Origin of the sequence: Roseovarius sp. 217 (assembly GCF_000152845.1) — a bacterium.
GTDB lineage: Bacteria > Pseudomonadota > Alphaproteobacteria > Rhodobacterales > Rhodobacteraceae > Roseovarius.
This window is the reverse complement of record NZ_CH902584.1, coordinates 168,364-224,692: the sequence shown is the minus strand read 5'-3', so window position 1 is coordinate 224,692 and position 56,329 is coordinate 168,364. Positions and strand designations below refer to the sequence as shown.

The 56,329-nt window shown below is 60.1% G+C and carries 53 protein-coding genes (2 of these 53 running past the window's edge); 21 read left to right on the top strand and 32 right to left on the bottom strand.

Translation table 11 applies throughout. The annotated features are described in order from the left end of the window. Positions 1 to 560 carry the 5' portion of a GcrA family cell cycle regulator gene (locus ROS217_RS01160; protein ID WP_009815803.1) on the bottom strand. The gene continues 43 nt to the left of window position 1, outside the view, so only the first 560 of its 603 coding nucleotides appear in the window; the start codon lies at positions 558 to 560; its stop codon lies beyond the left edge, outside the window. A 225-nt stretch (positions 561 to 785) separates the two neighbouring features. Between ROS217_RS01160 and ROS217_RS01155 the strand changes: the two genes are divergently transcribed. Further along, positions 786 to 1,571 carry an ABC transporter permease gene (locus tag ROS217_RS01155; protein ID WP_009815802.1) on the top strand — a complete coding sequence of 262 codons (786 nt, stop codon included), beginning with the start codon at positions 786 to 788 and terminating at the stop codon, positions 1,569 to 1,571. Between the two features lie 144 nt (positions 1,572 to 1,715). Here the strand turns inward: ROS217_RS01155 and ROS217_RS01150 are convergent, their stop codons facing one another. Next, positions 1,716 to 2,039 (bottom strand): hypothetical protein, encoded by a 324-nt coding sequence (locus ROS217_RS01150; protein WP_254656359.1) that lies wholly within the window; start codon positions 2,037 to 2,039, stop codon positions 1,716 to 1,718. 178 nt (positions 2,040 to 2,217) lie between these two features. Here ROS217_RS01150 and ROS217_RS01145 point away from each other — a divergent pair, with 178 nt between their 5' ends. Next, positions 2,218 to 3,042: an SDH family Clp fold serine proteinase gene (locus ROS217_RS01145; protein WP_009815800.1), complete on the top strand. Its 825-nt coding sequence runs from the start codon at positions 2,218 to 2,220 to the stop codon at positions 3,040 to 3,042. Positions 3,043 to 3,044: 2 nt separating this feature from the next. On the opposite strand, the gene ROS217_RS01140 is transcribed toward ROS217_RS01145, so the two are convergent. The 4 genes from ROS217_RS01140 to ROS217_RS01130 all read right to left on the bottom strand — a co-directional run bounded on the left by ROS217_RS01140 (position 3,045) and on the right by ROS217_RS01130 (position 7,945). Beyond that, complete coding sequence (locus ROS217_RS01140) at positions 3,045 to 3,455, bottom strand: helix-hairpin-helix domain-containing protein (protein WP_009815799.1); 411 nt, start codon at positions 3,453 to 3,455, stop codon at positions 3,045 to 3,047. Between the two features lie 89 nt (positions 3,456 to 3,544). Next, entirely contained in the window at positions 3,545 to 3,811 is a 267-nt protein-coding gene (locus ROS217_RS23310) for a hypothetical protein (protein WP_083781486.1), read from the bottom strand. Positions 3,812 to 3,955: 144 nt separating this feature from the next. Continuing rightward, complete coding sequence (gene carB / locus ROS217_RS01135; protein ID WP_040650279.1) at positions 3,956 to 7,255, bottom strand: carbamoyl-phosphate synthase large subunit; 3,300 nt, start codon at positions 7,253 to 7,255, stop codon at positions 3,956 to 3,958. 108 nt (positions 7,256 to 7,363) lie between these two features. Next, positions 7,364 to 7,945 (bottom strand): hypothetical protein, encoded by a 582-nt coding sequence (locus tag ROS217_RS01130; protein WP_040650278.1) that lies wholly within the window; start codon positions 7,943 to 7,945, stop codon positions 7,364 to 7,366. A gap of 100 nt (positions 7,946 to 8,045) precedes the next feature. On the opposite strand from ROS217_RS01130, the gene ROS217_RS01125 reads away from it, so the two are divergent. Next, positions 8,046 to 9,170: an aminodeoxychorismate synthase component I gene (locus ROS217_RS01125; protein WP_009815794.1), complete on the top strand. Its 1,125-nt coding sequence runs from the start codon at positions 8,046 to 8,048 to the stop codon at positions 9,168 to 9,170. 8 nt (positions 9,171 to 9,178) lie between these two features. On the opposite strand, the gene ROS217_RS01120 is transcribed toward ROS217_RS01125, so the two are convergent. Beyond that, positions 9,179 to 10,411, bottom strand: a complete 1,233-nt coding sequence (locus ROS217_RS01120; RefSeq protein ID WP_009815793.1) for an SAM-dependent methyltransferase — start codon at positions 10,409 to 10,411, stop codon at positions 9,179 to 9,181. Between the two features lie 238 nt (positions 10,412 to 10,649). On the opposite strand from ROS217_RS01120, the gene aspS reads away from it, so the two are divergent. Both aspS and ROS217_RS01110 read left to right on the top strand, forming a co-directional pair. Further along, entirely contained in the window at positions 10,650 to 12,425 is a 1,776-nt protein-coding gene (gene aspS / locus ROS217_RS01115) for an aspartate--tRNA ligase (protein ID WP_009815792.1), read from the top strand. 67 nt (positions 12,426 to 12,492) lie between these two features. Continuing rightward, complete coding sequence (locus ROS217_RS01110; RefSeq protein ID WP_009815791.1) at positions 12,493 to 13,209, top strand: GNAT family N-acetyltransferase; 717 nt, start codon at positions 12,493 to 12,495, stop codon at positions 13,207 to 13,209. Between the two features lie 12 nt (positions 13,210 to 13,221). Here the strand turns inward: ROS217_RS01110 and thrS are convergent, their stop codons facing one another. Further along, entirely contained in the window at positions 13,222 to 15,168 is a 1,947-nt protein-coding gene (gene thrS, locus ROS217_RS01105) for a threonine--tRNA ligase (RefSeq protein ID WP_009815790.1), read from the bottom strand. Between the two features lie 246 nt (positions 15,169 to 15,414). On the opposite strand from thrS, the gene ROS217_RS01100 reads away from it, so the two are divergent. The 4 genes from ROS217_RS01100 to ROS217_RS01085 all read left to right on the top strand — a co-directional run bounded on the left by ROS217_RS01100 (position 15,415) and on the right by ROS217_RS01085 (position 18,556). Next, positions 15,415 to 15,639, top strand: a complete 225-nt coding sequence (locus tag ROS217_RS01100; RefSeq protein WP_040650857.1) for a hypothetical protein — start codon at positions 15,415 to 15,417, stop codon at positions 15,637 to 15,639. 9 nt (positions 15,640 to 15,648) lie between these two features. Continuing rightward, positions 15,649 to 16,899, top strand: coding sequence for a hypothetical protein (locus ROS217_RS01095; RefSeq protein ID WP_009815788.1), 1,251 nt, complete (start codon positions 15,649 to 15,651; stop codon positions 16,897 to 16,899). A gap of 68 nt (positions 16,900 to 16,967) precedes the next feature. After that, complete coding sequence (locus tag ROS217_RS01090; RefSeq protein ID WP_040650852.1) at positions 16,968 to 17,735, top strand: alpha/beta fold hydrolase; 768 nt, start codon at positions 16,968 to 16,970, stop codon at positions 17,733 to 17,735. A 92-nt stretch (positions 17,736 to 17,827) separates the two neighbouring features. Next, positions 17,828 to 18,556, top strand: coding sequence for an alpha/beta fold hydrolase (locus tag ROS217_RS01085; protein WP_040650847.1), 729 nt, complete (start codon positions 17,828 to 17,830; stop codon positions 18,554 to 18,556). A gap of 41 nt (positions 18,557 to 18,597) precedes the next feature. On the opposite strand, the gene phaZ is transcribed toward ROS217_RS01085, so the two are convergent. Next, positions 18,598 to 19,872 carry a polyhydroxyalkanoate depolymerase gene (gene phaZ, locus ROS217_RS01080; protein ID WP_009815785.1) on the bottom strand — a complete coding sequence of 425 codons (1,275 nt, stop codon included), beginning with the start codon at positions 19,870 to 19,872 and terminating at the stop codon, positions 18,598 to 18,600. 108 nt (positions 19,873 to 19,980) lie between these two features. Here phaZ and ROS217_RS01075 point away from each other — a divergent pair, with 108 nt between their 5' ends. The 4 genes from ROS217_RS01075 (at position 19,981) to ROS217_RS01060 (ending at position 24,041) form a co-directional block, all read left to right on the top strand. After that, positions 19,981 to 21,783: a PHA/PHB synthase family protein gene (locus ROS217_RS01075; RefSeq protein ID WP_009815784.1), complete on the top strand. Its 1,803-nt coding sequence runs from the start codon at positions 19,981 to 19,983 to the stop codon at positions 21,781 to 21,783. A 140-nt stretch (positions 21,784 to 21,923) separates the two neighbouring features. Beyond that, positions 21,924 to 22,373, top strand: coding sequence for a hypothetical protein (locus tag ROS217_RS01070; RefSeq protein ID WP_009815783.1), 450 nt, complete (start codon positions 21,924 to 21,926; stop codon positions 22,371 to 22,373). Between the two features lie 138 nt (positions 22,374 to 22,511). Continuing rightward, on the top strand, positions 22,512 to 23,069 hold the full coding sequence (gene phaR / locus ROS217_RS01065) for a polyhydroxyalkanoate synthesis repressor PhaR (protein ID WP_009815782.1): 558 nt from the start codon (positions 22,512 to 22,514) through the stop codon (positions 23,067 to 23,069). A gap of 6 nt (positions 23,070 to 23,075) precedes the next feature. Then, the gene (locus ROS217_RS01060; RefSeq protein ID WP_009815781.1) at positions 23,076 to 24,041 is read left to right on the top strand and encodes a LysR family transcriptional regulator; all 966 of its coding nucleotides are present in this window, start codon (positions 23,076 to 23,078) and stop codon (positions 24,039 to 24,041) included. On the opposite strand, the gene ROS217_RS01055 is transcribed toward ROS217_RS01060, so the two are convergent. Then, positions 24,033 to 24,494 (bottom strand): nucleoside deaminase, encoded by a 462-nt coding sequence (locus ROS217_RS01055; RefSeq protein ID WP_040650277.1) that lies wholly within the window; start codon positions 24,492 to 24,494, stop codon positions 24,033 to 24,035. The two genes, ROS217_RS01060 and ROS217_RS01055, sit on opposite strands and share 9 nt — an antisense overlap. A gap of 62 nt (positions 24,495 to 24,556) precedes the next feature. Between ROS217_RS01055 and ROS217_RS01050 the strand changes: the two genes are divergently transcribed. Next, positions 24,557 to 25,348: a pseudouridine synthase gene (locus tag ROS217_RS01050; RefSeq protein ID WP_040650276.1), complete on the top strand. Its 792-nt coding sequence runs from the start codon at positions 24,557 to 24,559 to the stop codon at positions 25,346 to 25,348. Positions 25,349 to 25,458: 110 nt separating this feature from the next. Then, complete coding sequence (locus ROS217_RS01045) at positions 25,459 to 25,695, top strand: YdcH family protein (protein ID WP_009815778.1); 237 nt, start codon at positions 25,459 to 25,461, stop codon at positions 25,693 to 25,695. Between the two features lie 64 nt (positions 25,696 to 25,759). Here the strand turns inward: ROS217_RS01045 and metG are convergent, their stop codons facing one another. The 16 genes from metG to ROS217_RS00965 form a co-directional block, all read right to left on the bottom strand. Then, positions 25,760 to 27,472, bottom strand: a complete 1,713-nt coding sequence (gene metG / locus ROS217_RS01040) for a methionine--tRNA ligase (protein ID WP_009815777.1) — start codon at positions 27,470 to 27,472, stop codon at positions 25,760 to 25,762. Positions 27,473 to 27,527: 55 nt separating this feature from the next. Next, positions 27,528 to 28,763, bottom strand: a complete 1,236-nt coding sequence (locus tag ROS217_RS01035) for an MFS transporter (protein WP_009815776.1) — start codon at positions 28,761 to 28,763, stop codon at positions 27,528 to 27,530. Between the two features lie 169 nt (positions 28,764 to 28,932). Further along, positions 28,933 to 29,490 carry a YceI family protein gene (locus tag ROS217_RS01030; RefSeq protein ID WP_009815775.1) on the bottom strand — a complete coding sequence of 186 codons (558 nt, stop codon included), beginning with the start codon at positions 29,488 to 29,490 and terminating at the stop codon, positions 28,933 to 28,935. A 34-nt stretch (positions 29,491 to 29,524) separates the two neighbouring features. Then, the gene (locus ROS217_RS01025; protein ID WP_009815774.1) at positions 29,525 to 30,127 is read right to left on the bottom strand and encodes an ImuA family protein; all 603 of its coding nucleotides are present in this window, start codon (positions 30,125 to 30,127) and stop codon (positions 29,525 to 29,527) included. Positions 30,128 to 30,253: 126 nt separating this feature from the next. After that, positions 30,254 to 31,564, bottom strand: coding sequence for an ATPase (locus ROS217_RS01020; protein ID WP_009815773.1), 1,311 nt, complete (start codon positions 31,562 to 31,564; stop codon positions 30,254 to 30,256). Between the two features lie 93 nt (positions 31,565 to 31,657). After that, positions 31,658 to 32,158, bottom strand: a complete 501-nt coding sequence (locus tag ROS217_RS01015; protein ID WP_009815772.1) for a prepilin peptidase — start codon at positions 32,156 to 32,158, stop codon at positions 31,658 to 31,660. Between the two features lie 9 nt (positions 32,159 to 32,167). Next, the gene (locus ROS217_RS01010) at positions 32,168 to 33,025 is read right to left on the bottom strand and encodes a tetratricopeptide repeat protein (RefSeq protein ID WP_040650275.1); all 858 of its coding nucleotides are present in this window, start codon (positions 33,023 to 33,025) and stop codon (positions 32,168 to 32,170) included. A 30-nt stretch (positions 33,026 to 33,055) separates the two neighbouring features. Continuing rightward, entirely contained in the window at positions 33,056 to 33,607 is a 552-nt protein-coding gene (locus ROS217_RS01005; RefSeq protein WP_040650274.1) for a tetratricopeptide repeat protein, read from the bottom strand. Positions 33,608 to 33,617: 10 nt separating this feature from the next. Next, complete coding sequence (locus ROS217_RS01000) at positions 33,618 to 34,595, bottom strand: type II secretion system F family protein (RefSeq protein WP_009815769.1); 978 nt, start codon at positions 34,593 to 34,595, stop codon at positions 33,618 to 33,620. 10 nt (positions 34,596 to 34,605) lie between these two features. Further along, on the bottom strand, positions 34,606 to 35,574 hold the full coding sequence (locus ROS217_RS00995; RefSeq protein ID WP_009815768.1) for a type II secretion system F family protein: 969 nt from the start codon (positions 35,572 to 35,574) through the stop codon (positions 34,606 to 34,608). 5 nt (positions 35,575 to 35,579) lie between these two features. Further along, the gene (locus ROS217_RS00990; RefSeq protein ID WP_040650273.1) at positions 35,580 to 37,019 is read right to left on the bottom strand and encodes a CpaF family protein; all 1,440 of its coding nucleotides are present in this window, start codon (positions 37,017 to 37,019) and stop codon (positions 35,580 to 35,582) included. 17 nt (positions 37,020 to 37,036) lie between these two features. Next, the gene (locus tag ROS217_RS00985; protein WP_040650845.1) at positions 37,037 to 38,278 is read right to left on the bottom strand and encodes an AAA family ATPase; all 1,242 of its coding nucleotides are present in this window, start codon (positions 38,276 to 38,278) and stop codon (positions 37,037 to 37,039) included. A gap of 254 nt (positions 38,279 to 38,532) precedes the next feature. Continuing rightward, positions 38,533 to 39,192, bottom strand: a complete 660-nt coding sequence (locus tag ROS217_RS00980; protein ID WP_009815764.1) for an OmpA family protein — start codon at positions 39,190 to 39,192, stop codon at positions 38,533 to 38,535. Between the two features lie 14 nt (positions 39,193 to 39,206). Next, positions 39,207 to 40,625, bottom strand: coding sequence for a type II and III secretion system protein family protein (locus ROS217_RS00975; RefSeq protein WP_040650271.1), 1,419 nt, complete (start codon positions 40,623 to 40,625; stop codon positions 39,207 to 39,209). Positions 40,626 to 40,835: 210 nt separating this feature from the next. After that, a complete protein-coding gene (cpaB, locus tag ROS217_RS00970; RefSeq protein ID WP_009815761.1) occupies positions 40,836 to 41,705 on the bottom strand; it encodes a Flp pilus assembly protein CpaB in 870 nt (289 codons plus the stop codon). Between the two features lie 574 nt (positions 41,706 to 42,279). Continuing rightward, positions 42,280 to 42,489, bottom strand: a complete 210-nt coding sequence (locus ROS217_RS00965; protein ID WP_009815760.1) for a Flp family type IVb pilin — start codon at positions 42,487 to 42,489, stop codon at positions 42,280 to 42,282. Positions 42,490 to 42,844: 355 nt separating this feature from the next. Between ROS217_RS00965 and ROS217_RS00960 the strand changes: the two genes are divergently transcribed. After that, positions 42,845 to 43,663, top strand: a complete 819-nt coding sequence (locus ROS217_RS00960; protein WP_009815759.1) for a lytic transglycosylase domain-containing protein — start codon at positions 42,845 to 42,847, stop codon at positions 43,661 to 43,663. Between the two features lie 48 nt (positions 43,664 to 43,711). On the opposite strand, the gene ROS217_RS00955 is transcribed toward ROS217_RS00960, so the two are convergent. The 6 genes from ROS217_RS00955 to ROS217_RS00930 form a co-directional block, all read right to left on the bottom strand. After that, entirely contained in the window at positions 43,712 to 44,341 is a 630-nt protein-coding gene (locus ROS217_RS00955) for a 3-oxoacid CoA-transferase subunit B (RefSeq protein WP_009815758.1), read from the bottom strand. Beyond that, the gene (locus ROS217_RS00950) at positions 44,341 to 45,036 is read right to left on the bottom strand and encodes a CoA transferase subunit A (protein ID WP_009815757.1); all 696 of its coding nucleotides are present in this window, start codon (positions 45,034 to 45,036) and stop codon (positions 44,341 to 44,343) included. Before ROS217_RS00950 ends, ROS217_RS00955 begins: the two co-directional genes overlap by 1 nt. A gap of 127 nt (positions 45,037 to 45,163) precedes the next feature. After that, the gene (topA, locus tag ROS217_RS00945; protein WP_009815756.1) at positions 45,164 to 47,884 is read right to left on the bottom strand and encodes a type I DNA topoisomerase; all 2,721 of its coding nucleotides are present in this window, start codon (positions 47,882 to 47,884) and stop codon (positions 45,164 to 45,166) included. Between the two features lie 158 nt (positions 47,885 to 48,042). After that, a complete protein-coding gene (dprA, locus tag ROS217_RS00940; RefSeq protein ID WP_083781485.1) occupies positions 48,043 to 49,194 on the bottom strand; it encodes a DNA-processing protein DprA in 1,152 nt (383 codons plus the stop codon). A 325-nt stretch (positions 49,195 to 49,519) separates the two neighbouring features. Further along, positions 49,520 to 49,987 (bottom strand): SRPBCC family protein, encoded by a 468-nt coding sequence (locus ROS217_RS00935; RefSeq protein ID WP_009815754.1) that lies wholly within the window; start codon positions 49,985 to 49,987, stop codon positions 49,520 to 49,522. Next, positions 49,984 to 50,325 (bottom strand): ArsR/SmtB family transcription factor, encoded by a 342-nt coding sequence (locus ROS217_RS00930; protein ID WP_009815753.1) that lies wholly within the window; start codon positions 50,323 to 50,325, stop codon positions 49,984 to 49,986. Before ROS217_RS00930 ends, ROS217_RS00935 begins: the two co-directional genes overlap by 4 nt. A gap of 305 nt (positions 50,326 to 50,630) precedes the next feature. On the opposite strand from ROS217_RS00930, the gene kdpF reads away from it, so the two are divergent. The 5 genes from kdpF to ROS217_RS00905 form a co-directional block, all read left to right on the top strand. Further along, entirely contained in the window at positions 50,631 to 50,720 is a 90-nt protein-coding gene (gene kdpF / locus ROS217_RS23300; protein WP_009815751.1) for a K(+)-transporting ATPase subunit F, read from the top strand. 9 nt (positions 50,721 to 50,729) lie between these two features. Continuing rightward, entirely contained in the window at positions 50,730 to 52,742 is a 2,013-nt protein-coding gene (kdpB, locus tag ROS217_RS00925) for a potassium-transporting ATPase subunit KdpB (protein WP_009815750.1), read from the top strand. Positions 52,743 to 52,839: 97 nt separating this feature from the next. Further along, on the top strand, positions 52,840 to 54,501 hold the full coding sequence (kdpA, locus tag ROS217_RS00915; protein ID WP_009815748.1) for a potassium-transporting ATPase subunit KdpA: 1,662 nt from the start codon (positions 52,840 to 52,842) through the stop codon (positions 54,499 to 54,501). A gap of 23 nt (positions 54,502 to 54,524) precedes the next feature. Then, positions 54,525 to 55,097 carry a potassium-transporting ATPase subunit C gene (locus ROS217_RS00910; RefSeq protein WP_009815747.1) on the top strand — a complete coding sequence of 191 codons (573 nt, stop codon included), beginning with the start codon at positions 54,525 to 54,527 and terminating at the stop codon, positions 55,095 to 55,097. A 9-nt stretch (positions 55,098 to 55,106) separates the two neighbouring features. Continuing rightward, on the top strand, positions 55,107 to 56,329 hold the 5' end (the start) of the coding sequence (locus ROS217_RS00905; protein ID WP_009815746.1) for a sensor histidine kinase. Its footprint extends 1,432 nt past the window's final position; the window shows 1,223 of its 2,655 coding nt (coding positions 1–1,223); the start codon lies at positions 55,107 to 55,109; its stop codon lies beyond the right edge, outside the window.

Genomic DNA, 56,329 nt, shown 5'->3' with positions numbered 1-56,329 from the left:
ACACCAACATGTGCCTCACAATATGGTTTGCCGGATTGCACCGGAAGGCCACAAAACCAGAAATCAGGCGTTGCGGGATCGCCCACAGGCCATTTGCAGGTGCGTTCTGTCAGCTCCATCAGGGTCAGTTTCTTGGCTTTCTTCTCAATCGCGCTCACTTTTGCCAAGGCTTCTGGGTCGATCTCATTGGCCGAGGGTTGCGGCGGAAGGGGTTGGCCTGCGGGGATAATCGCTTTGACCCGGCTGATAGGTGCAACGGGGGCTGGATCGTTGACGGGCTCCTGTCTGGCATCCGCCTTGACTGAGGGTTTTGGCGTGGGCTTCGGTTGTGGTGCCTCGGCGGCTTTTGCTGCCGTGGGTTTGGTTTTTTGGTCCGGAGTACTGGGCGTCGCAGCCCCGGTTGAGCCTGTGCCATTGCGGTTTGACAGTCCAAGGCGATGCACCTTACCAATGACTGCGTTGCGGGTCACGCCGCCCAACTCCTTGGCGATTTGGCTTGCGGATTGACCCTCGCCCCACATCTTCTTCAGCAATTCAACGCGTTCGTCATTCCAGGACATCGGGGTTTCCTTCGGTCAAAAGGCGGACCGGGCCCCGGGCCCGCCGCCTTGTAAATCTGATCAAGGCTCTATTCTAGTCACTGGCGTGTGAGTTACAAGGCATCGAATCGCGGGCAGACGGCTGGATGCCGGAGAAACTTCCGAAAATCAGCGCGAAACGACGGACATAAGGAGCGGCACATGTCAGATCACGCAGAACGTGGCGGTATGACTTCACCTGCAACTATGGGAGCGCGGCGATTTGGCCGTGTCAACTGGCTGGGCTTGGCGACCCTTGCAGAGCGAGAAATGCGTCGTTTCATGGCAGTCTGGACCCAGACCATCATGGCCCCGCTGGTGACGGCCGGTTTATTTCTGTTGATTTTCAGCATTGCCATCGGACCTGCACGCGGTGATGTGATGGGCGTGCCGTTCACCACCTTCATTGCGCCGGGTATCCTTATGATGACGGTCATTCAGAACGCTTTCGCGAACACCTCTTCGTCAATTGTTATCTCCAAGGTTCAGGGCAATATTGTTGACACGCTCATGCCGCCCCTTTCGGCAGGAGAATTGGTGCTCGGCTATCTGGCGGGCGGGGTCGGTCGGGGCCTGCTTGTTGCAGTTGCAATCTGGCTTGGGCTATGGGTTTTTCTCGGGATCGGGTTAGCGCATCCGCTTTGGGCACTTTGGTTTGTCCTGCTTGGCGCTGCCTTTCTGAGCGGGATTGGTATTGTCGCTGGGATATTTGCCAACAAATTCGACCAGATGGCAGCAATAACCAATTTTATCGTGACGCCCTTGGCGTTTCTGTCGGGCACGTTTTACTCGGTCGAAGCGTTGCCATCGGTGCTCTATACGATCACCCATTTCAACCCGATTTTCTATCTGATCGACGGGGCTCGCTATGGTGTGATTGGCGTGTCGGACAGCGATCCTATTCTTGGGCTCGCCGTGGGCACCGGCGCTACTCTGGTGATTTGCCTGATTGCCTGGCGTATGTTGGCGACGGGATATCGGCTCAAGGCCTGACCAAAACAGATCGGGATGGGTTCGAAAGGTCAGCCGGCAAAATGGTTGACTGGCAGTATGCTAAGCAATGGCGCCATGACGCCTGATTGAGCACGTTTGTTCTTGATTCCCATTTGAGCTTAGACGTCTTGGCGATCTGCTATCTCAGCGACAGACCTGTTCAGCGCGCTGAGCATAGGAACTATAGGCCTCCCAAAACCGTTCGTCGCCAGATCGTTTGGATTGGCGAACATCCTGCGCCGCCTGAGGATCGCGGTAGAAACGGACAGCACGTCGTTGTTGTGACCCACTCAGTGTCTCATTCGCAACCGCCTGAATGCAGCCGCAGAGTGCAGGGGACCGTGCCTTGCGGTCGGATTGCATGCAGGCTGTATTGAGCGGGCCGGTCGCCATTGGCATGCGGCGCGTATCGCCGCGAAAGCCATCAGACCCCCCGCAGCCCGCCAGTGCCAGAAGTGCGCTTAACATCACCCATCGCATCATTGCTCGTGCCTCATGCTCTTTTTGCTCTGCCCTGTCTCGGGCCTTTGTCGTGCAGGGATATTTGCCCCATCGGCGCTGAATTTTCAATTCACAACATCGCCTCAGCCTGCAACAGTCGCCTCAGGTCACTTGTGCCACTTCTAAACTTCAGGAGCCACCGATTATGGAGATTTCCGTCTCCAATTTAATTCTTCTGGGATTTCTTGTCCTGATGTTGCAGCCTTTGTTGACAGGCCGAGTGTTTGCGTTTCGTCGGGAACAGGCAATTCGAATGATCGAGCGACGGCGCAAAAGCCGCGTGATCACGATGATACATCGGCAGGAACGGCGAAGCCTGTTTGGGTTCAACATGACAAACACGATTGGAATGGAGGATGCGCAATCCATCATTTCCGCGATCAAGGCGACGCCCCGTGACACACCGATTGATCTCGTTCTCCACACGCCTGGGGGGCTGGTCCTTGCCGCGATGCAGATTGCACGCGCGGTCGAGGCGCATCCCGCAAAGGTGACCATATTTGTGCCGATCTATGCAATGTCGGGCGGCACACTCATTGCACTTGCCGCCGATGAAATTGTGATGGGTGAGTTTTCAATGTTGGGGCCGATTGACCCGCAGATCATGGGGATCTCCGCCGCCTCGATTGTCGCCGCTCGAGATTCCAAACCGGTTGAACATGTCTCGGATATCGCTCTCGTTCTCGCGGATGTCAGCGACAAGGCCATTCGTCAGGTCAAGCGCGGTGCCGTCGAGCTGATGACTCCGCGCCTAGAGCAGGCCAAGGCCGAGCAATTGGCTGAGACGCTGGCGTCCGGGACGTGGACGCATGACTATGCTCTCACAGCCACCGAGGCAGGCGGGTTGGGGTTGCCAATTACCGTTGGTCTGCCACCCGAAATTCTAGAATTGATGAAACTTTACCCCGCGCCGGTCAAACAATCGGCGGTCGAATTCTTACCGTTTGATCCACCAGGCCGACGCGGCTGACGCTATTTTTTCTTCTTTGATTTTTTGGGTTTTTTCTCGGGGTCTGGTTTCTTCGCCTTCTTCACTTTGTCTTTTTTGGATTTTTGACCCTCAGCTGTCTTGGAGCTCTTCTTTTTCGCCTTGGAGGCTTTCTTCGACTTTGTCGTGTCCTTCGAGGGTTCGGATTTCTCGGCGGTGTTCAGCTTGGTTTTCTTTGAGGCTTTGGCGGGGCTCTCTTTGGTGCGTTCTGGTGAGGCTGAGAGTTTCTTGGCTACTGCAATGAACTCTGCTGCACGCGCTTCCGAGATGCCGCGCACTTGGGTCAGGGTTGGCACATCTGAGTCGCTCAACTGTTTGGTGGTGGCGATTCCGATTTTGGCGAGACCTGTCGCAATGGCGGGACCAATGCCAGGAATATCGTTCAAGTTTGACATGTTCTTTGTCCTATTTAGTGGAGGTTTTCTGTTGAGGAAGGTTTGAGGTGTGTTCGATTGTAATGGGCGCGCTTGGCCTGCACCGCCGGTCATTTCTGTCTTTTCAGGCGCTTGGATTTTTGTTTCTTTGGTGTCAGATCATGTATCTCTTCAGTGCTTCTGCTCAAAGTTTCAGCCGCAAAACTGATTTCTCCATGTGATCTCACAAAGTCCTTTATGAAAGCACGGATTTCCCGTGCAGCACTGGTGTCGAGCGTCTCGCAAAGACCGACAAAGTTATCACGATCACTCCCTTTGATCCGGATGATCAACTGACTGTCTTTGCGGTCTTTCTTGGCCCTTGATCCGTCTGCCATCCGAATGTCTCCCAATTCCTCAATTCCTACCAAAGAGCCTATACAATGTATATACACTATTGGGGTCGCCGCTACGCGACGAGATGAAATGAAAAACGGCCCACCACTGGTGAGCCGTTTCATCGGTCTCCCGAAACGAAGAGTTCAGGCTTTGCTGCCCTGCAACGGCAAAACCGTCAGTGCGCCCTCTTCTCTCGCCTTGATCGCCAGTGCAGCGGCGTTGGAGCCTGCCATGGTCGTGTAATAAGGTATCTTGTCATAGAGTGCGACCGAGCGGATTTCGCGACTGTCCTCAACCGCTTGGGTGCCTTCGGTGGTGTTCATGACCAGCGCGATTTGCCCGTCCTTAAGCATGTCAACGATATTGGGGCGGCCTTCATAGACCTTGTTCACCACCTCGCATGTGATGCCTGCCTCTGACAGGAACGATGCAGTGCCGCGCGTCGCGACGATATCGAACCCGAGATCGACCAAAACCTGCGCCGCTTCGATCATCTGCGGTTGTTTGTCCATATCCTTGATGGATATGAACACCCGCCCGGTATCGGGCAGGTCCACACCTGCGCCCATCTGCGCCTTGAGGAAGGCGCGCGGGAATGACACATCCCAGCCCATCACCTCGCCGGTCGAGCGCATTTCGGGCCCAAGGATGGTATCGACGCCGGGGAAGCGGGCAAAAGGTAGCACCGCTTCTTTGACCGAAAACCACGGCATGTTGGGATCAGCAAGGGTCATCTGATCGGCCATCGGCAGGGTGCCGGGCTTGGTATCCTTGGGGTAGGGGCCGCGGTACGGGAAGGCGTCCAGCGTTTCGCCCGCCATCAGGCGCGCGGCTATCGAAGCAATGGCGCTGTCTGTCGCTTTGGCCACGAATGGCACGGTGCGGCTGGCGCGGGGGTTCACCTCGATCAGGTAAATATCCTCGCCCTTGACCGCGAATTGCACATTCATCAGACCCACGACATTGAGCGCAAGTGCCAAGGCCTCGGTCTGTTTCTTGATCTCGGCGATTGTAACGTCGCTCAGCGAATAGGGCGGAAGCGAGCAAGCGGAGTCACCCGAGTGAACGCCGGCCTCCTCAATATGTTGCATAATGCCCGCCACATGCACGCGCTTGCCATCACAAAGCGCGTCCACGTCGCATTCAATCGCACCCGAGAGATAGCTGTCGAGCAAAACGGGGCTGTCTCCAGACACGACGACGGCTTCTGAGATGTAGCGCTCCAGATGGCCCATATCACGCACGATTTCCATAGCGCGACCGCCAAGGACGTAGGATGGTCGGATGACCAGCGGAAAGCCAATTTCCTCTGCAATCGCCAGCGCCTGTGCATCGGTGCTGGCGATGCCGTTGTGCGGCTGTTTCAGCCCCAGTTTGGTCACGAGCGCCTGAAACCGCTCGCGATCCTCGGCCAGATCAATTGCGTCGGGTGTTGTGCCAAGGATCGGAATCCCCTCGGCTTCGAGCGCGCGGGCGAGTTTGAGCGGCGTTTGCCCGCCGAACTGCACGATGACCCCGTGCAATGTGCCGTTCTCCTGCTCTTTGCTCAGGATCTCCATCACATGCTCAAAGGTTAGTGGCTCAAAATAGAGGCGGTCCGAGGTGTCGTAATCTGTCGACACAGTCTCGGGGTTGCAGTTGATCATGATCGTCTCATACCCGGCCTTGGACAGTGAGAAACAGGCATGGCAACAGCAGTAGTCGAATTCGATCCCCTGACCGATGCGGTTCGGACCGCCACCCAGAATGACGACTTTCTTGGCATTAGAGGGGCGTGCCTCGCATTCAACTTCGCCCATCATCGGTGCTTCGTAGGTAGAGTACATGTAGGGCGTTTGCGCTTCGAACTCTGCGGCGCAAGTGTCGATCCGCTTGAACACGGCCCGCACCCCCAGATTGACGCGCGCGCGCCGCACCTGACCTTCATCGCGTCCTGTCAGCTTGGCCAGGCGGGCATCGGTGAAACCCAGCATCTTGAGCCGCCGCAGAGCATTCTCCGTTATGGGCAGACCTTCGCGGCGAATGCCCTCTTCGGCATCTACGATCTCGCGTATACGCGCAATGAACCACGGATCGAATGCGGTGGCTGCGTTGATCTCGTTGTCGCTCAGACCGTGGCGCATGGCCTGCGCAATCGTGCGCATCCGGTCCGGCGTGGCCACGGACAAGGCACGGATCACAGCAGCTTTGTCCGGAGCACCTTCGATGATGACCTCGTCAAACCCTGTGAGGCCGGTCTCCATCGACGCCAATGCCTTTTGCAGACTCTCGTGGATGGTTCGGCCGATTGCCATTGCTTCGCCCACGGATTTCATCGCGGTCGTCAGGTGCGGTTTCGCACCCGGAAACTTCTCGAATGCAAAGCGTGGGATTTTGGTCACCACATAATCTATCGTCGGCTCAAAACTGGCGGGCGTCACCCTGGTGATGTCGTTGTCCAACTCATCGAGCGTGTAGCCCACCGCAAGCTTGGCCGCGATTTTGGCAATCGGGAATCCCGTAGCCTTGGAGGCCAACGCCGAAGAGCGCGATACGCGCGGGTTCATCTCAATCACCACCATACGCCCGTCCGCAGGATTGATGGCCCATTGTACGTTCGAGCCACCGGTCTCGACGCCGATCTCGCGCAGAACGGCAATCGAGCCATTGCGCATGATCTGATACTCTTTGTCGGTCAAGGTCAGCGCCGGGGCCACAGTGATCGAATCGCCAGTGTGAACCCCCATCGGATCGACGTTCTCGATTGCGCAGACGATGATCGCATTGTCCGCTTTGTCACGGACAACCTCCATCTCGAATTCCTTCCAGCCCAATAGGCTCTCGTCGATCAGGATCTGGCTTACGGGCGAGGCATCAAGGCCGGTTTTGCAGTAGTGGATGTAATCATCGCGATTATAGGCCACGCCTCCGCCGGTGCCGCCAAGTGTAAAGGCCGGGCGGATGATCGCGGGCAGGCCCACATAATCGATCGCCGCCATGCATTCATCCATGTTGTTGGCGATTGTAGCCTTGGGGTTCTCGATTCCCAAACGATCCATCGCCTCACGAAAGAGTTTGCGGTCTTCAGCCATTTCAATCGCTTGGCGATTGGCACCGATCAGTTCCACGCCGAATTTCTTGAGCACGCCCATGTCGTCGACCGCGAGGGCGGTATTTAGTCCGGTCTGACCACCCATCGTTGGCAAAAGGGCGTCCGGGCGTTCCTTTTCGATGATGCGGGCCACCACCTCAGGTGTGATCGGCTCGATATAGGTCGCGTCGGCGAGTTCCGGGTCGGTCATGATCGTGGCCGGGTTGGAATTGACCAGAATGACGCGGTATCCTTCTTCGCGCAGCGCCTTGCAGGCCTGAGCGCCAGAATAGTCGAATTCGCAGGCCTGTCCGATGATGATTGGCCCCGCTCCGATGATCATGATGGATGAAATATCGGTTCTTTTCGGCATATCGGTCCCCGGGCAGCTGGAAGGGCAGGCGGGGCTGGCCCACCTGCGCAAATTGGTGGGGTTATAGCCATCACAGGCTGGTGTGCAAGGGGCAAACCCGTGCCGGGTTCAAGAGGTTTCCGGCAACTCAGCCGCATCTTCCAGAACGACCCGGTCGAGCGCACCCATGCCACTGCCATCGCGCTGCGGATAGAGGATCAGGCGGTCGATCACTTGGCCTGTCAGCGCGTTTGCCATATGGGTTGTGAACACATCATGCGACCCGCGCGCGACAAACCGATCCCGCGCCACCAGCTGCTCGCCCAGATACCCCTCGACCACGACTTGTGGCGCGCCGGTTTCCGTCTGCCAATCCAGCGAGACAAAGGTAAAGGGGGCCACCCGCAGAATCGCAACCGCGCCGCGCGTGTTCATCGCGCTCTCGATCTCGTTGGGCCCATCGGTGCCGTTCCCGGACTTGGCAGGAGAGGAGATCATCATGTCGCGGGTAACAACGCGGTATCCGTCCTCGGGCATTTCAGTCGGGGCTTGCCCCTCGCCCGGCCCCTCGAACCCGATCGACACTTGCCCCGCCTGCGCCGGTGAGGCCATGAGCCAGAGAGTGAACAAGCCGCCAATCCACCGTTGCATGCCCGCCGCCCCCTCACGAATGCCGTGATCCAGCGTTTCCCGACCTTGGTGCGCTGTCAAGGGTGCATCCGACCGCAAAACTGGTCCAAACCGACGCATTTAAGAGTGTGCTTTATGGATGGCAGGCCTAAATACGGAACACTTGCCAAGAGGATGCGCTGTGCAGATTCGTTTCGATCATGGTCCTGATGAGGCGGCCAGCCTGTTCGCGCAGGCCGAGCGCCTGATCGTGGCCCATACGCCCGAAGAGGTGCCCGGCGCACTTGCGGCACTCGATGCGGCGCGGGCCGAGGGCTATTGGCTGGCTGGGTTTGCCAGTTATGAGCTGGGACACGCGCTCGAGCCACGGCTGGCGCCTTACATGCCCGCGCGTCGCCGCTTGCCTCTCTTGCAGTTCGGGACCTATGCCGCGCCCGGTCCCGCCGCGACGCTCCGGGCAGGTCCGGCTGCATTCGGTGATATGGTGCCGGACTGGGATCAGGCGCGCTATTCGCGGGCCTTTGAGGCTGTGCATAACTATATCTGCGCGGGCGATATCTATCAGGCCAATCTGACCTTTCCGCTGCGAATGACCGCCCAAGGCACGCCGCAGGCGCTCTATGCCGCACTCTGCGCCATCCAGCCAGTGCGCTATGGCGCGTTGATCGAGGCGGCGGGCCTGCCTGCGATCTTGTCCCGCTCGCCCGAGTTGTTCTTTCGTACCCATGCCGATGGGCGGATCGAAACCCGGCCGATGAAGGGCACACAACCCCGCAGCGCGGATGCGGCCGAGGATGCGCGGCGGCGCTTTTTCCTGCAATCCGATGCCAAGAACCGCGCCGAGAACCTGATGATCGTTGATCTTTTGCGCAATGACATCAGCCGCGTGAGCGTTCCAGGCTCTGTTCGCGTGCCCGAGCTTTTCTCGGTCGAGACCTATGAGACCCTGTACCAGATGACGTCGCTCATCACCGCAGATCTTATTCCCGGCACGGGCCTGTCGGATATCCTGCGCGCGCTCTTTCCCTGTGGGTCTATCACCGGCGCGCCGAAATTGCGGGCCATGCAGATATTGGCAGAGTTGGAGCAGCACGCCCGTGATATTTATTGCGGCTCTATCGGCTGGGCTGCCCCTGATGGGCGCGCCGAGTTCAATGTGGGCATTCGCACCCTGATGGTCGAAGACGAGCGCGCCACTTTGAATGTGGGCGGCGGTGTGGTCTATGACAGCACGGCAGCGGGCGAATACGAAGAAGCACTCTGGAAGGCACGATTTGCGCGGGCTCTGGCCAAGGTTCCGGCCTGACCGGCCGCCTATTCGGCGGCGTGGCGCAGGCGCGCGCTCTTGTCGCAATAAAGATAGTCCCGCGTGAGAGGCACCGCATCCTGTTTGGGCGTCAACTGAAACTGAAATACGACCTGATTGTTGAGGCGGAAAGTCAGTTCGCTGGCAACGAGATAATACCGCCACATTCTGCAAAACCGCTCATCATAGAGCGTGCGCACCCTGTCGATATTGGCCTCGAAACGGTCCCGCCAATGGCGTAACGTTTCGGCATAATGCAGACGCCAAACCTCTACGTCGGTCGTGACAAGATTGTGCCGCTCGACGGCAGCCACGGCCTCTGACATGGCCGGGCAATAGCCGCCCGGAAAGATGTATTTGGTGATCCACGGGCTCGTTGCCCCCGGCGGTCCCGCGCGCCCGATGGTATGGATAAGTGCGATCCCATCCGATGCCAACAAGCGCTCGACCGTCGCGAAATAGGCGTCGTAATGTGGCACGCCAACGTGCTCGAACATCCCGACCGATACGATGCGGTCAAACTGTCCTTTCACCTCGCGGTAGTCCGTCAGGTGAAACCGCACCCGGTCCGAAAGTCCCGCCTTTTCGGCTCTTTGATTGGCAATGCCATGTTGTTCTTTCGACAGGGTCACGCCCGTCACCTGTGCGCCGAAATCCCGCGCCAGCGTCAGGCCCATGCCGCCCCAGCCACAACCGATATCAAGCACGCGCATGCCGGGCTCGATCAAGAGTTTCGCCGCGATATGCGCTTTTTTGGCAGCCTGCGCCTCTTCCAGTGACATATCGGGATGGGCGAAATAGGCGCAGGAATATTGCCGGTCGGCGTCAAGAAAGAGATCATAAAGCTCGCCTGAAAGATCATAGTGATGCGCCACGTTGGCGCGGGACCGTCCCGCCGGGTTGAACTGATCCAGACGCCGCTTGAACCAGCGCAGAGCCTCTAGCGGGCGGCGAAACCATGGCTGTCCCTGTGACGTAATATTCGTCATAGCAAGGCTGAGAAAGCCGAAGAGATCATCACCCGCAATGGTCAGCGTGCCGTTCATGTAACCCTCGCCTGCGGCCATATCGGGCGACATAACAATACGCCGGGGCAGGGTTGGATCATGCAGCGTGACCGTCACTTCTTGGCCGCCCGCGCCAGAGCCGTACGGCCGCGTGATCCCATCGGGGTAAGTCACGTTCAGACGTCCCTGTTTGAAAAGATGGGTCAATAACCCGTCAAGAGCTTTGGTCCACATGTCACACCCCATTTCCTCGCGCCAACACTGGCGCATTTCAACGGCGTACCAAACCGGTCCTTTCGCCCCTGTTTCCTGGGCTTGCCTGCTCATGTGGCAGTTATTTTTACCTAAAATGCCTTGCCTGTAAACGGTTTTGCGACCGCAGCCCGCCCCACGCCCTTGACTTTGCCGCCCCGCCAAGGTGTATCGGCCCGAACCCAAGACAATATCCCAGACCCGGGACCGGAGAGCCAAAATGCACGCATATCGCAGCCATTCCTGCGCAGATCTGACAAAATCGGATGTTGGCGGAGACGTCCGTCTTGCCGGTTGGGTGCACCGCATCCGCGATCACGGAGGGGTTTTGTTTATCGACCTGCGCGATCACTATGGCGTGACACAATTGATCTGCGACCCGGACAGCCCTGCTTTCGCGCGGGTCGAGAAGTTGCGCAGCGAATTCTGCATCCGAATCGACGGGGTGGTAAAGGCGCGCGCCGAGGGATTGATCAACGCCAAGATTCCCACGGGTGAGATCGAGGTCTTTGTGCGCGAGCTCGAGGTGCTAGGCGCGTCAAACGAACTGCCGCTTCAGGTGTTCGGCGATCAGGAATACCCCGAGGAAACCCGCCTGCGTTTTCGCTATCTCGACCTGCGCCGCGAGGCGATGCAGCGCAATATGGTGCTGCGCTCGGATGTCGTGGCCGCGATGCGGCGGCGGATGTGGGATCGGGGATTCCGTGAATTTCAGACTCCGATCATCACGGCAAGCAGCCCTGAGGGCGCGCGCGACTTTCTGGTGCCTAGTCGCCTGCATCCGGGTAAGTTCTATGCTCTGCCGCAAGCGCCGCAGCAGTTCAAGCAGCTCATCATGGTGTCGGGTTTCGACAAGTATTTCCAGATCGCGCCCTGTTTCCGGGATGAAGACCCACGCGCCGACCGATCGCCAACAGATTTCTACCAGCTTGACCTCGAAATGAGCTTTGTCGAGCAGCAGGACGTGTTCGACACGATTCAGCCGGTCATTCAGGGCATCTTCGAAGAGTTTGGCGCCGGTGCTGTCGTTGATACCGACTGGCCGCAGATTTCCTATGCCGACTCTGCCCTCTGGTATGGCACCGACAAGCCCGACCTGCGCAACCCGATCAAGATGCAGGACGTGTCCGAGCATTTCCGGGGCAGCGGTTTTGCCATTTTCGCCAAGCTGCTGGAGCAGGATGGCACAGAAATCCGCGCCATTCCCGCGCCGAAGGGTGGCAGCCGCAAGTTCTGCGACCGCATGAACGCCTTTGCCCAGAAAGAGGGCCTGCCGGGGATGGGGTATATCTTCTGGCGCGAGACAGATGGGGTTATGGAGGCCGCAGGCCCGCTCGCCAAAAACATCGGCCCGGAGCGCACCGAGGCCATTCGCCAGCAGCTTGGCCTTGGCGTGGGCGATGCCGCCTTCTTTCTTGGGGGTAAGCCCCAAGCGTTCGAGCGGGTGGCGGGCAAGGCGCGCACAGTGATTGGTGACGAGTTGGGGCTGACCGATCAGAACCGCTTTGCTTTTGCCTGGATCGTCGATTTCCCGATGTACGAGGCGGATGAAAACACCGGCAAGGTCGATTTCTCGCACAATCCCTTCTCGATGCCGCAAGGTGGGATCGAGGCGCTGAATGGCGATCCACTCAAGGTTCTGGGCTATCAATATGACCTCGCCTGCAACGGCTATGAACTGGTGTCGGGCGCGATCCGTAATCACAAACTTGATATTATGATCAAGGCGTTCGAGCTGGCTGGTTATGGCGAAGACGAGGTTCGCAAGCGCTTTGGCGGCATGGTCAACGCCTTCCAATACGGCGCGCCGCCGCATGGGGGATGTGCTGCGGGGATCGACCGGATCGTGATGCTGCTGGCGGGCACGTCGAATATCCGTGAGGTCATCATGTTCCCGATGAACCAGCGGGCCGAGGATCTGATGATGAATGCGCCATCGGACCCGACGAGCGATCAGTTGATGGAGCTCGGCCTTCGGGTCATTCCGCAGGAGTAAGCATGGCTTTCCCTTGGCGCGATATTCATGCAATGTCGCGCCAAGGAAATATGCAGGGCCCGTAAAAATGACGCAAAATCGGCCAGTTGGGCCAAAGTTGGTGAATTGGACCCCGCCGCCCGCGCCGGATGGTGGGTCGCTGGTCGGGCGCTATGTTCGGCTCGATCGGCTGGATGCGGACCGACATGCAGCGGATTTGCACCGTGCGTTTTCGGTCGATGATGCGATTTGGGATTACCTGCCGTATGGGCCGTTCTCGTCTTCGGCGCAGTTGCATCGTTGGGCTCGAGATGTGGCGGCGGGGCGCGATCCACTGTTCTATGCCATTACCGACCTCGACACTGGGCAATTGGGTGGCGTGGCCAGCTATCTGCGGATCACGCCGCAAGCGGGGAGTATTGAAGCCGGGCACATCAATTTCGCCCCGAGTTTGCAGCGCACCCGCGCTGCAACAGAGGCGATTTTCCTTTTGATTCAATGGGCTTTTGAAGTGGGGTATCGCCGTTTCGAATGGAAATGCGACGCGCTCAACATGCCCTCACGACGGGCGGCGCAGCGGTTGGGGTTGAGTTACGAGGGGATTTTCCGGCAGGCGACGGTCGTCAAGGGGCGCAATCGCGACACCGCTTGGTTTGCCGCGATTGACGCCGAATGGCCCGCGCTGAAAGAGGCGTTCTCATTCTGGCTGGACCCTGCGAATTTTGACGATGAGGGCCGCCAACGCGAGAGCCTTGGCAGCCTCACGCGGTTGGTTCGGGTGGCCTCTGATCCAGCGCAGCGCTGATTTAGCGTTATATTACAATAGGTCCGGCGGTGTCGCCTCGCGCGCCAGTTCCGCCGCGACCTGATCCAGAGGCACGATGCGGCTGTCTTTTTCGCCCAAGCGGCGCAGCGACACGGTGCCGTCTTCGACCTCGCGCGGGCCACAGGCGAGGATCACCGGAACCTTGCCTACCGAATGCTCGCGGACCTTGTAATTGATCTTCTCGTTACGGGTATCGGCCTCGGCGCGGATGTTAAGGTCTGTAAGGTTTCGGGCGACTTTTGTAACGCAGTCATCCGCATCCGACACGATGGAGGCGACCACCACCTGACGCGGGGCGAGCCAGAACGGCAGACGCCCGGAGTGCTCTTCGATCAGGATGCCGATGAAGCGCTCAAAGCTGCCCAAGACGGCGCGGTGCAGCATCACGGGGCGGTGTTTGGCCCCATCGGTGCCGATGTAATTTGCATCCAAACGTTCAGGCAGAACGAAATCCACCTGATGCGTGCCGCATTGCCATTTGCGCCCGATGGCGTCGGTCAGGGTGAATTCCAGTTTCGGGCCGTAGAACGCGCCCTCGCCGGGGTTCACCTTGGGTTCGATGCCTGCGGCGCGGGTTGCGGACAGAAGGGCCGATTCGGCCTTGTCCCAGACCTCGTCGGACCCGGCGCGCACGTCGGGGCGGGTGGAGAAAAGGACTTCGAAATTGGGAAAGCCCAGATCGGCATAGATACCCGACAGAAAGGCGATGAACCGCGCTGTTTCCGACTCGATTTGATCCTCGGTGCAGAAGATATGGGCGTCGTCCTGGGTAAAGCCGCGCACCCGCATGATGCCGTGCAGCGCGCCCGAGGGTTCGTAGCGGTTGCACGATCCGAATTCGGCCATGCGCAGCGGCAGGTCGCGGTAGGATTTCAGACCCTGATTGAAAATCTGCACATGGCAGGGGCAGTTCATCGGCTTGAGCGCGTTCACCGCCTTTTCGCGGGCGTGCTCTTCGTCGACTTCGACGATGAACATGTTTTCCTGATATTTTTCCCAGTGGCCCGACGCCTCCCACAGCTTGCGGTCGACGACCTGCGGCGTGTTCACCTCGACATAGCCGCCGCGACGTTGCTGGCGGCGCATGTAATCCTGAAGCGTGGTGTAGACGGTCCAGCCGTTGGGATGCCAAAAGACCTGACCGGGAGCTTCTTCCTGCATGTGAAAGAGGTCCATCTCGCGGCCAAGTTTGCGGTGGTCGCGGCGCTCTGCTTCTTCGAGAAAGGTCAGATAATCCTTGAGCGCGTCGCGGTTCTGAAACGCTACGCCATAGATCCGTTGCAGCATTGGGCGTGTGCTGTCGCCACGCCAATAGGCCCCGGCCACGCTCATCAGTTTGAAGGCGTCGGCGGGCACCTGTCCGGTGTTTTGCAGATGCGGACCTCGGCAGAGATCCTGCCAATCGCCATGCCAGTACATGCGCAGCGGTTCATCACCGGGAATCGCCTCGATCAGCTCGATCTTGTAGGGCTCGCCGGTGTCGCGGTAATGTTGGATCGCGCGGTCGCGGTCCCAGATTTCTGTGCGCACGGGATCACGCAGATTTATGATATCCTTCATCTTTTTCTCGATGAGGCCAAGATCTTCGGGTGTGAAGGGGGCTGCGCGGTCGAAATCGTAATACCAGCCGTTCGAGATGACCGGGCCGATGGTGACCTTCACGTCGGGCCAGATTTCCTGAACCGCGCGGGCCATGATATGGGCCAGGTCATGCCGGATGAGTTCGAGCGCCGGGGCCTCGTCCTTCATCGTGTTGAGGGTGAGCGCCGCATCGCGGTCAATGGGCCATTGCAGATCCCAATGCGCGTCATCGACATAGGCCGAAATCGTGCGTTTGGCGAGCGATGGCGATATGCTGGCGGCGACTTCGGCGGGGGTGACGCCTTTGTCGTAGCTGCGCGTATTGCCGTCAGGAAAGGTCAGGGAAATCTGGGCCATCTGCTTGGCTCCTCGTCGGTTTGGCGCCCACGGAACGCCCGGTTGCGGGTATATCGCACCCCAAATGCCTCTTCGTGCGGACAAGGTCAAGGGTGCTGCGGTTGAGAGTGAATGCAGCATGCGAACGCATACGACGACATGTTGACCTCTCAACGATGAAAATTGGTGGACAGGTCGTATTTGAATCCCATAATGCCGCATATGGGGCGTGCGATATTCGTTCGTCAGAAAAAGCGAGGGCTGTACATGTCGAGCTATAATTCAAAATTTGAGTTGTCGGTCGAGGATATGGACCTGATTGAAACCGCCCTCCGTCAGACCAAGGCGGATTTGTCGGGACGATCATACGCGCTGGTTGACGGGTTTGAACATCCCGAGGAAGCGCTGCGCAAGGTTGATGAACTGCTCGGACGCCTGCACAATCAAAAGGTGTTTTATCGCCCGCGCCGCGGGGCGTATATTGGCGGTTGATCCGGCGGCTTGCCTACTTTTGTTAAATTCCTGATTGCAGAGGATCACTCTGGCGGCTGGTCCAAAGAGGACCAGAGAGCGGCGCGTTTGCATGTTGGAACGCTTAGTCTGAGCAAGCTGGCGGATGGGTTGCTTGACCCCAAGCTGGTGTTGAGTTGGCTCTTGGGCGCCTTGGGTGCGCCTGCGGCCTACGCGGGCATGTTGGTCCCGATCCGAGAGGCGGGCGCGCTTTTACCGCAGCTTTTGCTCGGGGGGTGGCTCGGTCGGATGCAGCACCGGCGCTGGATGTGGGTTGTGGGCAGTGCTGTACAGGGCGCGGCAGCGGCGTTGATTGCGATTGTGGCGTTGGTTCTAGAGGGCTGGCAGGCCGGGCTGGGGATCTGCGGGTTGTTGGCCGTGCTCGCAGTGGCGCGGGCGGCCTGCTCTGTCTCTTACAAGGATATTCTGGGCAAGACTGTCGCGCAGACGCGGCGCGGTGGGGTGACAGGCCTGGCAGGGTCGCTCTCGGCGGCGGGTGTGTTGGTCTTTGCGGTGCTGATGCTGACGGGGGTCTTGCGCAGTCAGGCGGCGGTGATCGGTGCCGTCGCGTTGGCGGGGCTGTGCTGGGGGCTGGCAGCACTGGTGCTTGCCGGGCTCTCTGAGGAGAGGAGCACACCGGAGACCGTCGAAGGGATTGGGCAGCGCTACCTCAAGATCTTGCGTGAGGATGCCAATCTGCGACGTTTTGTGCTGGTGCGCGGCCTATTGGTCAGCGCGGCGCTGGCCCCACCCTATATGGTGATGTTGACGGCGCAGGACGGTGGCGCGTTGGGGACGCTGGGTGCGCTTGTGCTGGCCTCGTCCGGGGCGTCGCTCTTGAGTTCCTATGTCTGGGGGCGAATGTCGGATCACAACAGTCCAAAGGTTCTTGCGCTGGCAGGCGCGCTCTCGGCGCTGGCTATGGTTGCGGCGATTGCGGCGGTGGGATTGGGCGTTGCACAGACACCGGGGGTGATGCCGACGATCCTGTTTGGCCTCATGCTCGCCTACCACGGTATCCGGCAGGCGCGGTCGGTCTATCTGGTGGATATCTCTGAGGAGGACCGCCGCGGGCCGAATGCGGCGCTGGCAAATACGGCGATCGGTGTCTTGCTGCTGGTGGCAGGGGGTGTTGGAGGGGCTTTGTCGATCGCCGGGCCAGTGCTGGCGTTGGCGGGATTTGCTGGCATGGCTGGGATGGGTGGGCTCTTGGCGCTCACGCTGCGAGAGGTTGCCGATTAGGTCAAAACCGATTTGCCGGGCCGCTCGGCGCGGTGCATGATCGCAACCTAGTATGGATGGAGAGCAGCATGGCCGATCCCGATTTTCTAACCACCGAGAGTGGCCGCCGGTTAGCCTATCATCAGAGCAGCGGGCAGGGCTCTGGCGTGGTGTTTCTAGGCGGGTTCAAGTCGGATATGGAGGGAACCAAGGCGCTCTGGCTTGAGGCGTGGGCGCGAGCGAGCGGCCGGGCGTTTTTGCGGTTTGACTACTCTGGGCATGGGCAATCCTCTGGCGCGTTCGAGGCGGGGGCGATTGGCGATTGGGTGGCGGATGCGCGGGCTGTCCTTGACGGGCTGACGCACGGGCCACAGATCCTTGTGGGGTCATCAATGGGCGGCTGGATATCTCTGTTGCTGGCGCGGGCGATGCCGGAGCGGGTCGCGGGATTGGTGACGATTGCCGCCGCGCCGGATTTTACCGAGGACGGAATGTGGGCGGAATTCGATGCCGCGCAGAGGCGGATGCTGCTGGAGGACGGTCAGGTGGCGCTGCCTTCGGAATATGGCGAGCCCTATGTTATCACCCGGCGACTGATTGAGGAGGGGCGCGACAATCTGGTTCTGCGCAGCCCACTGCATTTGCCCTTTCCTGTTCGATTTCTGCAAGGCACCTGCGACGCAGATGTGGATATCTCGGTGGCGTTGCGGCTTTTGGACCATGCCTCGGGGCCGGATATGCGGTTGACGCTGGTCAAAGGGGCGGATCACCGGTTCTCGGACCCTGATTGTCTGGCGCTGATCGGGGCCTCGGTCGAGGACGTCTTGGTGCGGTCCGCTTTGGCAAGCCTTGGTTGAACCGCGCGGCCCTTGCTGTGGGGGCGGATGTGGTGTCATGCTGCTGTAACTTGCGGTTTCATATGTGATCGGGTCAGAGGCAGGAGTGAATGATGAGCAGTGAACCGGTGGTGTTCTTGCCCGGGATGATGTGCGACGCGCGGCTTTTCGCGCCGCAATTGACCGCGTTGAGCCCCGATATGGCTGTGACCGTCGCTCCGATCACCGGTGGAGACCGGATAGAGGAGATCGCCTCGGACCTGCTCGATGTGCTGCCGCGACGCTTTGCCTTGGCGGGCCTGTCGTTGGGGGGGATTGTGGCGATGGAAATCCTGCGCCGCGCACCGGACAGGGTGACACGCCTGGCGCTCATGGATACCAATTCCCTCGCCGAGACGCCGCAATCGGCCACGGCCTATGAGCCGTTCATCATCAAGCTCAAAACCGGGGCAATCGCAGAGGCGGCACAGATGCTCTTGCGGTCCGAGTATCTTGCATCGGGGCCACGGCGCGCCGAAGTGATGGCTGAGGTCGTGCGCATGGCCGAGGCCCTGGGCCCGGAGATCATCATCCGGCAGACCCGTGCCCTGCAAAGGCGGCGCGATTATCAGGCGGTGCTCAGGCGCTGTCAGGTTCCGGTTCTGGTGCTCTGCGGGGCTGAGGACGGGTTGACCCCAGTTAAGCGGCACAGGTTCATGGCCGATCTTATCCCCTACGCCAATCTGGTTGTGGTCGAGGGGGCCGGGCATTTGCCGGTGCTGGAGCAGCCTGACACGACCACAGCGGCCTTGCGCGGCTGGTTGCGGCAACCTCTGGTTCTGCAACGGCGAGTGGATGCGTGATGGGGCGGCACGACGGTGGGGGTGTCCCGCCGCCGCTTTGATCAACCGATAGCGCGTGCGTTCTTGTTCGCCGGATTGGGCTCCTTGCGCGCGTTTGCGTCGATAAAGTCAAGCACCAGCGGGCGGATGTTGTTGCGCCAAGAGCGACCGGCGAAGATGCCGTAATGACCAGCTTCGGGCTCCAGATAGCTGGCCTTGAGGCTGTCGGGCAGGCCGGTGCAAAGATCGAGAGCCGCGACGCATTGGCCGGGGGCCGAGATGTCATCCTTGCCGCCTTCAACCGTCTTGACCGCAACGCGCGTAATCTTGCCGAGATCCACCTTGTGTCCGTTCACGACAAAGCGGTTCTGTGCAATTTCCAGACCCTTGAAGATGCGTTCCACGGTCGAGAGGTAGAATTCGGCGGTCATATCCATGACGGCCAGATATTCATCATAGAATCGGTTATGGGCGTCATTGTCGCTTGCCTCACCGCGTGAGACACGCAGGATCTGGTCGGAAAAGGCGGACGAATGACGCTCGCCGTTCATCGACATGAAGGACGCGAGTTGCAGAAGGCCGGGATAGACCTGACGGCCAACACCTTTGTATTTGAAGCCGACGCGTTGGATCATCGTCTCTTCAAGCTGGCCCATCGTGACGCGGCGGCCAAAGTCGGTCACGTCAGTTGGGGTTGCATCGGGGTTGATCGGTCCGCCGATGAGCGTCAGCGTGCGCGGCTGTGCATCGGGGTCAAGTTCGGCCAGATAAGCGGTCGCGGCCAATGTCAAAGGCGCAGGCTGACAGACGGCGATCACGTTGATATCCGGGCCGAGCGCCTTCATGAAATCGACAAGATAGAGGGTGTAATCCTCGATATCGAATTTGCCCTCTGACACTGGAATATCCCGCGCGTTATGCCAATCGGTGATATAAACCTCACAATTGACGAGCAGAGACTTGACGGTCGAGCGCAGCAGCGTCGCGTAATGTCCCGACATCGGGGCAACAAGAAGAACCTTGCGCTTCTGCTCTTCGCGGCCAGAGATGTTGAAGTGAATGAGATCACCAAAGGGGCGGGACACGATGGTCTCGATGTTCACGAGATGGTCGCGCCCGTCCTCATGTGTGAACGTGCGGATGCCCCAATCGGGCTTGGACACCATGCGCTTGAAGCTGCGTTCCGTCACTTCGCCCCAAGCGGCCATCCATTGCAAAGCAGGATTTGGCACCAAACTGAAAAGCGGATAGGATGCGAGGGAGAGGGCGGAGGCACCCAGCCATTGATTGGTATTTCGGAGGGATTCCATCAGGTCGTATGTGGCCATGTAGCGCATTTTCGTCTCCTGTTCGGGCGCAAGGCCCGGTTTATTCGTCGCTCGGTCCCCTCCGGTTCGCGCGACGCTATGCTGCGTAGCAGAAAATGTTAAGGGGAAATACTTAAAATGGCAACGCAAGACGATGTCGCAGGCGAAAACCTTGAAAAACTGAATGAGAACCTTGCCAAAGTCGAACATCTGTCGCAACGGCTGATCCAAGCACTTGCGGCGCGTAATCCTGCGAACCCGACTCTGAATGGACCCAATCAAGAGCTTTTTGCCAAGGCGGCGCAGTCCTATTGGGCCGAGGCGATTGAAAATCCCGGCAAGATCTATGAGCAGCAGTTGGAGTATTGGGGCAAGTCTGTGCGTCATTTCATGGAAGCACAGCAGGTCATGTTGCGCGGAGAGCCTGCGGCGGAAGAGGATGCGCCCGATCCGCTGGCGGGGGACAAGCGCTTTGCCAACCCTCTGTGGAACACCCATCCTTATTTCAAATATATCAAGCAGCAATACGCGCTGAACGCGCAGGCTATTGAGAATGCGGTGGGCGATGTCGAGGATTTGCCGCCCAAAGACAAGCGGCGTCTGGATTATTTCGCGCATCAGATCATCGACATGATGTCGCCCACGAATTTTCTGGGCACCAATCCTGATGCGCTCGAGCGGGCGGTGGCAACCGAGGGAGAGAGTCTCGTCAAAGGATTGGAGAACCTGATTGCCGATCTCGAGGCCAATCACGGCGAGTTGGTGGTGCGGCTGGCGGATGACAAGGCATTCGAACTGGGGGGCAATATCGCCACCACGCCGGGTGAGGTGGTGTACCGCAACCGGATGATGGAGCTCATTCAATACAGCCCCACAACCGAGCAGGTGCATGCGATCCCGCTCGTGATCTTTCCGCCGTGGATCAACAAATTCTACATTATGGATCTCAAGCCCGATAACAGCCTGATCAAATGGGTCGTGGATCAGGGCTATACGCTCTTTGTGGTCAGCTGGGTCAATGCCGATACCAGCCATGCCAATGTGGGCATGGAGGATTACATCGAAGAGGGTTTTCTGACCGCGATTCGCGAAGTCAAGGCGATCACCGGACAGGATCAGGTCAATACCGTTGGCTATTGTATCGCAGGCACGACGCTGCACATGACGCTGGCGCTGATGGCCAAGCGGGGAGACAAGTCGGTCAAATCCGCCACCTTCTTTACCGCGCTCACGGATTTCTCGGAGCAGGGGGAATTCACGCCGTTTCTTCAGGACGATTTCATCGACGGAATCGAAGAGGAGGTGACGCAGCAGGGGGTATTGCGGTCCTTTATCATGGGGCGCACCATGTCGTTCCTGCGCTCGCGCGATCTGATCTATCAACCTGCCGTGCGCAGCTACATGATGGGCGAAGCGCCGCCGGCGTTTGACCTGCTCTATTGGAACGGGGATGGCGCGAACCTGCCGGGGCGGATGACGGTGGAATATCTGCGCGGGCTTTGTCAGGGCAACAAGTTCGTGACCGATGGGTTTGATCTGTGTGGTGAGCGGCTGCATATCCGGGACGTCAAGATACCGCTGATGTCCGTGACCTGCGAGACTGACCATATCGCGGCTTGGAAAGACTGCTATCGCGGCTTTCAGCAGACGGGATCCAAGGATCGGACCTTTATCGTTTCGGAATCCGGGCATATCGCCGGGATCGTCAATCCTCCGACCAAGAAGAAGTATGGGCATTACACCAATGACGATCTGAGCGGTGATGCCGAGGCCTGGATGGCGGGCGCGCAGTATAGTCAGGGATCGTGGTGGCCGCGGTGGGAAACGTGGCTGGCCAAGCGATCCGGCAAGATGGTCGCGGCGCGGGAACCGGGCGATTCGGAGCATCCTGCACTGGCCCCGGCCCCTGGCACCTATGTGCGCAAGAAGGCAACCCTCTGATATTTAATGGCTTCTAGCCACGCCTGTCTAAAAAATGCTGCAGTGCAGAAAAAACTTGAAATGCTGCAGCGCAGCATGTATATGTTGTTGCAGTTGCAGAAACGGCGGAACACCCCGCCAAAGCTAAGAGGACCGAACCAATGGCAAAAGCACAAGATTTCACCGCGATGTTCAAAGACGTCATGGGCACCTTCCCCGTCGACACCAAAGCGATGGAAGATGCATTCAAGAACCAAGCAACCCTGAGCGAGAAGCTCTCGGGTGTGGCTCTGACCGCAGCTGAAAAATCGGCTGAGATCTCGAACAAATGGACCAAAGACACGCTCGCCAAGCTGAGCGAAATGTCCAAAGCCAAGGCCGAACCTGCTGACTATGCCAAAGCAATGACCGATTTCGCATCGGCCAATGCTGAAGTTGCCGCCGAGAACATGGCAGCCTTCGCCGAAGTGGCCAAGAAAGTTCAGATGGAAACCGTCGAACTGATGCTGGCTGCTGGCAAAACCATGCAGGAAGACGCCACCAAGGTTGTCAAGAAAGCCGCAGACGACGTGACCGCAGCGACCCAAAAGGCGACCGCAGCGGCCAAGTAAGGTTAGCAGACCCATACCCTGATCCCCTCCCTTGAGGGGTATGGACTGCGAAGGGCGAGCCATGCGGCTCGCCCTTTCTTTTTGCTGCACTTGCGTCTAAGCTCTGCTGCAGCGCTGCATTATCCGGGAGGATACCCCTTGGCCGACTCCAAAAAACCGCTGTTGATCAAACGCTATGCCAGCCGGCGGCTCTATAATACCGAGACATCCGATTACGTAACGCTCGAGGATATCGCCGAATTCATCCGCGACGGGCGTGAAGTCCAGATCATCGACCTGAAATCCGGGGATGACCTGACGCGGCAATATCTGCTCCAGATCGTTGCGGAGCATGAGAGCCGGGGCGAGAGCGTGCTGCCGATCAATGTGCTCAATGACTTGGTGCGCAGCTACACCACCCAGGCGACCAGCATTGTGCCAGAGTTTCTGGCAGCCAGTTTCGATATGTTGCGCGACGGGCAATCCAAGATGCTTGAAAACATGACCAAGGCCAATCCGCTGGCCGCGATGCCCGGCATGGAGGCAATGCGCGCTCAGCAGGAGGCCTTTATGAAGGCGATGACCGGAGGGCTGAAAGGGATGGGCAGCACAGGTCCTCAGGGTGGCAAGCCTTCGGAGGCGAGTGACGAGGGTCTCGAAGAAATCAAGAAACAACTGGCAGAATTGCAGGACAAGCTGTCCAAAATGGGTAAGTAAGTTGGCATGGTCGAGAGCCCGGGGCGGATAACCCTCTGGGGCATCGAAGTGTTCATTGCCGCTGCTGATGAACGCTCGATCTCGGCCGCAGCACGGCGACTGGGGGCGAGCCCGTCTGCGGTCAGTCAGCAATTGACCAATCTCGAAGGGGCGGTAGGGGCCACGCTGTTGCAGCGCAACGCGCGGCCCATCCGCCTGACCCCGGCCGGTGAGATCATGCATCGCCGCGCCTTGGCGATTCTGAATGAAGCGGCGCAGGCGCGCGCTGAATTGGCAATGTCACATCTCTCGACCCTGACGCGGTTTCGGCTGGGCATGATCGAGGATCTGGAGGCGGATGTGACGCCACAGCTCTTGACCCATATGGCGGGGGAATTGAAAGGCTGTCAGTTCCTGCTGGAAACCGGGGCAAGCCATCATTTGTATGACCAGTTGGACGCACGGGCGCTTGATGTGATCGTGGCGGCGGAACTGGGCGGCGAGGCGGATTGGGTCGAAGTGCATCCCGTGTTGCGCGAAGGCTTTGCCGTGGTGGCGCCGCGTGGCGTGATCCGGCCCGAGCGGGACGTCCTGCGGCAATTGAAGCGCCTGCCCCTGATCCAGTATACGCAGCGGCATTACATGGGGCGGCTTATCTCTTCGCATCTCGCGCGGCAGAACCTGAGCATTCCGCACCGATTTGAGTTGGACAGCTATCATTCCATCCTCGCCCTTGTGGGGCAGGGGGCGGGGTGGTCGATCCTGACGCCGCTGGCTTTGATGCGGGCGCGGCGCTTTGCGGATCAGATCGACGTGTTCGAATTGCCGATGGCGCCGCTCACGCGTACGATCAGCGTGACCGCCCGCAAGGGGATATTGCAGGACATGCCCGCGACGCTGGCGGAAAAGCTGAAGCCCATTCTGCGAGATACGATCGTGACGCCCATCGTCGCCCGGCACCCGTTTCTGGCCGAAGGTATATCCCTATTCTGAAGACGTGCGGCGGTCACGAAAGAAGGTCTTGAGCAGGGTCTCGGACTCGGTCGCGGCGATGCCGTCATAGATCTCTGGCACATGGTGGCATTGCGGATGGCTGAAAACCCGCGCGCCCATGGCCACACCGCCCGATTTTGGATCGGCGGCCCCGTAGTAGAGCCGGGCAATGCGCGCCGATGCGATGGCGCTGGCGCACATTGCGCAGGGCTCCAGCGTGACATAGAGATCATGGCCGGTGAGCCGTTCGGAGCCAAGCGCGGCGCAGGCGGCCCGGATTGCGAGGATTTCGGCATGGGCGGTGGGATCGCTGAGTTCGCGGGTCCGGTTGCCCGCGCGCGCCACAAGGACACCTGAGGGGGCGACGATGACCGCACCCACGGGCACCTCGCCGCGCAGTGCGGCCGCGCGGGCCTCGTCCAAGGCGGTCTCCATGTGGCTGCGAAATGTCATGACCTGCTTTTGCAGATCGCAAGACGCTTTCGCAAGCCCCGCAATTGCGCTATGCGCGGCGCATGAACACGAAAACTCCAGAGGGCGAGCGGATCGCCAAGGTCATTGCCCGCGCCGGTATTGCAAGCCGTCGTGAGGCTGAACGCCTGATCGAAGCGGGGCGCGTCACCGTCAACGGTCAAAAGGTGTTGCGCGCGGCACTCAATGTCACGCCTGCGGATAAGGTCGTGGTCGATGGTCGTGCCCTCGATGCGCCCGAACCTGCGCGCCTGTGGCTCTACCACAAACCTACCGGTCTTGTGACGACGACGCGCGATGAGCAGGGGCGCAGCACGATCTATGACGATCTGCCCGAGGATATGCCGCGGGTCATGAGTGTCGGACGGCTCGACCTCAATTCCGAAGGGCTGTTGTTGCTGACCAATGATGGTGAGTTGAAGCGCAAATTGGAACTGCCCTCGACCGGCTGGCTGCGCCGTTATCGAGTGCGAGTGAATGGGCGCCCTACGGACGGCACCTTTGAGCCGTTGCGCAAGGGATTGGTCGTGGATGGTGAGGCATTTCAGCCAATGATGGTCACGCTTGACCGCCAGCAAGGCGCAAATGCCTGGATCACGGTCTCTATTCGCGAGGGCAAGAACCGCGAAATCCGCCGCGCGATGGAGGCGGTGGGGCTGGTGGTAAACCGGCTCATCAGGCTGTCCTATGGGCCGTTCCAATTGGGCCAGTTGAAGCCCGGTGCCGTGGAAGAGATCCGTCCCCGCGTGTTGCGTGATCAGTTGGGCATGAAGGAAGAACCCGAGGCCGAACAGCCCAAGCCCGCTCGCCCCAAACCACAGCGACGTCGGCGGTGAGTATTTTTCCAAGGTGACTGCGAAAGTCGTGTTGGTTGATCCGGATCAAGGAGGCTGCGGCCCCCGCTCCTTAGGGTCGGGAGCGAGCAATCAAGAAGGAGAGATCTGCGATGTCCCATACCCCCCATGAACTGTCGGAAGAGTTCCCGCAACTGGCCGACAAGATCAGCGAACTGAAGCGGACTGATACGCATTTTGCCAAACTGGCCGATGAATATCACGCGCTGAACCGCGCGGTGCATCGGGCCGAAACGCTGGTCGAGCCGGTCGAGGAACTGACCGAGGTCGAGATGCGCAAGCAGCGCGCGACGCTGAAAGATGAGCTATATCGGCTGCTGACGGCCTAAGGCCAATTGCAGGGAAAGTGGCGCGCAAGACGGTTGGACCGTCCTGCGCGGTTTACTTTTTAGCTCAGCCCCGTATCCCCGAAAACCGCGTTTGCCAGTCTTCGCGGGCCTCGTCGGTGATCTTGGAAAAGAGCACCTCGGGGACACTGAATGCGTGGCCGGGCGCAAGGATTTCGAGCGCTGCGGACGCTTCATCTGGCCAGTTGTCATCGTTGGTTTGCATCGCTGCCAGCATCGCGGCGGCGGCGTCGGGGATGAAGGGGCTGCTCAGCACGGCATAAAGGCGGATGAGGTTGAGTGCGAGGCGCGTCTGCATGGCGGCGCGCTCGGGGTCTTGCTTGAAGGTGGACCAGGGCGCGACCTCTTGCAGGTATTCGTTGCCCTCGACCCAGATCGCGCGCAGGGCGGCCGCAGATTTGCGCACCTCCATCGCCTCCATATGGCCTTCATAGTCGCGGATGCGGCTTGTCAGGCGTGCGATCAGCGCCGTTTCCTGAGCGCCGTATGTGGCCCCCGACGGCACCGTTTCGCCGAATTTCGAGCGGCAGAATTTGGTCACGCGGGACACGAAATTGCCCAGAACGTCGGCCAGGTCCTTGTTCACCGAAGCCTGAAAATTTTCCCATGTGAACTCGCTGTCCGAGCTTTCGGGGGCGTGGCTCAGGAGCCACCAGCGCCAGTAATCGGCGGGCAGGATTTCAAGCGCCTGATCCATGAAGACGCCGCGCCCGCGCGAGGTGCTGAACTGACCGCCGTCGTAATTGAGGTAGTTGAAAGATTTGATGTAATCCACCAGCTTCCATGGCTCGCGCGAGCCCAAGATCGTAGCGGGAAAGCTGAGCGTGTGGAAGGGCACGTTGTCCTTGCCCATGAACTGGGTGTAGCGGACATCCTCTGCCCCCTTGTCGGTGCGCCACCAGCGTTCCCAATCCGTGCCCTTGCCCGCATCGACCCATTCCTGCGCGCAGGCGATGTATTCGATAGGGGCGTCGAACCAGACGTAGAACACCTTGCCCTCCATGCCCGGCCAATCCTCGTCGCCGCGCTTGACCGGGATGCCCCAGTCGAGATCGCGGGTGATCCCACGATCCTGCAAGCCGTCGCCGTCATTGAGCCATTTCTTGGCGATGGAGGTGGTCAGAACCGGCCAGCCGGTCTTGGAGTCGATCCATTTCTCAAGCTCATCCTTCATCTGCGACTGGCAGAGATAGAGATGCTTGGTCACGCGCATCTCGAGATCGGTCGCGCCGGAGATCACCGAGCGGGGGTTGATCAGATCGACCGGGTCAAGCTGCTTGGTGCAGTTGTCACATTGGTCGCCACGCGCCGAGTCGTAGCCGCAATTCGGGCAGGTGCCCTCGATATAGCGGTCGGGCAGGTAGCGTCCGTCGGTGGGGGAATACATTTGGGTTTCCGAGACTTCGCGGATCAGACCCTGATCGTGCAGGCGCTTGGCGAAATGCTGGGTCAGGCGGTGGTTCTGGGACGAGGAAGAGCGCCCGAAGTGATCAAAGCTGAGGCGAAAGCCGCGCGCGATTTCGGCCTGAACGGTGTGCATTTCGGCGCAATACTCGGCCACAGGCTGACCCGCCTTGGCGGCGGCCAGTTCGGCGGGGGTGCCATGCTCGTCCGTGGCGCAGAGGAAGAGCACCTCGTGGCCACGGGCGCGGCAGTAACGGGCAAAGAGATCGGCAGGAAGCTGCGAGCCCACGAGATTGCCGAGGTGCTTGATCCCGTTGATATAGGGGATCGCCGAAGTGATGAGATGCCGTGCCATATCGCGCCTGTTCCTTGACGGTTTGGCCTCGTTTAGCGTGGTTTTGCGGGCAGTTCTAGCGCTCGTTCTTGTCTTTGTCGCGACTGCGTCCGGTCAGGCGGCCAATCAGGAAGGAGGTGCGTGGCGACCAGACATAGGCGGTGCGACGTTCTGCAACCGGGCGCGCGCGCATGCGGTAAAGACCAAAAACGACGAGGAGGGCGTGGCCGGCGGCGATCATCACGAACATGGCGGGTGGGCCGTAAACTTCGATCAGGGTTGAGGCCATGAGCGGGGCGGCGATGGCGCCCACGGCGAAGAAGAACATGAGGGCGGCGGATAGCTCGACCCGTTCATGGGCCTCGGCGAAGTCATGGGCGTGGGCGGCGCTGACCGAGTAGATGGGAAAGGTGGTCATGCCAAAGAAGAAGGCGGTCATCAGGATGCCGAATGTGTCAAGATTTTCGGTCATGGCGGTTGCAACTGAGGAGAGGATGGCGGCGACCGAGAGTCCGATCAGAACCCAACGGCGGTCAAAGCGATCCGCGAGCCAGCCGACCGGGTATTGCGCCACGGCCCCCCCCAGAACGAAGACCGCCAGAAACCCGGCGATCTGATCCACGGCCAGGCCCACCTGTTGGCCGTAGAGTGGCCCGACCATGCGGAACGAGGCGCTGGAGAGGGCCGCGACCAGCACGCCCGCTGCCGCCAGAGGCGAGCAGGCGATGAGCAGCATGGGACGCAGGCGGGGGGCGTCGGGTGTTTCAGGCTCGCGCAGGCGCGACAGGGTAAGCGGTAGCAGAGCTGCGCAGCAAAGGAGCGCCAGCAGGTTGTAAGAGACGTAAGAGGCGGGTGCCAATACGGAAATCAGCAATTGCGCGGCCAAAGATGCGCCCATATCGACAACGCGGTAGATACCCATGGCGCGGCCGCGCGTCTCATTCGTGACCTTGGCCTGAAGCCACGCCTCGATCACCGTGTAGCAGCCCGCGACGCAAAGGCCAGAGGCCACGCGCATCAGCGCCCAAGCGTAGGGGTCGATCACCAGCATATGCGCCAAGAGGCCGATGGCGCCTGCGGCGGTAAAGGCCGCAAAGGCGCGGCTGTGCCCGATTGTGCCCATAAGGCGGGGGGCGAACCAGCAGCCAATGAAGAAGCCCACGAAATGCGCCGAGCCGAGGAGTCCGATCTGGGCCGTGGTGAAATCCAACGCCAGACCTGAGAGCGCATCAAGCGGGCCCACGCCGCCTGTCGAGAGTTGCAGGAGAACGACCGAGAGGAAGAGGGCGGCAAAGGAAATCATCAGGCGCATGGTGGGGCTACCATGGCAGGACGAGAGGAGGGGGACCAGATGTTTTCGACATCAAACGTCGGTTTCGGGCAAGGGTGTGCGATGCGGGGTTAAGGTGTGGGAAATATGGGATTTTTGGGGGCGGTGTTGGGTTAGTGTTCTGGTGGTGGGAAACGGGTGGATTTGCTCACTACCTCACCACCCTTGCCACGATCCTCAGCCCGATCTCTGGGCCGACGAGGTTGGCATAGCCGCTTGCGCCGAAGCTGTGACGGTTGAGGGTGCCGGTGAGGAGGATTGTGAGGTGAGAGAGGTCCTTGGGGTCGGTGCCGGGTTGGCGGTAGAGGCCGGCGGTGAGGGTGACGGGGTGTGTCACGCCGCGCACGGTCAGGAGACCGGTGATCCGGGCCTCTTGCAGCGTGCCGGTGATCGCGGTCGAACGGAAGGTGATGGTGGGATGGCGTGCGGCGTCGAGCAACTCGGACCCTTTCATCGCCTCTGTGGCGAAGACAAAGCCCGCGCGAGTGCCGGTGGCGTCGAGGGTGACGTCGACCCGGCTCGCGCCGAGATTGCCCAGATCAATCCGCATATCCGCCGATGTGATCGGCATTGTGCCAAGATTATTGCCGATGGCGGCATCATAGGTGAAGCCCACGGTGGAGCGGGCCGTGTCGAGGCGGTAGGCCTCTGGTGCGGCGGTGGCCTGCGTGGTCATCAGGCAGAGAGCGAGGGCGAGATGGCGGATCATAGGGTAGAATACGCGCGGCGCGGCCAAACGGATGTCACGTTTGCTTGAGCGCCCATGCGCCGGGCTGGCCGGTGAGGTGCCATGCGGCGGGGGGCGCTGTACGGGCGCGGCGGCGGGTGAGGTGCCAACAGCTGGCCTCGGGCGTATGGGCCGGGGCCATGTGCCAGCGGGTTTCCACGCCGGGTGCGCCGCCCTCGCCCGGCGTCAGAATCAGGCCCAGAGGGCGGTGAGGACCGCGCGCCGCCCCCTCTTCGGCGGCGAGATGCAGGCGGCGCACCGGGGTGAGGGCAGGTGGCTCTGGCAGGTCGGCGATGATGAGGGGGGCGGTGCCGCTGCGCAGCGCCTCTTCCATGCACCACAAGAGATCCTCGCGCCGGTCGGGGGTGACGAAGATCAGGGTTTCCGGGCCGTTTTCAGCCCCGGTAAGAGGGCAGATGCCGTCGGGGTTGAGGTGATCTGAGGCCCATTCCGGGGCGATCCAGAGCACGGGGCCGCGCAGGGCGCCGATGAGGAGCATCGCAAAGCTGTGGCGGGCGGGGCCGGCGCATTCATGCAGGCGGGCAAAGGGCAGGTCGAGCGCGCCCAGAAGGCGGAGGGCGGGGCGGTGCGAGCTGCGGGTGAGAAGTGGAATCGTCATGGGGGGAGTATAGCGTGTTCGCTAAATGTTCTCAATTGGGGGTGCGGATAGCTATGATATCGCCCAGCGTTTGTTTCCCGCGCGGTATTGTGCTTGGCGTCAACGTTGCTTGCAGGCAAAGCCGCCTCAGTGCAAAATCTCTTCCTCGCGCACGAACATATTGGCCCAGGCGCGTTCGATCAGTTCCGGGGTCATCTGGTAGGGGATGCTTTCGAAATTGCAGATCGAGATCATCTGGTCGATCAGGAAGACCGGCTGATAATTGGCGTAGACATTGTCGATCGTGGGGTATTTTTCCTTGATCAGATAGATCAGCGCAGCCTCATCCAGCGGCATGCCCTTTTTGCGGGCGACCATGGCGAAGATCTTGAGGAAGTCGGATTGGCAGGGGCCGTCGATCTTGATCTTGTAAAAGATCCGGCGCAGCGCGGCCTTGTCGAAGATCGAGTTCGGGTGAAAGTTGGTCGAGAAAATCACCAGCGTGTCGAACGGCACCTCGAATTTCTCGCCTGATTGCAGGGCGAGAATGTCTTTGGCCTCTTCGAGCGGAACGATCCAACGGTTGACGAGGGACTGCGGCGATTCCGCCTGACGGCCAAGGTCGTCGACGATAAAGATGCCGCCGGTGGATTTGAGTTGCAGCGGCGCCTGATAGGTGCGGGCGGTCGGGTTATAGACGAGATCGAGCATCGACAGGCTGAGTTCGCCGCCGGTGATCACGGTCGGGCGCTCGCAGCGGACATAGCGCGTGTCAAAGGTGCGTTTGCGGCGCAGGCTGCCGGGATCGTCCACTTCGACCTCGGCGGATGAATGCACGATGGGGTCATAGACGGTGATGACCTGCCCCGCATATTCGATGGCGCGGGGCACGTAGATCTTGTCGCCCATGGCGTCGCGGATACCGTTCGAGATCGAGGATTTGCCGTTGCCGGGCGGGCCATACATGAGGATCGAGCGACCGGCGCTGACCGCAGGGCCGAGGTGATCCAGCAGGGCGTTGGGCAGGACCAGATGCCCCATTGCATTGGTCAACTGTTCGCGGGTGATCTGGATGTTGCGGATCGACTGACGCTTGACCTGTTCGCGGTAGACGGCAAGCGGCACTGGCATCGCGCCGAAATACTCCGACTGGCTGAGCGCATCGAGGGCGCGTGATTTGCCCGCGTCCGTGAGCTGATAGCCCATCTCGCCGCCCGAATTGGCGTTGAGCGTGCCGGTGGCCTCGATCAGCCTTTGCCCGCGGGCCATGTCGATCAGTTCCTGTGTCACCGCGCGTGGCAGGCAGATCGCCTCGGCGATATCGGTGGCAAGATCGAGGTTCTTGCGGAACATGGTTTTGAGCAGGACGTCGCGCATCATCACGACGGGCAATCGCATCTCTTCCAGCCGGGACGGGGGCGGGGGCGGCTGGACGCCGGTGCTGGCTTGCATGTTCATGAGGTCTGCCTGTGCTGGGTCGGACTGCTATTACGCAACCGTGACATGCAAAGGTGTAGAAATTAAGGAAAGGGTCGGGCAGCTCTGAGGCGGTCAACTGCCGAAGGCTGCGCCAAGGCCCAGATAGATCGCGAGCGTCCCGCCCAAGGCAAAGCCCATCGGGAATTTCTTGCCGGTGTTCCAACTCTGCCAATCGGGCGCCAGACGGCGCAAGGGGCTGTATTTTATGACACGGTGCGTGACAAAGGCCCCGAGCAGCGTTGCTGCAAAGATCAGGCAGAGCGTGGCCGCATCGCCAAGCGCCACAAAGGGCGCGGCGGCGGCGATGAACTTGGCGTCCCCAGCACCCATCAGCCCGGCCGCATTCATCGCAATGCCCGCCACGAGCATGACCGCCAGATGCGCAAGCCGCCACGGATAGTCCGAAATGGGCAAGGCAATCAGGCCGACGACGAGAAAGATGCCCACCAGTGTTAGCACGGCGGTGTTGGGGATTTTCATCCGGCTCAGATCGCTCCACGCCACCCAGACGCACACCGGCAGCACGAAGGGCAGGAACCAAAGCGCAGCCTGCGCGGTAATCTCGAGCGTCATCGAGCAGCCTTAGCTTGCCACATTCGTTTCAAGGGCGCGTAGGGAGCGCACGGCATCCTCGAAATGCTGCGGGTGGGTTTCGATGGCATCGCGCAGGAGACCTTCGCCAATCGCGGTATCCCCCTGTTTGATCGCCGACAGGCCAAGGGTATAGAGAAGCTGCGCGCGCTCTGACTGGCTAACCGGCAGGACCGGCAGGGAATAGTTGCGCTGCGCACCGCGTGCGAGAACAAGGTTGTTCTTGGCGGTGAAGAGGGCCGGGTCCTGACGCACCGCATCGGTAAAGAGACGCTCTGCCCCGGCAAAGTCGCCACGGGTCAGTTTTGAATAGCCCCAGTTGTTCATCACGCTGGCGGGTTGCGTTGTCAGACCGACGGCGGTCTCGTAAAAGCTGTCGGATTTTTTCCAATCCTGATTGCTGTCAGCGATCATCGCCTCAAGCCGATAGCGTTTGAAGGTCTCGTGGGTTGGGGGGATCGCGTCCAGCATGGTGTCTGCGCGTTCCCACTCGTTATTGCGGATCAGGGCATCGGCAAGATCGACACGGTCTTCATCGGTGGCTTCTTTGTGGTCGCTGACCTTGGTCCAGGTGGCCACCGCCTCGGTGTTGCGTTTGGCACGCACGAGCGACTTTCCCAAACCTCTGAGAAGGTCGATGCGGTCCGGTTTCTCTCCGACGGCGCGTTGGAAATAGGCCACCGCCTCGTTTGGGTCGCTGGCGGTCAGCATCACATCGTTGAGATTGGTTTCGTCCACGACGTTGATGTCCTGAAACGCGCGGTCCACGTCATTGCCAGTGGATTTATCGCAGGCGGACAGGGCAAACGCGCCTGCCACGCACAGGGAAACAAGAATAGGGTGGCGCATTTTTTGCGTCCTTTTACTGCCTCAGCCTCGTCACGGTATCTTGCGGATCAGATAGTCGCCACTGCCCCGCCGTACCAATTTATAATCTTGCTCTTGCTCCACACCATAATCAGAATTTTCTGTTTTTGCGAGTGCTAAGCGCAAATTGTCGCGGATTGCGTCACTTTCGCCATTGTCGAGCGCATAGGCACGACGCAGGATCTGTTCTGCTTCAGGGTATTGCCCTTGTTCGACCAGCACGACGCCCAGATTGTTCCAGGTTTCCGGGGTGGCATCGGGCATTTCTATGGCCTCGCGCAACAGGCGTTCGGCAGTGCCAAGGCGACCGAGTGCAAGATTGGCGCTGCCCAGACCGGCCAGCACATCCGCTGTCATGCCATCTGAGACCGCGGCGCGGGTATAGGCCTTGTGGGCCAGTTCGTATTCGCCTGCATCCATCAGGCGATGACCGACGAGAAGGCCGTCAACGGCTTCACCGCCGGGGGCCACTCCGGGGGCGTATGGCCCCTCGGGGGCTGCCGGTGTCACGCACCCTGCCAGAGCGAGTGTGCCCGCCAAAAGTATCGCCGCTCGCCCTACCATCTCGCCCCATTTAATTAGCGGCCATGGCGAACAGTTTCATGATGCCCAGAACCGACGGCCCGACCAGAATGATCAGCAATGGCGGCACTGTAAGCATCATTGTAGCCAATGTCATCTTGGTCGGCAGCTTGTTGGCCTTTTCCTCGGCGCGCATGACGCGTTTGTCACGCATCTCGGCGGCATAGACGCGCAGCGCCTCGCCAATCGAGGTTCCGAAGGTCTGCGATTGGACCATGACGGTCACAAAGCTGGTGATATCCTGCACACCGCAGCGCTCGGCCATTTCGTTGAGAACCGACGGTTTGTCCCGCCCCGCCTTGATCTGAAGGGAAACGATCTCGAATTCCTCTGCCAACGCCGGGTAAGACGCGCGCATTTCACTGGCGACACGAATGATGGACTGATCCATGGATTGACCGGCCTCGATGCAGACGAGCATCATGTCGAGACTGTCGGGGAAACCATCCTGGATCTCTTCCTGCCGCTTCTGCTGGCGTTTGGTGATCCAATATTTGGGCATCATATAGCCGATACCGGCCGGCCCGAGGATGTACATCAGCGTTTCTTGTGTGCTGGTTTCGGTGCCCGATTTGAACAGGACGTAATAGATCACGCCCAGAATCAGCAAGCCGATGCCGAGTGCGAATTGCGCAAAGTGAAAGTATCGCACTGCGTCGCGATGCCGATACCCAGCCTGCATCAGCTTGAGGCGCATCTCACTCAGTTGCTTTTCGTTCTGCGGCTCTAGAAAGGTGGCGTAGCGGTCAAGTTTCTTGTTCTGCTTGCCGGCCCGCAAATTGGTTTTAACCCCGAGCGCCTCTTGAGTTCTCGCTTGTTTGAGCTTGTCCAGCGGGTCTTGTTTCTGCCGGAGCATCATCGGAATGGTGACGAGCACAAGCATCACCCCCAGCCCGCCGACCGCGATCAGAGGCCCGAACGGCCCGAGGGCGCCCGTGAGAATGTCATTGAGGGTTGCGAGAAATTCCATGATGTGTTCCTCAGACCTTGATGTTCACGAGGGCGCGCATGACGATCAGGTTCATCACCAGAAAGACACCGACGACCAGCACGGCGGGAATGAAGAAAGCATGTTCCATAGCCTCGTTGTAATAGTCGGGCTTGATCACTTGGATGCCGATGAGGGCCATGATGGGAAAGCCGGAGAGAAACTTGCCGGACCATTTCGCCTCGGCTGTGATGGCCTTGACCCGGCGGAACAGACGAAAGCGGGCGCGGATCACCTTGGCCAGACCGGCAAGGATTTCAGCCAGATTGCCGCCTGATTGCTGCTGAATAGTGACCGCCACGGCAAGAAAGCGCAGATCCTGCATATCGAGCCGTTCGGCCATTTCCTTGAGCGCCTCGCCCATGTCACGGCCATAGGCTGCCTCATCCGCGATGATGCCGAATTCGGTGGCAAGCGGATCGCCGACTTCGGTTGCGACAATGCCGATGGCGGATGAGAACGGATGCCCGACCCGCAGGGATCGCACCATGAGTTCGATGGCATCGGGCAGTTGTTCTTCGAGCAGCGCCATACGCTTGCTGGCCTTCATGCTGATCCAGGTAAAGATACCGCCCACGCCAATGCCGACGGACGCGATGGCGCGCACCGGGGCGGCGGTTTCGGTCCCGACCGATAGGCCGATAAAGGCCAGAACGCTGAGGGCAACCATCAACAGGATCAATTGCTTGGGCGTAAAGGCAATCGCCGCCTTTTGCGCCTTGTCCGACAGGATCGCATAGAGCGGCAGTCTGCGCGCCTTGAGATGCTGCTGCATCTCCTTGCGCAGTTTTTCCATCACCTCTTCGCGATTGCCCGATTTGTCGAGCATCTCGAGCCGTCGATTGACCCGGTTGTTGAGGCTGATCGAGCGGCCGAAGACTGTAAGGTAGATGCCTTCGACAAGGACGAGGACGCCCACGAAGATCAACGCATAGATGATCGGTTCGGCACTAATGGACATCTGCGTTACTCCGCTGCGATGGGTTCGTAGATATGTGTGGGCAGGTCATAGCCCCAAAGTCGAAAGCGCTCGGAGAAATGCGAGCGGACGCCGGTTGCAGTGAAATGGCCGATGATTTTGTTCTCGGGGCTGAGGCCCACCCGCTGAAAGCGGAAGATTTCCTGCATCGAGATCACGTCGCCCTCCATCCCGGTAATTTCGGTGATCGAGGTCATCCGGCGTGAGCCATCCTGAAGGCGGCTGGCCTGCACGATGAGGTTGACGGCGCTTGCGATCTGGCTGCGCACCGCCTTGAGCGGCATTTCGATGCCCGCCATGGCGACCATGTTTTCCATTCGGCTGATGCCGTCGCGCGGGTTGTTCGCGTGGATCGTGGTCATGGACCCGTCATGGCCTGTGTTCATGGCCTGCAACATGTCGATCACCTCTTCGCCGCGCGTTTCCCCGACGATGATACGGTCGGGGCGCATGCGGAGCGCGTTCTTGAGGCAGTCACGGGGGGAAACCTCGCCCTTGCCTTCGATGTTGGGCGGGCGGCTTTCCATCCGGCCCACATGGACCTGTTGCAGCTGCAATTCTGCGGTGTCCTCGATCGTGAGAATCCGCTCGGCGTTGTCGATAAAGGATGAGAGCGCGTTGAGCGTGGTCGTCTTACCGGAGCCTGTTCCCCCGGAAACGATCACGTTGAGGCGCGTGGCGACGGCGGCCTGAAGATAGGCGGCCATTTCCTCGGAAAAGGCGCCAAAGCGCACCAGATCGTCGATCCCGAGCTTGTCTTTCTTGAATTTACGGATTGATACGAGGCTGCCATCCACCGCGACCGGGGGCACCATCGCGTTGAAACGCGATCCGTCGGCCAGACGGGCGTCAACATAGGGGTTGGATTCGTCCACGCGGCGTCCCACCGCCGACACGATCTTGTCGATGATGCGCAGGAGATGCTTTTCATCTTTGAAGGTGACGTCGCTGAGTTCCAGTTTGCCCGCGCGTTCAATAAAGATCTGGTGTGGGCCATTGACGAGAATATCGTTGACCGTGTCATCCTTGAGAAGGGTTTCGAGCGGTCCGAGGCCCTTGACCTCGTCATAAAGCTCTTGCGTGAGCTGCGTGCGGTCTTCGCGGTTGAGAACGATGCCCTTTTCCTCAAGGATTTCGCCCGCAATCGAGCTGATTTCAGCGCGCAGATCGGATTCCGTCGCTGTATCGAGCGCCGCGAGGTTGAGGTGATCGAGCATCGCGCGGTGCAGTTCGATCTTGATTTCGCTGATCCGCTCTTTGCGCTTGCGCTCCTTGTCCATGCCGACAGGCTTTGCGGCCGCGACTTGGGTGGGTCTGCGAAAAGACTGTAGCGGGACCGCTTCGATTGATGCGGTTTTTGGGGCGGATGTGGGCACCGCAGCAGAGGGCGCCCGGCCGGGATCGGATTTCTTGTAACGGGAAAACATCTGTTTCTACCCTTGTTTTAGGCCGCTTCGGCGTCGCTCTTGCCAAGAGCATGCAAGGAGCTGGCCAGCTTGGCGATTTCGCGGCGCAATGGATTCTTGGCGGTACTCGAGGCCAGTGGCAAACCATGATCCGAGCTTTGACAAACGGCGCGCCCGCCGTCCGGCAACAAGATCTCGATCCGTATTTCGAGACTTTCGGCCATGCGTTTCACCCGGCTCTTGCCGTTCAGATCGGTGAATTTTGGAGAGCGGTTCAAACAATAACGCAGCTTGTCGACCGGCAGGTCTTCGGATTGCAGGGCCCGCTTGATCCGCAGGGCATTTTGTGCCGAGCGCATATCCAACTCAAGCGTCGTAAAGTAAACTTGCGCGGAATGCAGGACCGCTTCGGTCCACTGGACCAAAGACCCCGGCATATCAATGACGACATAGTCGAAATGCTTGCGGGCGAGGGCCAGCACCTTGTTCACATCCTCGGAGGAGATCATGTCGAGCGGCAGGACATCCGACGGGGCGGTCAAGACCCAGAGCTTTTCCTCGAAGGCGACCAACGCCTGCCGGAATATGTCGTCGTCCAGCGCCTCGGTATCTGACCACATTTCAAACACCACGTCGCGGCGCGGCAGATCGAGATAGGTCGAGACAGAGCCGAATTGCAGGCTGAAATCCAACAGGCAAACGCGGGGGGGATTGGCTTTCTCGATATTGGCCAGTTCCCATGCGAGGTTGACAGCCAGCGTGGTGGCGCCCGTGCCCCCTGCAAGACCCTGAACCGCAAAGATCACGCCGTCGCCGGCTGTCGGTGTGGCAAGCGCCGCATGTGTGAGCGCCGGGGCTAGGTGAACCGGCGCAGGGGCCGTCTGCAGCCGTTCGATAGCTGCCTGAAGTTCGCCTTCGGGAAGGGGGTAGGGGACAAATTCATCGGCACCCTGGCGCAGCAGTTGATGCAGCGCCGCAGGGGTCACGTCCTCGGCAATGAGAATGACTTTGACGCCCTTCTTGTTGGCAAGCCCGATGATTTCACCCAGCATGACCAGATCATCCTCGTCCGCCTCGTCAATCGCGACGGCGACGAATTCCAACGATTCCGCTTCTGGCTGGTTGAAAAAGGCCAAGGCCTCGGCAAACCCGAGATCGCCCCAGGCCTCGCCCATGGCGGCCTCCATATCCTCGATCAGCAGATCAAAATTCTGGACATCGCGGCTGATGGTGCAGGCGATGATCGGGCTTGGGTCTGATTGTTTTATAACACTACTCATCATTCGGTCCTGTTTTTGCCGTCGCTGTGCGAACGTTGCCGGACCCCTGTTGAACAAGGAAACGATGGCAATCTCACGGAGCGCTGTATGCGACGGAAACTTTTGGCTCTTGGGGAACATGCTCGGAAATATTGGCGACATTTGGGCCAAAAGATCGTAATTGTGCGATGTTCAGAGACAAAAAACCCGCCCAATTGGGGCGGGTTTGAGGTGGTTCGGGCTAAGCCGAACAGGGAGAAATCAAAATCCGCGAGCTATTCTTCGGATTGGGTCGAGCCGGACGTCTCGATCATCAGAAGTTCCGATCTCGGCACGGCGCTGTTGATGTATTCGCGGTACACAACTTGGGCGTATTTGCCATCCATGACAATCGGATGGGATTGGACAAAGCCCGACACCTCGGTGACCGTGCGCCGATTGCGGCGTTCGCGACCATCGGTCACGATCAAGGGCTGCGTTTCTCCAAACGACGCGACCGCCTCGAGCCGGGCACGGCTTATGCCCTGACTTGAGAGAAAGGCGACAACGGCCTGGGCGCGCCGCATGCCGAGGGTCTTGTTGTAGCTGTCCGACCCGACGGCATCGGTATGACCATAAACGCGAAACCGCACTTCGGGGAATTGACGAATCCATCTGGCCTGTTCACGCAGCGTGTCGCGCGCGCCTGTGTCCAGTTCGGCCGAGTTGAAGGCGAAGTTGACGGTGCTCAATACCTCGCTGGCAAAGCGGTTCGCCAAATCGTAGGTATAGCTGCGCTCCCCCGTCATCACGAGGTGGTTGTTCATCACCGCCTCTCCGAAATGGCCGCTATCCACATGTGCGCCCGCTTCGTTGAAATACGAGCGATAAACCTCGTCTTGTGGGGCACAGGCCGAAGCGGCGATCAGGCCGGCAAGTGCGAGAACATGTTTCATAGCCAGTCCCCTGCTCAATCCATCACATAGCCGTAGGATCCGGTGAAATCCTGCTTGGCCACCTCACCCACTGCGCCCCGGTCACTGACGCCATTGGCAACGCGACCATTCAGGAACAAATCTTTCTCCGACGGAAGTTTCACGCGATCTGTCGGCAAGGCAAGCGCCTCACCACGGGAGGGTGACACCAAATGCGCCGAGACGATGATCACGAGCTCGGTCTGCGAGCGCTGATAATCGGCACTTCGGAAGAGTGCGCCCAAGACCGGCACATCGCCCAGCCACGGAACCTGACCAGCATTGTCGCGGAAATCATCCTGCAAGAGACCGGCAATCGCAAAGCTCTCGCCGTCGCGCAGGGCCACAGTCGTGGACGTGTCGCGGCGGCGGAAGGCAGGGATCGAAAAACCGTCTGAAACCAAAGAATTGCTCGTATCAATCGAGGATACCGCTGCCGCCATCTCGAGGTTGATAATGCCGTCGTCCACGACGCGCGGCACGAAGTTCAGCTCGACACCGAAGGGTTTGAATTCGACGGTGGTGGTGTCGTTATCCTGAGCCACGGGCACCGGAAATTCGCCACCTGCAAGAAATTTGGCCTCTTGGCCCGATAGGGCGGTCAGGTTCGGCTCTGCCAAGGTGCGCACAACGCCCTTGGTTTCCAGCGCCTCAAGCAGAATGCCAACCTCGACCGAGCCCACGTCAAAGCCGAAGTTAAAGACGCCGTTGTTGTCATTCGCACCAGGAATTGTCCCCGCCGTCGACCCCAGCACGCCACCTAGCGTGTTCGTGGTGTTGGTGCCGCCGAAGACGCCGACCTGATTGGCCCCACGCGCGTCGATAGAGAGCGAGGTCGAGAGGGCCTTGGACACGCTGCGTTGCATTTCGGCAAAGCGAACCTTGAGCATCACCTGTTGTTTGCCGGAGACCGACATCAGGTTTGACACACGTTCGGGTGCATAGCGCTCGGCGAGGTCCAGAGCGCGTTGCATGCGGGATGAGCTGGAGACTGTACCAGAAATCACGATACCGTCATTGGCGCTGCGCACCTCAATCGGTTCGCCCGGTAGAATTTGTTTCAGGCGTTCCTTGAACTCTTCTATATCCGTGCTGACATGCACGTCGATATTGGTGATGAGTTGTCCTGCGCCATCAAACAGGCTGAGAGTGGTGCGCCCCGGAGTCTTGCCCAAGACATAGATCGTCCGGTCTGACAGCGTTGAAAAATCAGCGATGGCAGGGTTTGCAATGCTCAATTCCGCGAAGGGTGAATCGCTCTCGACAACCACGGCCCTGTTCATCGCCACGCTGAGAACGCTGGACGTGCCGTTGCGAACGACCCGGATCGTCTCTGCCTGTGCAGGCTGTGGTACGTGGCCAGCAACACACGCCAGCCCAAAGAGAGCCGCGCATAAATATCTACGCAATTTCATGTGACCTGCCTTTCCGATCACGCCTCATTTTGTCGGGTCTTGTCGCCCGGATTTGTGCCACATTGCGGCAGTTCCGATTTTTTTTCAAGAATCAATGCAGTTTTGTGCATTTTTCTTATTTGTGTGACCAAATCCTACATGTACGAAAAAAAGGCACCCGCGAGCGGGTGCCAATGCCGAACGTCCCTGACCGGGTCAGTTCGTGCAGGGTCAGTTCGTGCAGGGAATGGGTGTCTCGATCACCTCTGCTCCACGCCGCGTGCGGATGGTGCAGGTTTCCGGGATCGCCTCCTGCTTGACGACCGCCTGTGCAGTGAGTCCGAGGAGCCGACGTTGGTCTACCTCGATGGACTGGGCCACCGTATCGTCCGACGCGCCGACCAGCGACAGCGACAGCCGCCCGGTGGATTGAGCTTGCGCCAATGCGGCAACTTGGTTGGGCGTGACCGCAACGGCCACTGTGCGGGCAACCACTGCCTCGGTCATATCCATGTCGGCGACCTGATCAACTGCGATCAGTTTCACGCCTGTGTCGATCAGCTTGGTGACTTCGCCCGTGGAATCTTCCTCAGTGCGCAGATTGCCCGCTCCGATGCTACCCGTCCAATAGATATCGACCGTGTCACCGGGGCGCAGGAAACCTGAAACGCCGCTGGTCACATCCACCTTGATGGCAAACGCCCGCATGCCGCGCTCCAATTGCGACGTTATACCGGCTTCTTCGCCGGGTTTTGTAACCTTGACCGCAAGGATGGGTTCGTTTTTCTCCATGCGACGCAGCGCTTTGCGCACGACGCTTGCCCCGCTGGGAAACAGCTCTTCCGTGGAGCTGAAGGCTCCTTCGGGTAGAGAGTCTTTGGGAAAGGCGATCAATCGCACGGCTTCTGTGGTGAGGGGCTCGCCGTATTTTATCAATTGGTTGGCCACATAGATGTCGACCGTTTCGATATTGGGCGCGCGTTGTTGACGCTCCAAGGCCAACTGCTGCTGATAGCCGTCGATGTAGGTCTTGGCCATATAGACCGCAAAACCCGCAAGCCCTAATCCCAGCATTAGCACCAATCCGAAGACAATTCGCATGGCTATTCCTCTCCAGGTTATCTTTTAGGAGAAACCGCTATGCGATCTCCTATCTCGCACCATGCAATCACATACAAATGCGGCGGAAGTTTGGATGTATCGAGAACGTTTCGCGGCGCTCGGCGTTGGTGGAGTGTCTTTTGAAAGAGCAGAACGAAAGAACTCCAGAAGGATTAACCTTCCGGAGTTCTTCTCGACAGTCGAAGATTGACTAGTTGCCAGTTCCGACAGTCACGTTGGAAACGGCAGTTGAAACGTCGCCGCCAAGGGATGTTGTCGCGTTTTGGATCGTTAAAATCGCGCCTACAGCCAGACCTACGACGGCTGCGGTGAGCACCACCCAATCGACAGTCACCGCCCCATCCTGGTCGAACGCAAATCGTCTTGCTATGTGTCGCATTCCAAAATTCGCCTTTCGGTACGGAAATTCCTGAACTTCGGCGTTTGGATGTTCTGAGTGTCTATACGCTTTAACCAAGGTTCTGAATTTCGCGCATGAGCGCTATGCGTGTTTAGGGCGTAATGGCCGCAAATCGTGGATTTGCGGCCATGACCCTAACACGTTCGGGTCGTATTACGGTGTGGTTGTGGGAGCAGCTGCACCCGTCCCGACCGTCTGACCGGAGACTCCAGTTTCGATTGCGGTGGCCAGCGAGGTGATGCCGCTGTTGACCGATGCCACACCAGCGATACCCAGGCCAACGACGGCTGCGGTCAGAACGACCCAGTCAACCGTTACGGCGCCGTCTTCGTCTTTCGAGAAGTTTTTGAAAAATTTGATCATTGTTGGTCCCTCCAAAGGATCAGTTGCTTGTGTTGTTACAGCCGCTTCAGTTTAGGACCCGATTTTTTTAATGGCCCGCTGCCGTCGTGGTGTGAAGCCATATAGCGGGTCAAATCAGGCGGGAATTTGGCGGCAATGGACCAATTTTTGAGTGACCTGAAGAAACTCCATGAAAAATCTTAAGATATTGAAAAACAACAGAAGAAAATCTGAAAAACCGTTTTTCTTCAGGTTTGAAGGGGGGATTGTGGCGCAATTGTGCGGTGCTCGCACCCTCAATCACGACAATACTGGCGTCGGAGGCGTATTTTTGCAATACTTGACACAATCAATCAGAGGCAGAGCAGCGCCCGCTATGAAAATTTTAAGTCTTTTGGTGTTTGCTGCGATTCTTGCAGGAACCGGCCCTGTTGTGGCGCAGGAGCCGCAGCCCTTCGCTGACTTCACCTTCAAGCGGGAAAAGGCACCTGCGCCGGGGACACGACGCGGACCGCTCGTGCAGGTTACGCCTCAGGCCCCCGCGCCGCGTGTCAAAAAGACGGAGACACCTGCGCCTGTCACCCCTGACGTGCCGCGTATTGCGGCCTATGGGTGGTTCTGGGAACTTGTCCCTGCCGATCAGGAAACCGATCCTAACCTACGCCTGCGAACGGCGATGGACCATCTGAGCAGGCCGCCCGCTGGCAAATACGTCAGCGCGCCTCGGCTACAATCGGTGCAAGACATCGCCCGTTCGGAAGGTCGTCATATCCTCAGCGAGACCATCGGCACGCAAATCTCTCCTGCGTTGGTTCTGGCGGTGATCGCTGTCGAATCCTCTGGGCGGCCTGCAGCACTCAGCGGGGCAGGGGCGCAGGGGTTGATGCAGCTCATGCCGGATACGGCCCGTCGCTTTGGTGTGACCGACAGCCTGTCACCGGCCCAGAATATCCGGGGCGGGGTGGCCTATCTGGACTGGCTGATGACGGAGTTCAAAGGCGATGTGGTGCTGGCGCTTGCGGGGTATAATGCCGGCGAGAACGCCGTCAAACAGCACGGTGGCGTGCCGCCCTATACAGAGACCCGCGACTATATCCCCAAGGTGCTGGCCGCCTATGAGGTGGCGCGCGGGCTGTGCAAGACGCAGCCGGAATTGATCACGGACGCCTGCGCGCTCAATCTGGCGATGAAGTAAGGGCCGAACGACGCAAGCGCTCGGCCCTTGGATTCCAGTTGACGACGATCAGTTGACGATGGTCGCCTCGGTCGCGGCGCGCAATTCGTCTTCGGTGACGCCTTCGGCCAACTCAACAATCTTGAGACCGCCGTCGACCACGTCCAGAACGCCCAGGTTCGAGATGATCCGATTGACCACGCCCGTGCCGGTGAGCGGCAGGGTGCAGGATTTGAGCACTTTCGACTCGCCATGCTTGTTGGTGTGGTCCATGACCACGACCACTCGGCCCACGCCCGCCACGAGATCCATGGCACCGCCCATGCCCTTGACCAGCTTGCCTGGGATCATCCAGTTTGCGAGATCGCCATTCTCGGCCACTTCCATGGCTCCGAGGATCGCCATGGCGATCTTGCCCCCGCGGATCATGCCGAAACTCAGCGCGCTGTCGAAATAGCTGGTCTGCGGTACTTCGGTGATGGTCTGCTTGCCAGCGTTGATCAGGTCCGGGTCTTCGGTGCCTGCGACTGGAAACGGACCCATGCCCAGCATGCCGTTTTCCGATTGCAGGGTAACGGTCACGCCTTCGGGGATGAAATTGGGCACCAGTGTCGGAATGCCGATCCCGAGGTTCACATAGGTGCCATCCTCAAGCTCTCGCGCCGCGCGTGCGGCCATCTGATTGCGATCCCAAGCCATTATGCTGCCCTCACGGTACGTTGTTCGATGCGTTTCTCATGTGTGCCTTGTACGAGGCGATGCACATAGATGCCCGGCAGGTGGATGGTGTCGGGGTCCAATTCGCCGGGTTGGACGATTTCCTCGACCTCCATGATGCAGATCTTGCCGCACATCGCGGCCGGCGGGTTGAAGTTGCGGGCGGTCTTGCGAAAGATCGCGTTGCCGGTGGTGTCGGCCTTCCACGCCTTGACGATCGAGAGGTCGGCAAAGATGCCCCGTTCGAGAATATAAGTCTCGCCGTTGAAGTCCTTGTGTTCCTTGCCCTCGGCCACCTGAGTGCCGACGCCGGTCTTGGTGTAAAAACCGGGGATGCCGCAGCCGCCAGCGCGCATACGCTCGGCCAAGGTGCCCTGCGGGTTGAATTCAAGTTCCAGCTCGCCCGAGAGATACTGGCGCATGAATTCGGCATTCTCGCCCACATAGGAGGACATCATTTTGCGCACTTGCCGGGTCTGCAGCAGGATGCCGATGCCAAAATCATCGACGCCTGCATTGTTGCTGGCAAAGGTCAGATCCTTGACGCCAGAGTCGCGGATGGCTGCCAAGAGCAATTCGGGAATGCCACAGAGCCCAAAGCCGCCCGCCGCGATCAGCATGCCATCCCGCAAGATCCCGTCAAGCGCCTCGGCGGCAGAGCCGTAAACCTTTTTCATTTGAAACTCCTCCAGACAGTTGTCGGCCCCGGTATGGGGCGCATTGTGGGCACGAGTCAACGCACCCCTCTCTGCAACTACGCGGATTAAGGATTACTACGTAGACCCAGCTCTGTGTGGCGTGGGACTATTCGCCTGCGGCGGCCCGTTTGGCCGGGGCCTTTGCGCTGCTGGTTTTTTTCGCAGGAGCCTTTTTTGCCGGTGCCTTTTTCGTGGCCGGTTTCTTGGCGGCTGCGGTTTTGGCGGCAGGTTTCTTGGCGGCGGTCTTGCGCCCCTTACCGGGTTTGGAGGCCTTGGCGGCAATGGCCTCGACGGCCATCTCCATCGTCACATCCTCCGGCTCGGTGCCTTTGGGCAGGGTCGCGTTGACCTTGTCCCATTTGATATAGGGACCATAGCGCCCCTCAAGGATCTGGATCGGGCCGCCATGTTCGGGGTGGTCGCCCATTTCGCGCAGCGCCTTGGCCGCAGCACGTCCGCGCCCACCGGGATTGGCGCGTTTGGCGGCCAAGAGTTCAACGGCGCGGTTCATGCCGATTTCGAACACATCATTCGGGTCTTTGAGATTGGCGTAGACCGGTTTGGCCTCTTCCGGCGATTGATGCATGAGATAGGGGCCAAAGCGCCCGAAATTGGCGGAAATCATGCCGCCTTCGGGGTGTTGGCCCACCTCGCGCGGCAGGCTGAGCAGGGTGAGCGCCTTTTCCAGCGTCATCGCCTCGGCGCTCCAGCCTTTGGGCAGGCTGGCGCGGTCGGGTTTCTTGTTCTCTTCCGTCGCCTCGCCACGCTGCACATAGGGGCCAAAGCGGCCCGAGCGCAGCGAAATCTCAATGCCGTTCTCATCTTCGCCCAGAATCCGGTCGCCTTTTTCCCCGGCATCCCCGCCGATGGGACGGGTGTAACGGCATTCAGGGTAATTGCCACAGCCGACAAAGCCGCCCGAGCGCGAGGTTTTGAGATGCAACTGACCGGTGCCGCAGAGCGGGCACTGACGCGGGTCGCTGCCATCCTCGCGCGGGGGATAGAGTGTGGGGGCAAGGGCCGCGTCGAGCACAGTGAGCACTTCGGTGATGCGCAGCTCTGACGTTTCGGCAATCGCGGCGGAGAAATCGCGCCAGAACCGCGCCAGAATTTCCTTGTAATCCGCCTCGCCCGCGCTGACGCGGTCGAGATCCTCTTCGAGATTGGCGGTGAATTCGTAGCCCACGTATTTGCGGAAGAAATTGATCAGAAAGACCGTGACAATGCGGCCCTTATCCTCGGGGAAGAGGCGGTTCTGTTCCTTGCGCACATATTCGCGGTCCTGAATCGTGGTCAGAACGCTGGCATAGGTCGAGGGGCGGCCGATGCCCAATTCTTCCATCTTCTTGACCAGCGTCGCCTCGGTGTAGCGGGGTGGCGGTTGGGTGAAATGCTGAAGGCCAAGGATGGCTTCGTTGGGAGAGAGCACCGCGGCGGTCGACTCGGCCCCGTCGCTTGCCTTGGCAAACTCAGCCCGGAGCGAGGATTTGGCAAAGGCTGCGGGTTCGCCCTGCATGATCTGCGGCAGGCGGCGATCATCCTCGTCGCCGCTGACATCATCGCGGCCTTCTTCGTAGACCTTGAGAAAGCCCTCAAAGAGCATCACCTGACCGGTGGCACGCAGTCCGACCTGTCCATCGTTGCTGCCGATCTCGACAGTGGTGCGCTCCATCCGTGCCGCCTCCATCTGACAGGCGAGGGTGCGCTTCCAGATGAGATCGTAGAGTTTGCGCTGATCCGCGTCAGAGGTTTTGATATGACCTGCGTCGCGGGTCATCTCTGTGGGGCGGATACATTCATGCGCCTCTTGGGCGTTCTTGGCCTTGTTCTTGTACATGCGCGGCGATTTTGGCAGGTATTCGGGGCCAAAGCGGTCCTTGATCGCGTCGCGCGCGGCCATCACGGCCTCGGGCGCCATGTCGATGCCGTCGGTCCGCATATAGGTGATGTATCCGGCCTCGTAGAGCCGTTGCGCGGCAGACATGCATTGCTTGGCACCCATGCCGAATTTGCGGCTGGCCTCTTGTTGCAAGGTCGAGGTCATGAAGGGGGCAGAGGGGTTGCGGCTGGCCGGTTTCGCCTCGACCGAGGTGACGGTGAGCGTGCGGGAGGTGATGGCTTGCACCGCCAATTCGGCCTGCGTGGCGTTCTCCAGATCGAATTTGTCGAGCTTCTTGCCCGCGAGCGAGACAAGCCGCGCCTCATAATCCTGTCCGCGTGGCGTGGTCAGCACGGCCTTGACGGACCAGTATTCGCGGGCGGTAAAGGCCTCGATCTCCATCTCGCGTTCGACGATGAGGCGCAGGCAGACCGACTGCACGCGCCCAGCCGAGCGCGCGCCGGGCAGTTTGCGCCAGAGCACCGGGCTTAGGTTGAAGCCGACGAGGTAATCCAGCGCGCGGCGGGCCAGATAGGCCTCGACCAGTGGCGCATCGACCTGACGGGGATTTTTCATCGCCTCGGTGACGGCGGATTTGGTGATCGCGTTGAACACCACGCGGCTGACGGGGGTGTCCTTGGTGATCGCCTTGCGCTTGCGCAGGGTTTCTTCAAGATGCCAGCTGATGGCCTCTCCTTCGCGGTCGGGGTCAGTGGCGAGGATCAGCGCGTTGTCGTCCTTAAGCGCATCGGCGATGGCCTTGACATGTTTTCGGCTGTCGACGCCGATTTCCCATGTCATCTCAAATCCGTGCTCTGTGTCGACAGAGCCATCTTTGGCAGGCAGGTCGCGGACGTGGCCATAGCTTGCCAGAACCGTGTATCCGTCGCCCAAATACTTGTTGATTGTCTTGGCTTTGGCGGGCGATTCTACAACGACAACGGGCATGGGCACTCCTTCCGACTCTGGTCGAGGCTTATGGCGGGGCACCATGTGGGCTGGCAAGGGGAATTGTCAATCTAGCCGTAAGGGTTGCAAAACCGCGACTTTATGACCCCGAACGGGGCTTTGCGGATCACGGGCGCTCAGAACCCTATCGACGATTCTCACCGTGCGAGCGCCAAGAGACCGCCCGGATGCCGGGTGATACGCCCGTCAAGTTCAAGGTCAAGCAGCGCCGGGGCAACTTTGTGCGCGGGAGTGGAGAGATCGCGGATCAGCTGATCCTCGGCCAAGGGAGAGGGTCCGAGACGGTTGAGGATCTGCGCGTGCAGGCTCGCCGTTTCGCGCAGGCTGCGCGGGGGGACAGGTGCGGCGTCGAGGGGCATCTCGGTCTGAGGGGCGGGAGCCGGTTTGAGGAGGGGGATCTGAGGCAGGGCGTCGATCACATCCTCTGCGTTGCGCACCAGAATGGCCCCGTCGCGGATGAGCATGTTGCAGCCACTGGCGCGGGCGTCAATCGGGTGGCCGGGCACGGCCATCACATCGCGCCCCTGATCGAGGGCGGTGCGCGCGGTGATCAGAGATCCGGATTTAGCGGCGGCCTCTACCACGACCACAGCCTGCGCCAAACCGCTGACCAGCCGGTTGCGGCTGGGGAAATGCCGGGCCTGCGGGATGAGGCCGATGGGCTGTTCCGAGAGGCGCAGGCCATTGGCGAGGATGTCGCTGGCCAATTTCGAGTTCTCCGCCGGATAGATCACATCGACCCCGCCCGCCATGATCGCGACAGTGCCACCGGTGAGACTGCCCAGATGGGCGGCGGTGTCGATGCCACGCGCTAGGCCCGAGACAATGAGATAGCCACGGGCCGAGAGGTCAGCCGCGAGGGATTTAGCCATGCGGGTGCCAAGTGACGAGGCATTGCGCGCTCCCACCAGGGCGATCATGGGACGCGCGAGCAGCGCGGCATCGCCCATGATCCACAGAAGCGGCGGCGCATCCTGTATCTCTTGCAATCGGCTGGGAAATTCCGGATCTGAAGCGCAGATCAGGCGGGCCCCCGCGGCGCGCCCCGAGCGCAATTCCGCCTCGGCCGCACCGATGGGGCAGGGTGTGTAATCCGCAACACCCGCCGCGCGCGCCACCTCTGGCAGGGCCGCAAGCGCCGCTTGCGCGCTGCCATGCGCGGCCATCAGGCGATGAAAGGTGGCCGGACCAACCCGGCGAGAGCGCAAGAGGCGAAGCCACGACACCCGATCATCTTCCGTGGTGGGTGGGAGTGGGGGGTGAGTGGAAGGATGGGTATCTTCGGGCATCCGTGACCTCGCCTGCTTGCAAGATCATGGATAACGGTGAGAGGGTTAACGTGCGGTAAACCGCAATCGAGTGAGTCGCAGATTTTTCAGAAATTTCTCACAATTAATTGATACTAAACATTAATTATTTTTGCTTTTGAGGTTTTGTACGGGCCGGTCACGCGTCGGTGGAGGTGTTGGCTGCGTGCCAAGCGAGGCCGGTCGTGAGCGGAGCGCGATGCGGGCCGCTGGATATGCGGCAATCCACGCACCGCTGACGGCGCGTGACCTGACGCCTGCGTCAATGGTCAGGACCCTGACCCCCCTCGTGCAGAGCAAACGAGCGTCACTTGAGCGATTGCGCGTAGGCCTCAAGCTGTGTTGCCACTGTTCCCCAGCCCTCATAGAAACCCATATCCTCGTGGCTCTGCCGCGCTTCGGATGACCGATGGCGCGCCGTGGCCGTGTATGTGGTTCCACCCTTTCCATCATCGGCAAACTCGACGATCGCCGTCATAAAGGGATCGGGTGCGGGCTTCCATCCTTCACTATAGGTGTCTGTGAACACCAATCGTTCGCCGTCGACCACGTCCAGAAAAACGCCCACGTTCTCCATCCGGTGGCCGTCGACATTCATTGTCGTGTTGAATTTGCCTCCAACCCTCAGGTCGATCTCGCATGCCTCGATAACATGCGGTCTTGGCACAAAGAAATTCTTGATATGCTCCGGCGTTGTCCAGCACTCCCAAAGCAGGGCCCGTGGTGCGTTGATCGTGCGCGTGAATGTCAGGTCGGTCTTGGGATCGAGGGTCATGTCTCTTTCTCCTGCATGAGAGTCGTGATGTAATCGTCAAAGCGGTCGAGACGCCCTTCCCAGATCGCACTCTGTGCGCTCAGCCAATTTTGGGCTGGTGTGAATGCCTCCGGGGACAGCGCACAGATCCGTGTCCGCCCTTTTTTCCTTGAGGTGATAAGATTGGCCGCTTCGAGTTTTTTCAGGTGTTCCATGACAGACGGCAGCGCCATATCATGCCCTGCAGCCAACGCGCTGACGGAGGCCTCGCCCCGTGCTAGACGCTGAAGGATCATGCGTCGCGTTGGATCGCCAAGCGCCGAAAAGCAGAGATCAAGGCTGGGTTCATACTTAGACATGTTCCTAAGTAACATCATGGGTGAGGGCCGTCAATAAAACTTAGCCATAAACCTAAGTATCAGGTGCGTTGCCAAACATCGACCGCACCGCGCCACATGATGTCCGACACATCCTCGGAGCCCTCGACCGAGCGGCCTTTGGGGCGCTGTTTCTCACGCAAATGGGCGCGCGGGCGCATTTTCAAACCTCTGATTACAAGTGATTTTTATGCTCACTTTATGAGTTCTGCGTGAACTTCACATGGCGGCTTTATGCCCATCCGGCGCAGATATCAGAAACGAAATGGTATCTGGAGGATTGAGACATGGGCTTCGATCTCGTGCTCGGTGGCATCATTGCCGCAGCGCTTCTCGTTTATCTGCTGGCTGTGCTCTTGCGGCCCGAACGGTTCTGAGGGCGCAGCATGGCCCTTCACCACAACACGTCGATCTTTTCATCCGGCCTTGTCGGTCCGGCGATGCGCGAGAGCGTCGTCAAGCTCGATCCGCGCCAGTTGATCCGCAACCCGGTGATGTTCACCACAGCCGTTGTCGCCCTGTTGGCGACGATACTGCTGATCCGCACGCTGGCCTTTGGTGGCGATGCGGGTTTCGAGGCACAGATCGTCTTCTGGCTCTGGCTGACGGTGCTCTTCGGCACCTTCGCCGAGGCGCTGGCAGAAGGGCGCGGCAAGGCGCAGGCGGCCTCATTGCGGTCGACCAAGGCGGAACTGAAAGGCAAGCGCCTCAAGGGCGACATCCAAAAGCGCGTATCAGCCAGCGATCTGCGCGCCGGTGACATCGTGCTGGTTGAGACCGGCGATCAGATCCCGGCGGACGGCGAGGTCATCGAGGGCGTCGCGTGGGTCAACGAGGCGGCGATCACCGGGGAATCCGCGCCGGTGATCCGCGAGGCGGGTGGCGACCGGTCTGCGGTCACGGCGGGCACGCGCGTGATCTCGGACTGGATCAAGGTCAAGGTGACGGCAGAGCCGGGCGAGGGATTCCTCGACCGGATGATCAGCCTTGTCGAAGGCGCGAGCCGCGCCAAGACACCGAACGAGGTCGCGCTGACGGTGCTGCTCACGGGGCTTACGCTGATCTTTCTCATTGCGGTCGGCACGCTGCCTGCCTTTGCCGCCTATGCGGGGGGCGCCATCCCGGTGCCGGTCCTTGTGGCGCTTTTCGTGGCGCTGATCCCCACGACAATCTCTGCGTTGCTGTCGGCGATCGGTATCGCGGGCATGGACCGGCTGATCCGCTTTAACGTCTTGGCCAAGTCTGGCCGCGCGGTCGAGGCGGCGGGCGACATTGACACGCTGCTGCTCGACAAGACCGGGACGATCACGCTGGGTGATCGGCAGGCGACCGAGTTTTTGCCACTGTCGGGCGTGCAGGAGGGCGACCTGATCGAGGCGGCGCGGCTGTCGTCGCTGGGGGATGAAACCCCCGAGGGCCGGTCGATCATCGAACTGGCGGGCAAGGGTGAGGCGGCCCCCAACGCTGCCGAAAGGGTGAGCTTCTCGGCACAGACACGGGTCAGCGGGATCGATATTGGCGAGCGCAAGATCCGCAAAGGCGCGGTGGACGCGATCCTGAACCTACATGACTTTGACCAAAGCGCTGTCACGCAGATGCGCAGCCTAACCGAACGGATCGCACGGGCGGGCGGCACGCCGCTGGCCGTGGCCGATGGCAACCGCCTGCTGGGGGCGATCAACCTGTCGGATATCGTCAAGGCAGGCATCAAGGAGCGCTTTGCCGAATTGCGCCGCATGGGCATCCGCACGGTGATGATCACCGGGGACAATCCGCTGACGGCGGCGGCCATCGCGGCCGAGTCCGGGGTTGATGACTTTCTGGCCGAGGCAACGCCCGAGGACAAGCTGGAGCTGATCCGCAAGGAACAGGCCGAGGGCAAGCTGGTCGCCATGTGCGGGGACGGCACCAACGACGCGCCGGCGCTTGCGCAGGCCGATGTGGGTGTTGCGATGAACACCGGCACGCAGGCCGCGCGCGAGGCCGGCAACATGGTCGATCTCGACAACAACCCGACAAAGCTGATCGAGGTGGTGGGCATCGGCAAGCAGCTTTTGATGACGCGCGGCGCGCTGACCACCTTTTCGATCTCGAATGACGTGGCCAAGTATTTCGCCATCCTTCCGGCGATTTTCGTGGTGCTTTATCCGGGTCTGGATGCGCTCAACGTCATGGGGCTTGCCAGCCCGCAAAGCGCGATCCTGTCGGCGATCATCTTCAACGCCGTCATCATCCCGTTGTTGGTGCCGCTGGCGCTGCGCGGCGTGACCTATCGACCGCAGAGCGCGGCCCGGCAACTTATCCGCAATCTTGGCCTCTACGGGCTTGGCGGCCTGATCGCGCCCTTTGTCGGGATCAAGCTGATCGATATGGTCGTGTCCGGCCTCGGCCTCTCGTGACGGAGGACGCAGATGATCTTTCTCACCTATGCAATCGGGATTCTGATTTTTGCCGCCCTGATCGGCATCGTGACCCGGCTTTTCAAGGAGTGACCCCATGGACCATGTGCGTGTCATAGGGCTTGTCATTGGTGGCACGGCGCTGCTGTCGTTGCCGCTGGGTGCCTGGATGAAACTGGCAATGGATCCCGCCTCTGGCGGGGCCACGCGCTGGACCACTCTCTTTGCCCGGATCGGCGGGACCTGCGAGGAGCAGGGCTGGAAACGCTATCTCGTGGCGATGCTGATCTTCAATGCGATCATGTTTACGGTGACCTTCGCGATCCTCGCGCTGCAACACTGGCTGCCGCTGAACCCCGATGGCAAGGGCAGTCTCGATCCGACGCTGGTGTTCAACACGGCGGCTTCCTTTACCACCAACACCAACCTGCAGCATTATTCGGGCGAGGTCTCGATGAGCTATCTGAGCCAGCTTGCCGGACTGATGTGGCTGCAATTCGTATCGGCGGCGACCGGCATCGCGGCGCTGGCCGCGTTGGCCCGTGGCATTGCGGGCCGCGCGACGCTTGGCAACTTTCTGGTCGACGTGCAGCGCGCGAGCTTTCTTGTGCTGCTGCCCGTGGCGCTGGTCGTGGCGGTGCTGATGGTGCTGATGGGCGTGCCGATGACTTTGCAGGGCTCGGCGGTGATCACCACGCTCGAAGGGGTGACACAGACCATCGCGCGTGGCCCGGTCGCGGCGTTTTTGACGATCAAGCAACTGGGCACCAATGGCGGCGGCTTCTTTGGGCCCAACGCCACGCATCCGCTGGAAAACCCGAGTTTCTGGACCAACGGGCTGGCGATGATCGCCATCATGCTGATCCCGATGGCCTGTGTCTGGATGTTCGGCGGGATTCTGGGCCGGAGGAAACACGCGGCTGTCATCTTTGCGGTGATGACGCTGTTCATCCTGGTCAAGATCACTGGCTCGGTCAGCTTTGAGACTGCGCCAACCCCGGCCTTTGCCGACTTGCCCGTCGCCGCGGATGTCGGCAACCTTGAAGGCAAGGAACTACGCTTTGGGGCCACGGGCGGGCCGCTCTGGGCGGTGCTGACCACGTCCACCTCGAACGGGTCAGTCGGTGCGATGCATGACAGCCTCAATCCGCTGACCGGGCTGATGCCGATGGCGGGCATGTGGCTCAACGCGACCTTTGGCGGCGTCGGCGTGGGCATGATCAACATGTTCCTCTACATCGTCGTCGCGGTCTTTGTCGCGGGGATGATGGTGGGGCGCACGCCGGAATATCTCGGTCACAGGATTGAGGCCAAGGAGGTGCGGCTCGCCGTTCTGGCACTCTTCGCGCACGCCGTCCTGATCCTCGGCGGCACGGCGCTCTTTGCCGCAACGTCGCTGGGCCAATCCACGGTGCAGGAGACGGGCGCGCACGGTTTCTCGGAGATCCTCTACGAGTTCACCTCGGCGGCGGCCAATAACGGCTCTGGCTTTGAGGGGTTGGGGGATGGCACCTGGGCCTGGAACATCGCCACGGGCGTCGTGATGCTGCTCGGGCGGTTCCTGCCCATCATCCTGACGCTCGCCATTGTTGGCAGCCTGATGACCAAGCGCCGCGCGGCGGAAAGTGTGGGCACGCTCGGGGTCGAGGATGCGACCTTCGGCATCATGCTGGGGATCACCATTGTGATCTTTGGCGCACTCACCTTTCTTCCGGCGGCGGCGCTTGGGCCGATTGCCGAACATTTCGCGCGGCCCTGAGCCGCGTCAAAGGAGACAGACCAATGAACGACATCATTTCAGGCCTTCGTGTCACAGCAGCGACCATGGCGATCTGCGTCGCAGGCTATACCGCCGTGATCCTCGGCTTTGCGCAAGTCGTCACACCGGCCACCGCCAACGGCTCGCTTATCCTGGGCGACGACGGCACCGCGCGGGGCAGCCGCCTGATCGCGCAGGGCTTCACCGCGCCGGGCTATGTCTGGCCGCGACCCTCTGCGGTGGCGTATGACGCGGCCGGCGCGGGCGGATCGAACCTGTCGCCTGCCAATCCGCTCTTGGCAGAGCGTGCGAGGGCGCTGATCGCGGCCTATGGCGGAAATACCACCCCGATCCCAGCCGATCTGGTGACGGCCTCGGGTGCGGGGCTTGATCCGCATATTTCGCGTGCGGGCGCGCTTTTTCAGGCGCCCCGCGTCGCGGCGGCGCGTGATGTGGCACCGGCTGCTGTCCGGGCGATCATCGACCGGCTGGCAGAACGGCCAGGTGGGGCATTCACGCCAGACCGCATCGTCAATGTGCTGGAGCTGAACATCGCGCTCGATGCTGAACTGGCACGTTCGTCCGACACGGAGTAAAACGGCCCCATGACAGATGACGCTCGCCCCTCGCCCGATGCCCTGCTGCGCGAAGCACAACGCGAGGGGCGTGGCACGCTCAAGATCTTTCTTGGCGCCGCCCCCGGCGTCGGGAAAACCTACGAAATGCTCCTTGAAGGGGCGGAAAAAATCGAGGCTGGTGCCGATGTCGTCATCGGCCTGGTCGAGACCCATGGCCGCGACGAGACCGAGGCGCTGGTTGCCCCGTTGCCGGTCATTCCCCGCAGAAAGATCGACTACAAGGGCCAGACCCTGACAGAGATGGACCTCGATGCGGTGCTGGAGCGGCGACCCAAGATTGTTCTCGTTGACGAACTGGCCCACACCAATGCGCCGGGAAGCCGACACCCCAAGCGGTGGCAGGATATCGAAGAGTTGCGCGCTGCGGGCATCGACGTGATGACCACGGTGAACATCCAGCATGTCGAAAGCCTCAATGACGTGGTTGGCAGCTTTACCCATGTCCGGGTCCGCGAAACCGTGCCGGACAAGGTGTTCGAGGAGGCTGAAATCGAGCTGATCGACCTGCCGCCAGAGGATCTCATATCGCGTCTGGGCGATGGCAAGGTCTATGTGCCCGACCAGGCGCGCCACGCGCTCGATCACTTCTTTTCCAAGGGCAACCTGCTCGCGTTGCGCGAACTCGCGCTGCGCCATGCCGCGCAATATGTCGAAGCGCGCATTCAGGAACACAAGAGCGTCACCGGCAAGGATATCGGCTATGCCGGCGGACAGCGCATCCTTGTCGCGATCTCTCAGGAGGCAGGGGGCGAGCAGGTGATCCGCGCCGCAAAGCGTCTCGCTGATGCACTCAAGGCACCGCTCATCGCGCTCTATGTCGAGACACCGTCGGCGGAGCGGTTCGGTGACGCCGAGAAAACACAACTGGCTGGAAATCTGTCGCTGGCGGCGTCGCTCGGGGCCACGTTGCAATCGGTGCCTGCAACCTCTGTTCAGGATGCCATTCTGGCGCATTGCAGGGACGTGAGCGCCACGCAGCTTGTCTTGGGGAAATCGCGTCGACAGGGTGGTTGGTGGAGACGGCGCGATCCGATCGTTCAGGATATCCTCGACCGGACAACCGGCGTCGCCATCCACGTCATCCCCTTTGACGAGCAGGTGCGCGGGCGAGACTGGCGGAATTTTGTGCCGCGCGGAAGCTGGACCGGAGATGCCGTGGCCATCGGATCGGTCGCTGCGTTGACGCTGGC

What these genes read in the sequence shown, in the direction of transcription:
- ROS217_RS01155 (WP_009815802.1), top strand. Translation starts at nt 786, where the DNA reads ATGGGAGCGCGGCGATTTGGCCGTGTCAACTGGCTGGGCTTGGCGACC.
- ROS217_RS01150 (WP_254656359.1), bottom strand. Translation starts at nt 2,039, where the DNA reads ATGTTAAGCGCACTTCTGGCACTGGCGGGCTGCGGGGGGTCTGATGGC.
- ROS217_RS01145 (WP_009815800.1), top strand. Translation starts at nt 2,218, where the DNA reads ATGGAGATTTCCGTCTCCAATTTAATTCTTCTGGGATTTCTTGTCCTG.
- ROS217_RS01140 (WP_009815799.1), bottom strand. Translation starts at nt 3,455, where the DNA reads ATGTCAAACTTGAACGATATTCCTGGCATTGGTCCCGCCATTGCGACA.
- ROS217_RS23310 (WP_083781486.1), bottom strand. Translation starts at nt 3,811, where the DNA reads ATGGCAGACGGATCAAGGGCCAAGAAAGACCGCAAAGACAGTCAGTTG.
- carB (WP_040650279.1), bottom strand. Translation starts at nt 7,255, where the DNA reads ATGCCGAAAAGAACCGATATTTCATCCATCATGATCATCGGAGCGGGG.
- ROS217_RS01120 (WP_009815793.1), bottom strand. Translation starts at nt 10,411, where the DNA reads ATGTGGACCAAAGCTCTTGACGGGTTATTGACCCATCTTTTCAAACAG.
- aspS (WP_009815792.1), top strand. Translation starts at nt 10,650, where the DNA reads ATGCACGCATATCGCAGCCATTCCTGCGCAGATCTGACAAAATCGGAT.
- ROS217_RS01110 (WP_009815791.1), top strand. Translation starts at nt 12,493, where the DNA reads ATGACGCAAAATCGGCCAGTTGGGCCAAAGTTGGTGAATTGGACCCCG.
- thrS (WP_009815790.1), bottom strand. Translation starts at nt 15,168, where the DNA reads ATGGCCCAGATTTCCCTGACCTTTCCTGACGGCAATACGCGCAGCTAC.
- ROS217_RS01100 (WP_040650857.1), top strand. Translation starts at nt 15,415, where the DNA reads ATGTCGAGCTATAATTCAAAATTTGAGTTGTCGGTCGAGGATATGGAC.
- ROS217_RS01090 (WP_040650852.1), top strand. Translation starts at nt 16,968, where the DNA reads ATGGCCGATCCCGATTTTCTAACCACCGAGAGTGGCCGCCGGTTAGCC.
- ROS217_RS01085 (WP_040650847.1), top strand. Translation starts at nt 17,828, where the DNA reads ATGAGCAGTGAACCGGTGGTGTTCTTGCCCGGGATGATGTGCGACGCG.
- phaZ (WP_009815785.1), bottom strand. Translation starts at nt 19,872, where the DNA reads ATGCGCTACATGGCCACATACGACCTGATGGAATCCCTCCGAAATACC.
- ROS217_RS01075 (WP_009815784.1), top strand. Translation starts at nt 19,981, where the DNA reads ATGGCAACGCAAGACGATGTCGCAGGCGAAAACCTTGAAAAACTGAAT.
- ROS217_RS01070 (WP_009815783.1), top strand. Translation starts at nt 21,924, where the DNA reads ATGGCAAAAGCACAAGATTTCACCGCGATGTTCAAAGACGTCATGGGC.
- ROS217_RS01060 (WP_009815781.1), top strand. Translation starts at nt 23,076, where the DNA reads ATGGTCGAGAGCCCGGGGCGGATAACCCTCTGGGGCATCGAAGTGTTC.
- ROS217_RS01055 (WP_040650277.1), bottom strand. Translation starts at nt 24,494, where the DNA reads ATGACATTTCGCAGCCACATGGAGACCGCCTTGGACGAGGCCCGCGCG.
- ROS217_RS01050 (WP_040650276.1), top strand. Translation starts at nt 24,557, where the DNA reads ATGAACACGAAAACTCCAGAGGGCGAGCGGATCGCCAAGGTCATTGCC.
- ROS217_RS01045 (WP_009815778.1), top strand. Translation starts at nt 25,459, where the DNA reads ATGTCCCATACCCCCCATGAACTGTCGGAAGAGTTCCCGCAACTGGCC.
- metG (WP_009815777.1), bottom strand. Translation starts at nt 27,472, where the DNA reads ATGGCACGGCATCTCATCACTTCGGCGATCCCCTATATCAACGGGATC.
- ROS217_RS01035 (WP_009815776.1), bottom strand. Translation starts at nt 28,763, where the DNA reads ATGCGCCTGATGATTTCCTTTGCCGCCCTCTTCCTCTCGGTCGTTCTC.
- ROS217_RS01030 (WP_009815775.1), bottom strand. Translation starts at nt 29,490, where the DNA reads ATGATCCGCCATCTCGCCCTCGCTCTCTGCCTGATGACCACGCAGGCC.
- ROS217_RS01025 (WP_009815774.1), bottom strand. Translation starts at nt 30,127, where the DNA reads ATGACGATTCCACTTCTCACCCGCAGCTCGCACCGCCCCGCCCTCCGC.
- ROS217_RS01020 (WP_009815773.1), bottom strand. Translation starts at nt 31,564, where the DNA reads ATGAACATGCAAGCCAGCACCGGCGTCCAGCCGCCCCCGCCCCCGTCC.
- ROS217_RS01015 (WP_009815772.1), bottom strand. Translation starts at nt 32,158, where the DNA reads ATGACGCTCGAGATTACCGCGCAGGCTGCGCTTTGGTTCCTGCCCTTC.
- ROS217_RS01010 (WP_040650275.1), bottom strand. Translation starts at nt 33,025, where the DNA reads ATGCGCCACCCTATTCTTGTTTCCCTGTGCGTGGCAGGCGCGTTTGCC.
- ROS217_RS01005 (WP_040650274.1), bottom strand. Translation starts at nt 33,607, where the DNA reads ATGGTAGGGCGAGCGGCGATACTTTTGGCGGGCACACTCGCTCTGGCA.
- ROS217_RS01000 (WP_009815769.1), bottom strand. Translation starts at nt 34,595, where the DNA reads ATGGAATTTCTCGCAACCCTCAATGACATTCTCACGGGCGCCCTCGGG.
- ROS217_RS00995 (WP_009815768.1), bottom strand. Translation starts at nt 35,574, where the DNA reads ATGTCCATTAGTGCCGAACCGATCATCTATGCGTTGATCTTCGTGGGC.
- ROS217_RS00990 (WP_040650273.1), bottom strand. Translation starts at nt 37,019, where the DNA reads ATGTTTTCCCGTTACAAGAAATCCGATCCCGGCCGGGCGCCCTCTGCT.
- ROS217_RS00985 (WP_040650845.1), bottom strand. Translation starts at nt 38,278, where the DNA reads ATGAGTAGTGTTATAAAACAATCAGACCCAAGCCCGATCATCGCCTGC.
- ROS217_RS00980 (WP_009815764.1), bottom strand. Translation starts at nt 39,192, where the DNA reads ATGAAACATGTTCTCGCACTTGCCGGCCTGATCGCCGCTTCGGCCTGT.
- ROS217_RS00975 (WP_040650271.1), bottom strand. Translation starts at nt 40,625, where the DNA reads ATGAAATTGCGTAGATATTTATGCGCGGCTCTCTTTGGGCTGGCGTGT.
- cpaB (WP_009815761.1), bottom strand. Translation starts at nt 41,705, where the DNA reads ATGCGAATTGTCTTCGGATTGGTGCTAATGCTGGGATTAGGGCTTGCG.
- ROS217_RS00965 (WP_009815760.1), bottom strand. Translation starts at nt 42,489, where the DNA reads ATGATCAAATTTTTCAAAAACTTCTCGAAAGACGAAGACGGCGCCGTA.
- ROS217_RS00960 (WP_009815759.1), top strand. Translation starts at nt 42,845, where the DNA reads ATGAAAATTTTAAGTCTTTTGGTGTTTGCTGCGATTCTTGCAGGAACC.
- ROS217_RS00955 (WP_009815758.1), bottom strand. Translation starts at nt 44,341, where the DNA reads ATGGCTTGGGATCGCAATCAGATGGCCGCACGCGCGGCGCGAGAGCTT.
- ROS217_RS00950 (WP_009815757.1), bottom strand. Translation starts at nt 45,036, where the DNA reads ATGAAAAAGGTTTACGGCTCTGCCGCCGAGGCGCTTGACGGGATCTTG.
- topA (WP_009815756.1), bottom strand. Translation starts at nt 47,884, where the DNA reads ATGCCCGTTGTCGTTGTAGAATCGCCCGCCAAAGCCAAGACAATCAAC.
- dprA (WP_083781485.1), bottom strand. Translation starts at nt 49,194, where the DNA reads ATGCCCGAAGATACCCATCCTTCCACTCACCCCCCACTCCCACCCACC.
- ROS217_RS00935 (WP_009815754.1), bottom strand. Translation starts at nt 49,987, where the DNA reads ATGACCCTCGATCCCAAGACCGACCTGACATTCACGCGCACGATCAAC.
- ROS217_RS00930 (WP_009815753.1), bottom strand. Translation starts at nt 50,325, where the DNA reads ATGTCTAAGTATGAACCCAGCCTTGATCTCTGCTTTTCGGCGCTTGGC.
- kdpF (WP_009815751.1), top strand. Translation starts at nt 50,631, where the DNA reads ATGGGCTTCGATCTCGTGCTCGGTGGCATCATTGCCGCAGCGCTTCTC.
- kdpB (WP_009815750.1), top strand. Translation starts at nt 50,730, where the DNA reads ATGGCCCTTCACCACAACACGTCGATCTTTTCATCCGGCCTTGTCGGT.
- kdpA (WP_009815748.1), top strand. Translation starts at nt 52,840, where the DNA reads ATGGACCATGTGCGTGTCATAGGGCTTGTCATTGGTGGCACGGCGCTG.
- ROS217_RS00910 (WP_009815747.1), top strand. Translation starts at nt 54,525, where the DNA reads ATGAACGACATCATTTCAGGCCTTCGTGTCACAGCAGCGACCATGGCG.